Consider the following 56849-nt stretch of genomic DNA (forward strand, 5'->3'; position numbering starts at 1 on the left):
CGATGGCCAGACCCTGGACGATCTCACCGGCCTCCGGCCCCACCATATGGCAGCCGAGCACGCGGTCGCTGTCGGCGTCGACCACCAGCTTCATCAGCGTACGTTCCGGATCCTCGGTGAGCGTCAGCTTCATCGGCCGGAAGCGGCTCTCGAAGACCTGCACCTTGTAGCCCTCTTCGATGGCCTGCTCCTCGCTGAGGCCAACGGTGCCGATATTCGGCAGGCTGAACACCGCGGTGGGAATCATCCGGTAGTCCACCGGGCGATATTCCTCGGGCTTGAACAGCCGGCGCGCAACCGCCATGCCTTCGGCCAGCGCGACCGGCGTCAGCTGCACGCGGCCGATCACATCGCCGAGGGCGAGAATCGATGGCGTGGAGGTCTGGAACAGGTCGTCGACCTCGATGTAGCCGCGCTTGTCCAACTTGACCTCGACGTTCTCCAGGCCGAGGTTATCGAGCATGGGCCGGCGGCCGGTGGCGTAGAACACGCAGTCGGTTTCCAGCACGCGACCGTCCTTGAGCGTGGCGGCCAGGCTGCCGTCGGCCTGGCGTTCGATGCTGGCGATATCGGCATTGAACTGCAGGTCGACACCCTTCTTGTTCAGCTCGTCGCGCAGGTGTTCACGCACCGCACCGTCGAAACCCCGCAGGAACAGGTCTCCGCGATACAGCAGCGAGGTCGTTGCGCCCAGGCCATGGAAGATCGAGGCGAACTCCACGGCGATGTAACCGCCGCCCACCACCAGTACGCGCTTGGGCAGCTGCTTGAGGAAGAACGCCTCGTTGGAGCTGATGGCAAGCTCACGGCCAGGAATATCGGGGATCTTCGGCCAGCCGCCGGTGGCGATCAGAATGCGCTCGGCGCTGTGACGCTGGCCATTGACCTCGACGGTATGCGCGTCGACGATGCGCGCATGACCTTCGAACAGACTGACACCGCTGTTGGTCAACAGGTTACGGTAGATGCCATTGAGGCGTTCGATCTCGCGGTTCTTGTTGGCGATCAGCGTCGCCCAATCGAAATTGGCCTCGCCCAGCGACCAACCGAAGCCCGAGGCCTGCTCGAAGTCGTCGGAAAAGTGCGCGCCGTACACCAGCAGCTTTTTCGGTACGCAACCGACGTTGACGCAGGTGCCGCCCAGGTAGCGGCTTTCGGCGACCGCAACACGGGCACCATAACCAGCGGCGAAGCGCGCCGCACGTACGCCGCCGGAACCGGCGCCGATAACGAACAGGTCGAAGTCGTGACTCATGGGGTATCTCCTTGGCAGACGAGGAGCATACCGTAAAGGCCAGCGCCAAGCCGAACAGCAGAGGTTGAGAACATGCGCCCTACCCTGACTCATCTTGCCCTGCACGTCCCCGATCTCGATGCCTGCATCGCCTTCTACGAGCAATTCTGCGGCATGCAGGTGATCCACCAGCGCCCTGGCAAGGGCACGCGCATCGTCTGGATGGCCGAGCCGGGCAAGGAACACCAGTTCATCTTCGTCATCATGCCGGGCGGACAGGACCGCCACCTGGCTGACAACGACTACAGCCACTTCGGCTTTGCCCTGAGCAGTCGCGAAGAGGTCGATCGCATCGCCGCCATGGCCGAATGCGCCGGCTGCCTGATCTGGCCGCCACGCGATGAGCCCTACCCGGTTGGCTATTACTGCGGCCTGCGCGATCCGGCAGGCAATTACGTGGAGTTCAGCTACGGCCAGCCATTAGGGCCTGGCTCCGAGCAGATGCCGATACCCTGAAACGCAAGACGCCACCCGAAGGTGGCGTCTTTATCTGCGCGCGCAGGCGCTTTCGTCAGAATGCCTTGCCGGTCTTGTACAGGTGCTCGAAGCAGAAGTTGGTCGCGTCGATGTAACCCTCGGCGCTACCGCAGTCGAAACGCTGACCCTTGAACTTGTATGCCATCACACAGCCCTGCTGGGCTTGGCGCATCAGCGCGTCGGTGATCTGGATCTCGCCACCCTTGCCCGGCGGCGTGCTGCGGATCAGTTCGAAGATGTCCGGGGTGAGGATGTAGCGGCCGATGATCGCCAGGTTCGACGGTGCGTCTTCGGGCTTGGGTTTCTCCACCATGTTGCTGACGCGGTAGATATCGTCGCGGATCATCTCGCCGTCGATCACACCGTATTTGTAGGTTTCGTCCCTGGGGACTTCCTGGATCGCGACAATGGAGCAACGGAACTGGTTGTACAGCTTGACCATCTGCGCCAGCACGCTGTCGCCTTCGAGGTTCAGGCACAGGTCGTCCGCCAGTACCACGGCGAACGGCTCATCGCCGATCAGCGGCTGACCGCAGAGGATGGCGTGGCCCAGGCCCTTCATCTCCACCTGGCGGGTGTAGGAGAAGCTGCATTCGTCGATCAGGCGACGGATGCCGACCAGGTACTTTTCCTTGTCGGTGCCCTTGATCTGGTGCTCGAGCTCATAACTTACGTCGAAGTGATCTTCCAGCGCGCGCTTGCCTCGACCAGTGACGATGGAGATCTGACTCAGACCAGCCTCCAGGGCTTCCTCGACGCCATACTGAATCAGTGGCTTGTTCACCACCGGAAGCATTTCCTTGGGCATTGCCTTGGTAGCAGGCAGGAAGCGCGTGCCGTAACCGGCAGCGGGGAACAGGCATTTCTTGATCATGGGACTCCCTAATGGGGATGGTTGGAATGCCCGCTCAGTCTATCAAGCCGCGCTAGCCTTACAACTGCCGCTTGCAGGCCGACCGATGCCACGATAGAGAAAACCCAGCTCCGCCAGTTGATCGGCATCATAGATATTGCGCCCATCGAACAGCACCGGCATACGCATCTGCCCGCGGATGCGCGGAAAATCAGGCTGGCGGAACTGCTTCCACTCGGTAACCAGCACCAGTGCATCCGCCCCCTGAGTGACGCTGTAGGGCGATTCGCTCAACAACAACTGCCCCGACTCGACGGCCGACGCGTAGCGCGCGGCGACGGCTGCAGTGGCGGCCGGATCGCAAGCCTGCACCTTGGCGCCTGCCGTCAACAGTGCATCGAGCAGCACCAGGCTGGGCGCCTCGCGCAGATCGTCGGTGCCGGGTTTGAACGCCAGCCCCCAGAGCGCGACCACCCTGCCCTGCAAATGGCCGTTGAAATGCTCGCGCAGGGCCTGGAACAGCAGCGTCTTCTGCAACGCGTTACGCGCCTCGACCGCGCGCAGGATACCCGGCTCGATGCCCTCGTGCTCGGCGGTCCGGATCAGCGCCTTGACGTCCTTGGGAAAGCACGAACCGCCATAGCCACAGCCGGCATAGATGAAATGCGTGCCGATACGCCGGTCGCTGCCGATGCCGCGGCGTACTTGCTCGATATCCACGCCGAGGCGCGCGCAGATGCCGGCCATTTCATTGATGAAGGAGATCTTGGTCGCCAGAAAGGCATTGGCCGCATATTTGCTGAACTCGGCGGCGCGCACGCCCATGCACAGCAAGCGATCATGATTGCGCAGGAACGGCGCGTACAACCTGCGCAGCAGCTCGCGACCGCGCTCATCCTCGCAGCCGACGATCACCCGGTCAGGGCGCATGAAGTCCTCGACCGCAGAACCTTCCTTCAAGAACTCCGGGTTACTTGCCACCAACACCCGCGCGCGTTTCTGCCGACGCGCCAGGCCCGCATTGATGCGCTGCTCGACGCGCTCGGCAGTACCCACCGGCACCGTGGATTTATCCACGACCAGGCAGGCGTGATCGAGCCGTGCGCCCAGCTCGTCGGCAACCGCCAGCACATGGCTCAGATCGGCCGAACCGTCTTCACCGCTGGGCGTGCCTACGGCGATGAAGATGACCTCGGCGCGACGGATGCCGGCCTGTAGCTGGGACGTGAAGCTGAGTTGCCCGCCGGCCAGTTGAGCCCTGAGCATCGCCTCCAGGCCCGGCTCGTAGATCGGCACCTCGCCTCGCGACAGCATCGCCACGCGTTGCGGGTCGCGCTCGACGCAAACCACCTGGTTACCCATCTCGGCAAAGCAGGTCGCCGTCACCAAGCCCACATATCCCGCTCCTATCACGCATATCTGCATCGCAGCACCCTCCAGGCCTTTGCTGCGATTGCAACCAATCGCCGTGGCAGCGATGTGACGGCATGACGAAACAATGATGACAAGCGTCGTTTGCTGGCCTTGGCCCGAGGCCACTTGCCGCTTCGGCGCAACGCTGCCCAGCAGCGCTGGAAACAAACCGACTAAGGGGAACAGGGTGGGCTATCCAGGCTCTCGCCTGGGCAGTCAGGGAATACTCACTGGTGGCTCAACAGCTTGCGCAGCGGCACACCGTCCTTGAGCACCGGAGACTTGATGACGATGTAACTGAAGTACTTGGAGATGCCGATGTTCTTGTCCAGCAGCCCTTCCATCACTTCCTGATAGTGCTGGATGCTGCGGGTCATGAAGCGCACCAGATAGTCGTAGCCGCCGCTGATCAGGTGGCATTCGAGCACTTCATCGACCAGGCGGATGTTGGATTCGAATTTGGCGAAGTCTTCACGCTTGTGGTCGCTCAGGGTGACCTCGGTGAATACCGTCACCGATTCGGTGATCTTGGCCAGGTTGAGGTGGGCGTTGTAGCCGGAGATGTAGCCCGCCGCTTCGAGTCGCTTGACCCGTTGCAGGCAAGGGCTGGCCGAGAGGCCCACGGTGTCGGCGAGGCTGACGTTGGTGATGCGGCCATCTTTCTGCAATTCGACCAGGATGTTGATATCGATCCGGTCCAGCTTGACTATTCCTTCCATCGCTTACGTCTCAATCACCGATTTCCGTCTTTCTAGCAAATTCAGCGACGCAGGGACAGCTGATGCTGCGCCACCAGGTCGGCCATACTGCTGGCGCAGAACTGCGCCCCACAAGGTTGTGCATGCTCGCTTTCCCCGCGGCGAATCAGGCACAGATCGACCGACGCCAGCATGCTGGCCGCGGGCGCAGAAACCTGCAGGACATGCCTGGCCTGCAGGTCGTGAGCCGCCAGCCAGGTTCGGTCCGTCAGCGGATTGCCGGCTCGCGACAGCAGATCCTCGGCGGCGATGCCCAGACGCTCGCACAGCGCATCGCGGTCGGCGCTGTCGCGGTCGCCGTACACCAGCAGTCGATAGAACTTGCGCAGGTAGAGCATGGCGCCGGGCGCGTCCTCGAATAGCGTCCAGTCGCCTGCCGAACGGGCGAAGCTCATGCCCTCCTCCCAGGTGGCCTGCAGCCCCAGGCTTTCGGCCAGCTGGCGATGGGCGAAACACAGCAGCCCGCCGAAACCCAGTTCGCCGAAACGCGGATAAAGCGCCTGGGCGATCCGCCTGAACTCGGCCAGGATCTGCTTCTTGCTCGGCGTATCGGCAAGGCCCTCCAACAATGGCTGCAGCGCCGCCCAGATACCGGAATCGCGATCAACCAGCACTTCGTCGCAGTCGATCAGCAGTGCACGATAGTCAGTCAGTTCCGTGGCCATGCCAGCCTCCCTCGCGGTGTTTCATAAGTGGAACTCTATGGCTGCCTCGGTCGACGCCGCATCACTGGCATCGCCCGAGGCCAGGGCTTAGTTCAATACGCGCCCCAGGGCCGCTTCGAGGATATCCAAGGCTTCATCGACCTGTGCCTCTTCGGTGACCAGCGGCGCGAGGAAGCGCAGCACGTTGCGGTAAATACCGCACTTGATCACCAGCAGGCCGCCTTTGCGGGCTTCGTCGATGAGCTTCTGGTTGAGCTCGGGGTCGGGGCTGTGCGCCGCATCGTCCTTGACCAGTTCGATCGCCAGCATGAAGCCACTGCCGCGCACGTCGCCGATCTGCCGGTAGCGTGCCTGCAGCCGCAGCAGGCCCTGACGCAGGCGCTCGCCCAGGCGGTCGCCGCGGGGCAGCAGCTGCTCGCGCTCATAGGTATCGATCACTGCCAGGGCTGCGGCGCACGACAGTGCATTGCCGCCATAGGTGCCGCCAAGACCACCGGGCGCTGGCGCGTCCATGATCTGCGCACGGCCGACCACACCGGAGATCGGCATGCCAGCGGCCAGGCTCTTGGCCACGGTAACCAGGTCGGGCTGGATGCCGGCATGCTGAAAGCCGAACCAGGTGCCGGTACGGCCGAAGCCTGCTTGCACTTCGTCGAGAATCAGGACGATGCCGTGTTCCTCGGTCAGCGCCCGTAGCGCCTTGAGGAACTCCGGCGGCGCGGTGAGGAAGCCGCCATCGCCCTGTACCGGCTCGATGACGATGGCCGCGACGCGCTCCGGCGCTACCTGGGTGGCGAACAGCTCCTTGAGGGCCGTCAGCGCCATCTCGCTGGTGAAACCGCGATAGGCATTGGGATACGGGGTATGGAACACCTCGGGCGCCATGCCGAAGTTCTGCTTGTAGGGCTCGCTCATGCCGGTCAGGGTGCTACCGAGCAGGGTGCGACCATGGAAACCGCCACGGAAGGAAATCACCGCTGGGCGCTTGGTATGGGCGCGGGCGATCTTCACCGCGTTTTCCACCGCCTCCGCACCGGAGGTGAACAGCGCCGCCTTGTGCGCGATGCCGCTGGAGCCGGCGACCAGTTCGCACAGGCGCTTCGCCAGGTCGATATAGGGCTGATAGGCCACTACCTGGAAGCAGGCATGGGTGACCTTCTGCAGCTGCGCCTGCACCGCGGCGATCACCTGCGGATGGTTGTGGCCGATGTTCATCACGCCGATGCCGCCAACGAAGTCGAGGTAGCGCTTGCCGTCGACATCCCACACCTCGGCGCCCTGGGCCCGGTCGATGACCAGCGGATGGGCGGTGACCAAGCCGCGCGGTACGAACTGATCACGCTGCTGGAGCAAATAAGGGGTTTCTTCGCATTTGCTGTTCATGGCATCTCCCATAGTGAGCCGGGCAACCGGGAGGCGGCTGCAATGCGCTCAGGTTAAGCAATCGCGGCAAAGTTCTAAGCCGAACTTGGCCGCCGAGAGATACGGATCGACTGTTTTGCTCCCGGCAAACGGCAGAATCGGCCACGGCACGGAATCTGCCGGATTGGCCAGCAGAGAAGCCGGCATGTTGCGGTGCGCGCGGCCATTTCGACATTTACTGCTCCGCTGCTACGGCACACTGAAAGTCTTTGCCTACAGGAGAAAATGCCATGGCCCTGCTCTATAAAGCCGACCCGGTGCGCGGCGAACACTGGCAAGCGCTGTTCGCCGAACAGGCCCCGGATATTCAGTGGCGCGCCTGGCCAGAGATTGGCGACCCGCGCGAGATCCGCTATCTGGCAGCCTGGCAGGCGCCGGAGAATCTGCTGGAACTGCTGCCGAACCTACAGGTGCTGTTCGCCCTGTCGGCGGGCGTCGATCAGCTCGATCTGAGCCGCCTGCCGCAAGACCTGCCGGTGGTACGCCTGCTCGATCCAGGGATTACCCAGGGCATGTGCGAGTACGCCAGTTTCGCCGTGCTGAGCCTGCACCGCGACATGCTGCGCTACCGCCAGCAACAGGCCGAAAGACGCTGGCAGGCGCACCCCTTGCTGCCTGCCAACAAACGCCGGGTCGGGGTCATGGGCCTCGGCCTGCAGGCGAAGCAGATACTCGCCACCCTGCAGCCCTACGGCTTCGCCCTGTCCGGCTGGGCTCGCAGTCAGCACCAGATCCCCGGCGTGCAGTGCTTTGCCGGCACCGAGCAGTTGCCGACGTTCCTTGGTCAGTGCGACATCCTGCTTTGCGTCCTACCGCTGACCGAGCAGACCCAGGGCATGCTCGATCACGAGCTGTTCGCCCAACTGCCGCGCGGCGCTGCGTTGGTCAACATGGGCCGCGGAGGTCATCTGGTGGAAGCCGATCTGCTCGAAGCCCTGGCCAGCGGCCAGCTCAGTGCCGCAGTGCTCGACGTGCTGCAACAGGAACCCGCAGCCCCAGAGCACCCGTTCTGGCATCACCCACAGATTCTGCTGACCCCGCATATCGCGGCGATGACCCAACCGGACAGCGCCTTCGCCGGACTGCTGGACAACATCCGCCGCCATCAACGCGGCGAGCCGATGCGCGGGCAGATCGACCGCCAGCGAGGCTACTAACTGCCGACCTGGCGCCAGATCATGCCCGCTGCGTCGCGTTCTGGTGAGGCCGGCCCTGCTCCGCGCGGGTACTGGTAATGGCGCGAGCGCTGCCGTCTCTCAAGCAAAAAGAAGCCCGCCAATGAGCGGGCCAAAGGGTGACAACACCAACACAAAGGGTTAAATCGCTGCGGCGATTGCCTTGCCAACGTCCTGGGTCGAACCCTGGCCGCCGAGATCGGGGGTGATCGGCCCGGCGGCAATGACCTGTTCGATGGCCTTGAGGATGCCGTCGTGAGCAGCGCGGTAGCGTTCGTCGCCATTACCTAGAAACTCCAGCATCAGCGCGCCGGACCAGATCATGGCAATCGGGTTGGCGATATTGCGGCCGAAGATGTCCGGCGCCGAGCCGTGTACCGGCTCGAACAGCGAGGGGAAGCGCCGCTCGGGGTCGAGGTTGGCCGACGGCGCGATGCCGATGGTGCCGGCGCAGGCCGGCCCCAGGTCGGAAAGAATGTCGCCGAACAGGTTGGAGGCCACCACCACGTCGAAGCGGTCCGGCTGCAACACGAAGCGCGCGCAGAGGATGTCGATATGCTGCTTGTCCCAGCTGACCTCGGGATAGTGCTCGGCCATGCGCGCGGTGCGCTCGTCCCAGTAAGGCATGCTGATGGAGATGCCGTTGGATTTGGTGGCAGCGGTCAGGCGCTTGCGCGGCCGGCTCTGCGCCAGGTCGAAGGCGAACTTGAGAATCCGGTCCACGCCACGGCGCGTGAACACCGACTCCTGCAGCACGAACTCGTGCTCGGTGCCCTCGAACATCTTGCCGCCCACCGAGGAATATTCGCCCTCGGTGTTCTCGCGGATCACCACGAAATCGATGTCGCCCGGCTCACGCCCGGCCAGCGGGCATGGCACGCCGGGGAACAGGCGCACCGGACGGATGTTCACGTACTGATCGAAGTCGCGGCGAAACTTGAGCAGCGAGCCCCATAGGGAGATGTGATCGGGCACCTTGTCCGGCCAGCCGACGGCGCCGAAGTAGATGGCATCGAAGCCCTTGAGCTGCTCGAACCAATCGTCGGGCATCATCTTCCCGTGCTGCAGGTAGTAGTCGCAACTGGCCCACTCGAACACTTCAATGTTCAGATCTAGGTTCCATTTGGCGGCGGCCCGTTCCAGCACGCGCAGTCCTTCGGGCAACACTTCCTGGCCGATGCCGTCACCGGCGATCGCGGCGATTCTGTATGTCGTGCTCATGCCTCACCTCACGCGCCCAACAAGCCGCCGATATGGAATGCCTTGATTTCCAGGTATTCGTCGAGGCCGTACTTGGAGCCCTCGCGGCCTAGTCCCGACTGTTTGACGCCACCGAAGGGCGCCACTTCCATGGAGATCAACCCGGTGTTGAGGCCGACCATGCCGAACTCCAGTGCCTCGCCAAAGCGCCAGGAGCGCCCCATGTTCTGGGTAAAGAAGTAGGCGCCGAGGCCGTACGGGGTGGCGTTGGCCATTTCCAGTGCCTGCTGCTCGGTGGCAAAACGCATCAGTGGGGCGACCGGGCCGAAGGTTTCTTCGTTGGCCAGCAGCATGCTTGGGTTGGCATCGCCGAGTACGCTGGGCTGGACGAACTGCCCCTCGCCCGTCGGCACTGCGCCACACAGCAGTTGCGCGCCCTGACTCAGGGCATCGTCGATATGCCGGGCGACCTTGCTCACGGCAGCCGCGTTGATCAGCGGGCCGATAGTGGTGCCAGCTTCCAGGCCGTCGCCGACCTTGAGCTTGCCCACCTCCTCCACCAGGCGCGCGGCGAAGCGCTCGTAGATGCCGTCCTGGACCAGGATGCGGTTGGCGCAGACGCAAGTCTGCCCGGCGTTACGGAACTTGCTCTGCATCACCCCGGCAATGGCCTGTTCGAGGTCGGCGTCGTCGAACACGATAAAGGGCGCGTTGCCGCCCAGTTCCAGGCTCAGGCGTTTGATCTGCTCGGCGCTCTGGCGCATCAGCAGGCGGCCCACGGCGGTGGAGCCGGTGAAGGAAATCTTGCGCACCGTGGGGTTGCCGGTGAGTTCTTCACCGATACCCGCCGGCATACCGGTCAGTACGTTGAACACCCCGGCAGGGATGCCCACGCGCTCGGCCAGTACTGCCAGAGCCAGGGCCGACAGCGGCGTCAGCTCGGACGGTTTGACCACGATCGGGCAACCAGCCGCCAGGGCCGGCGCGCATTTGCGGGTGATCATGGCGTTGGGGAAGTTCCATGGGGTAATGGCCGCGCACACCCCAACGGGCTGTTTGAGGGTCATCAGGCGGCGGTCGCCGCTGGGCGTGGGAATGGTCTCGCCATAGACGCGGCGCGCCTCCTCGGCGAACCATTTGACGAAACTGGCGCCATAGCGGATCTCACCCTGGGCTTCGGCCAGAGGCTTGCCCTGCTCGCAGGTCATGATCAGGGCCAGATCGTCGAGGTTGTCGAGCATGGCCTGATACCAGCGCTCCAGCAGCGCCGCTCGTTCGGCGGCCGGGCGCGCACGCCAGGCCGGCCAGGCACGCTCGGCGGCTTCGATGGCGCGGCGGGTTTCGCTGCCCTGCAGAGCCGGTACACGGGCGATGCACTCGCCAGTGGCGGGGTTGATCACCTCCAGGGTGGCGCCATCGTCGGCGCCCTGCCACTGCCCGTCGATATAGGCACGCTCGGCCAGAAGGCTGGGATCCTGCAAACGATTCTTCAACATGATGGACTCCGGTTTCGAGACAGCCTTCAGTCTATTGAGGGGCTACAGACGAGGATGCTGAAAGCGACCGTTGCACAGTGGCGGATGCTGAAAATCGCCGCGCCACGGCAGGCTCTGCCGGGGCTCTTTTTCAGTTGCGCAACGAGCCCAGCAGGCCATCGAGAAAACGCTCGCCGGCATCCATCTGGCTCAGCTCGACGAACTCGTCGGGCTTGTGCGCCTGCTCGATGGAGCCCGGCCCACAGACCACCACCGGCACATCCAGACGCTGGGTGAACAGCCCGCCTTCGGTGCCGAACGACACCTTGGCGGTGCCCGTGCCGGGTTCGGCAAAGGCTTGTAGAAAACGCACGGCTTCGACGCTCGGGTGGGTGTCGAGGCCGGGGTAGACGTTCAGCGTCTCGATTTCGATGGCCGCCACGCTGGACAGGCGCTTGGCCTCGGCGGCAATGGCCTCGGCCTGCTCGCGCATCTGCTCGATGAAGCCATCGAGATCATCGGCCGGCAGGTTGCGCACCTCGAAGTCCAGGCTGCACAGGTTGGGCACGATGTTCAGCGCCCTGCCGCCGGTGATCTGGCCGACATGCACGGTGCTATAGGGCACGTCGTAGGCGGCGTCCTGCGCGCCCTGGCGTTGCAGGTATTGCTGGCCCTGGCGCAGGGCGGCGATGAAGTCGCAAGCCAGGTGGATGGCATTGGCCGAGCGCGGCGCCAGCGAGGAATGCGCCTCCTGGCCGTGGCACAAGGCGCGGTAGGAGCCCTTGCCCTTGTGACCGAGGACGAACTGCATGCCCGTCGGCTCGCCGACGATGCACAGCATCGGCCGGACCGGTGCCAGGTGCAGTACGTCGAGCAGGCGGCGTACGCCGACGCAGCCGATCTCCTCGTCATGCGACAGGGCCAGTTGCAGTGGGCGGCTCAGGGGGCTGTCGGCTGCGGTGAGCATGGCGTCGATGGCCAGGGCGATGAAGCCCTTCATGTCGCAACTGCCGCGCCCGTACAGACGCCCGTCGCGCTGGGTCAGCTCGAAGGCCGGCAGCGTCCAGGCCTGGCCGGCAGCCGGCACCACATCGGTATGCCCGGACAAGAGGATGCCCGGCACCTCGCGTGGGCCAACGCTGGCGAACAGGTTGGCCTTGCGCCCGCTCTCGTCCTTGACGATCAGCGACTCGATGCCCTTGCTCGCCAGCAGCTCGCGCACGTAGTCGATCAGCGCCAGGTTCGGCTCCGAGGAGACGGTGTCGAAGGCGATCAGGCGTTTGAAGATGTCCAGTGCACGGGCTCTCATGCGTAGGCCTCCGTTTTGCGGCTGCTGCTAACCGGCAGGGCCTGCTGCGCGTGCTGCAACTCGGCGCTGCTGCGGTGGCAGAGCACCTCGCTGCCACCGAGAATCAGCCCGCGCGGCGGCATGCTGCGGTTGCACAGACCGTCGACCCGCACGGGGCAGCGGTTGAGGAACGGGCAGAGCTTGGCCCCGGCGAGCGGCTCGCCTATCGCCGGCAACGAGCCGTAGTTGGCCCCGCAGCTCTCCAGCCAACCCTGGCGCAGCTCCGGCACCGAGTTGATCAGCAGGTCGGTGTAAGGGTGGAACGGTGCCTCGGCAAAAGCCTCCTGCGTGCCGGCCTCTACCTTGTGGCCGCTGTACATCACCACGATGTCGTCACACAGCGCACGCACCGTGGAGATGTCGTGGCTGATGAACAGGTAGGACAGACCCAGCTCGCGGCGCAGCTCACGCAGCAACTCGAGAATCGCCGCGCCGACCACGGTATCGAGTGCCGAGGTGACCTCGTCGCAGAGAATCAGATCCGGTTCGGCAGCCAGCGCCCGTGCGAGGTTGATGCGTTGTTTCTGGCCGCCGGACAGCTCGCCTGGGCGGCGCTGGGCGATGCCGGCCGGCAACTGCACCAATTCCAGCAGCTCGGCCATGCGCCGTTGCTGCTGCGCGCCCTTCATGCCGTGGTAGAAGCGCAGCGGGCGCGCCAGGATGTCGGCGATGCTATGGCGGGGGTTGAGCGCCGTGTCGGCATTCTGGAACACGTACTGGATACGTCGGAACTGCTCGCGGCTGCGCCCATCCAGGGAGCGGCTCAAAGGCTGGCCATCGAGCAGGATCTGCCCGGCCGAGGGTTCGACCAGGCCGGCGATGGCCTGGGCCAGGGTGGTCTTGCCCGAGCCGGACTCGCCGATCACGCCGACCGCCTCGCCACGCCGCACCTTGAGGTCGACGTTGTGCAGCACCTTCTTCAGCCCGTAGCAGATTTCCAGACCCCGCACATCGAGCAACAGGCCGTCCTCTTCAGGGGTGACCTGGTGATCGCAGACGCCGCTTTGCACCACCGGTTTCATCGCCGCCAGCAGGCTTTGCGTATAGGGGTGCTGCGGCGCGCGCAGAATCTGCTCGGTGCTTTCGTGCTCCTGAATCTGGCCATCGCGCAGGACGATGATGCGGTCGGCCATCTGCGCCACCACCGCCAGGTCGTGAGACACGTAGATGGCCGTGGTATCGCGCTCGCGCACCACCTGCTTGAAGGCGCGCAGCACTTCGATCTGGGTGGTCACGTCCAGTGCCGTGGTCGGTTCATCGAGAATCACCAGCGCCGGATCGGTGATCAGCGCCATGGCCGCCATCAGCCGCTGCAACTGGCCACCCGAGACCTGATGCGGATAGCGCGCGCCGATGCGCTCGGGCTCCGGCAGGGCCAGGGCGCGGAACAGCTCCACGGCCTTTTCCTGGGCCTGTTTGCGCGACAGCACACCATGAATCAGGGCGCTTTCGATCACCTGTTCCATGATGCTCTTCGACGGGTTGAAGGCCGCCGCCGCGCTCTGCGCGATATAGGCCACGGTGCGCCCGCGCAGTTTGGCCAGCTCGCTGTTGGAGAGTTGCAGCACATCGACGTCGCCGATGCGCACCGAGCCGCCGACGATGCGGCAACCCGCACGGGCATAGCCCATCAGCGACAGGGCAATGGTGCTCTTGCCCGAGCCGGACTCGCCGATCAGCGCCAGCACCTCGCCCTTGTTCAGGCTGAACTCGGCACCGTGCACGATCGGCACGTCGACGCCCTGGTCGTTGCGCGCGGCCACTTGCAGGCCACTTACCTTGACGATCTGCTTCATCTCACTTCTCCCTGCCGTGCTGGGTTCGCCCGCCGAGGCTGTCGATGAGCAGGTTGACGCCCATGGTCAGGCTGGCGATGGCCAGTGCCGGAGCCAGCACCGCCGGGGCACCCTGCCCCAGGCCCTGAATGTTTTCGCGCACCAGTGAGCCCCAGTCGGCCTCTGGCGGCTGAATGCCTAAGCCGAGGAAGCTCATGGCGCTGAGCAGCAGCACGACGTAGACGAAGCGCAGGCCGAAATCGGTGAACACCGGGCGCAGCATGTTCGGCAGCACCTCGATGAAGATGATGTAGGCCATGCCCTCGCCACGGGTGCGCGCGACCCGCACGAAGTCCATGGTCATCAGGTTGACCGCCACGGCGCGGGAGATGCGAAATGAGCCGGGCATGTAGGCGAAGGCCGCCATCAACAGCAACAAGGGTACCGAGGAGCCGAACGTGGCCACCATCAGCAGGGCGAAGATCTTGTTGGGAATGGCGATCAGGGCGTCCTGGGTACGACTGATCAGGGCATCCAGCCAGCCGCCGGAGGCCGCCGCCACCAACGCAAGCAGAACACCGGCGGCGCAAGCCAGTACAGTAGCCAGCAGCGCCACGCCGATGGTGTACGGCGCGCCCTGCAGCAGGCGGCTGAGCATATCGCGGCCCAGGTAATCGCTGCCCAACGGATATTGCAGGCTGAGCGGGCCGAAGAAGTCGTCGCTGACCAGGGCGTTGGGGTCGTGCGGCGCCAGCCAGGGGCCAGCCACCGCCATCACGGCCCAGAACAACACCAGCAGCAAACCGACGATGCCGGCACCGGACAGCGCCAGTCGGCGTTTGCGCGGCGCCACGGGTGCCACCGCCGCCTCGACGGATTCATTGCTCAGCGCTACGTTCGCTTGTGTGGATACGGTGTCCGTTTTCATTTGCGCAGCCTCGGGTTAGACAGGATGGCACAGAGGTCGGCCAGCAGTACCAGCACCAGAAAGCCCAGGCAGAACAGCATCACACAGGCCTGTACCAGGGGCATGTCGCGGGTGATCACGCCGTTGACGATCAGCGTGGCGATGCCCGGATAGTTGAAGATCGACTCGACGATGACCACGCCGCCAAGCAGGTACGACAGGCTCAGCGCGACAGCATTGGCAATCGGTCCGATGGCGTTGGGCAGCGCATGGCGCAGCACCACGCGAATCGGGCGCGCACCCTTGAGCACAGCCATTTCCACATAGGGCGAGCTGAGCTGGTCGATCACCGCCGCGCGGGTCATGCGCGCCATCTGCGCGATCAGCACGCAGCACAGGGTCAGCACCGGCATGGCGTAGACGCGCACCAGTTCACCGAAGCTGTGCACATCGACGTTGCGCGACAAGGCCGACAGCCAGCCCAGCTTCACCGCGAAGATCAGCACGGCGATGGTGGCGATGAGGAACTCCGGCACGGATACCGCGAATACCGTCAGCATGTTGCTGTAACGGTCGAATTTCGAACCCCGGTACATGGCCGAGAGAATGCCGATGGTCAGCGCCACCGGCACCGAGACCAGCGCGGTGATCGCCGCCAGGCTCAGGGTGTTGGGCAGGCGGCTGGCGATCAGATCACCCACCGGCATGCCGTTGACCATCGATACCCCCGGGTTGCCGCTGAGCAGTCCACCCAGCCAGTACAGGTAGCGCAGGTACACCGGTTGATCCAGACCGAGCTGCGCACGCATGGCCGCCACCGCTTGCGGTGTGGCCTCCTGACCGAGCATTTCCTGCACGGCATCGCCGGGCAACAGGCTGGTGAGGAAGAACACCACCAGCGAGACTATCAGCAAGGTGATCACACCGATCCCCAGACGTCCCACCACAAGGCGCGCAATGGTGTCATTCATATCAAGAGCCCCTCTTATTCTAAGGTCGCCGCCTGCGATACCCCGCAGGCGGCGCCATGGTTATCGGCGCTACGCTTCAGGCATCCAACCAGACGTGCTCGGCGAACATGTAGCCCATCAAGCCACCCAGCGGATGTGGTGCAAGGCCTTTGAGCTTGGCGTTGTGACCATCGAGACTACTGCTGAATTGCGGGATGCCCACGCCACAATGCTCGTTAACCAGCATCTGCATCTCGCCGTACATCTGTTTGCGCTGGGCGTCGTCGGTTTCCCCACGAGCGGCGAGCAGCAACTCGTCGAAACGCTCGTTCTTCCAACCCGACTCGTTCATCACTGCATCGGACTGGAAGAACAGGCTGAACATCAGATCGGCGGTAGGCCGCGCATTGATCGAGCCGAAGCCCAGCGGATGCTTCATCCAGTGGTTGGACCAGTAGCCATCGGCCGGCACCCGCTTGATATCCAGCTTGAGGCCGATCTGCTGACCGGAGAGCTGGAGCAGCTGGGCGATGTCCTGCGAGCCGGTAGCGGCCTCGGAAGCCACCAGCGGCAGAGAACGCCCAGCCATGCCGGATTTTTTCAGGTGGAACTTGGCCTTGTCCGGGTCGAACGCGCGCTGCGGAACATCGGCGGAGTAGTAACGGCTGTTGGCGGCGATCGGTTGATCGTTGGCGATCTTGCCGTAACCCCGGAAGGCCACGCGGTTGATCTGCTTGCGATCGAGCAGGTACTTCATGGCCAGGACGAAATCCGGGTTCTGCACCGGGCCCAGCTCATCGCGCATGATCAGGTTGGTGTAGCCGCCGGTGGGCGACTCCATCAGCGCCACGCTGGCACTGCCCTCAAGGCGTGAAACCGAGCGCGGGCTGACCGGGTTGATCAGGTCCACGTCACCGGCCAGCAACGCACTGATGCGCGCCGACTCATCGGGGATGGAGAAGAACTCGATCTCGTCGAGATACGGCAGGCCCGGCTTCCAGTAGCCGTCATTGCGCTTGGCGATGGAGCGCACGCCTGGCTGGAACTCGGCGCAGGTGAACGGCCCGGTGCCGTTGGCCGTGGTGAAGTCGGTGGTGCCGTCGCGCACGATGAGAAAATGCGTGGTACCGAGCACTGCCGGCAGGTCGGCATTGGGGCTGACCAGGCGCACTTGAACCTCGTGCGGGCCGTTCGCCTTCACCTCCTCGAACTGCTGGGCAATGCTCAGCGCCTTGGAACCCACCTGCGGCACCTTGTGCCGAGTCAGCGAGTAGACCACGTCGGCCGAGGTCAGCGGCTTGCCATCATGGAACAGGATGTCCTTGCGCAGCTTGATGTTCCAGGACAAGGCATCGCTGGTGTCGAACGACTCGGCCAGCGACATACGCGGCACCAGTTGCTCGTCCAGTGAGGTCAGACCGTTGTAGAACATGTTGTGCCGACAATAATCGGTGTAGTTCGAGCCCTTGGCCGGGTCGAGGGTGTCAGCGGTGGAGCTGGTGGCGGTGGCCACCTTGATGCGCCCACCCCGTTTGCCCGTTACCGTAGCGCCGCTGGCGCTCGCCGCCAGCACCTGCCCTGCCGGGCCGAACAGGCTGCCGGCACCGGCAGCGGCGATGCCAGCAAGCCCCAGCATGCGCAAGGCGTCGCGGCGCGACATACCGCGGTTGAGCCCCTCGAAAATGCGCTGACTCTGCTCGCCGCTGATCAGTTGAGTGCCAGGGATGTTCTTGTTGTCAGTCATATCGTTGTACCTGTCGAAAATGGAAGGCTCGAATGCTCACGGCTAAGCGGAGCGACCGGGTAACGCAAACGACGTTGGTGCCACTGTTTTTCTTGTCACACGCTCAATGCAAATAGTCCTGAAGGCGGTAGTAGACCCCTACGACCGGCAGGAACCAGGGTTTGCCGAAATGCCCGGGAATCGCCGGCCAATCGAGCTCGCCCCAGGGATTGGCCTCGGCCTTGCCATCCATCACTTCAGCCATCACCTGGCCCATGTGCACCGACATCTGCACGCCATGGCCGCTGTAGCCCATGGAGTGATACACGCCACCCTGCTGGCCTGCGCGTGGCAGGCGGTCGGAAGTCATGTCCACCAGGCCGCCCCAGCAGTAGTCGATCTTTGCCCCGGCCAATTGCGGGAACATCTGCAGCAACGCCGCCTGCAGCACCTTGCCGCTCTTGAGGTCGGAATTGCCGCCGGACATGGCAAAGCGTGCCCGCCCGCCCAGCAATAGCCGGTTGTCCGGGGTGAGACGGAAGTAGTTGCCGATGATGCGGCTGGTGACGTACGAGCGGCGCTGTGGCAGCAGACGCTCGAGCACGGCAGCGGATAGCGGCTCGGTGGCGACGATGAAGCTGCCCACCGGCACGATGCGCCGCCGATACCAACCCAGAGCGCCGTGCTGGCTGGCACCGGTGGCCATCAGCACCTGGCCGGCCAGCAGACTGCCGCGGCTGGTGTCGACCCGATAGCCACCGGCCTCTGGCCGATACCCCTGCATGGTGGTGCCCTGGTAGATCAGCGCACCATGACGGGCCGCCGCCTCGGCCAGGCCGATGCCGAATCGGCCGATGTGCATCTGCACGCCATTACGCTGCAGCAGGCCACCATGGAACTGCGCGGAATCGACCTCGCTGCGCACCTGCTCGGCAGAGAGCAACTCCACCTCGGCATCCACCTCGCGGCGGATCAGCTCGCAGGTACGCGCTAGGCCCTCGTAATGCTGGGGTTTGGCGGCCAGTTTGAGCTTGCCGTTGCGGGTCAGGTCACAGGCGATAGCCTCCTGCTCCACCAGGCCGACCACGCTTTGCACCGCGCTTTCGTAAGCCTGGTAATAACGGCGCGCACGTTCGCTGCCGAGGCTGGCAGCCAGCCCGGCATAGTCATGAGCGACACCGGTGCTGCAATGCCCACCGTTGCGCCCGGAGGCCTCGCCGATCACCCGGCCGGCCTCCAGCACGGCGACGCTGGCGCCCTTCATGGCCAGCGCCCGTGCCGCCGACAGCCCAGTGAAGCCGCCGCCCACCACCACCACATCGACCCGCGCCGGCAGGTCGCCGCTCTGTGCCCCGGTGAAGGCTGGGGCCGTATCGAGCCAGTAGGAATCGCTGTGCATCTGCAGCTCCTCGCGCGTGTTGGCGATCAGAGGCCGACCAGGGCCGGCAAGCCGCCGATGTCGGCGATTTGCTGGTAGCCGTAACAGGTGTTGCCTGGTTGCTCGTGACCACGGGCAACGAAGGCCTTGTGCTTGATCTTCATGTCGTCGGCCGACATCAGGTCGTAGCGAAAGCTGGAGGACACATGCAGCAGGTCTTCGGGGCCACAGCCGAGGCTGTCGAGCAGGTATTCGAAGGCTTGCAGGCGCGGTTTGTAGGCCTGGGCTTGCTGAGCGGTATACACCTTGTGGAACGGCACGCCCAGCTTGTCGACGTTGGACATGATCTGCTCGTCCATGGCGTTGGAGAGGATCACCAGCGGAATCTTGTCGGCGATCTTGGCCAGACCGGCAGTGACGTCGGCATGCGGGCCCCAGGTCGGTACGGCATCGTAGTAGCGCTGGCCTTCGCCACGGTACTCGACCCCCCAGCGCTTGCAGACGCGCGCCAGTGCGGTATCGAGAATTTCATCGTAGGGGCGCCAGTCGCCCATCACTTGATCCAGGCGATACTGCGCGAAGTCCTTGACGAACTGATCCATCTGCGCGGCCGGCACGCGGTCGGCGAACAGCTCGCGGGTCAGTGGGCCCATCTGAAAGTTGGTCAAGGTGCCGTAGCAGTCGAAGGTGATGTACTTGGGGCGAAGAAAGCTCATGGCGCAGTCCTGATGTCTTGTTGAGGTTGTTGCAGTCAACATCGACTCCCCCGTCGCGCTGTACTGCCCGATCATTACAGCACCGTGAACCCAGCAGATGAGGTTAAAAGCACGCCTGACTCGACACAAAAAGCCGTTTTACGGGCCGCACTCAGCAGACTTTGCGGGGCGCCCTGTAAGCGGGCAAAGCCAGAGAAAATGCGCCCTTTGAGGGCCATACAATGCAAAACGGGCGCCTCGAAGGGCGCCCGCTGGGGTGTTTGCGCAGCATAATCAACTGATGTCGATGAGCACGCTCTTGTGCCGCAGATTGGCCTCGAACGCCTCGCTGCCCAGGTCCTTGCCGATGCCCGAGCCTTTGTAACCCCCCGTGGGCAGTATGTGGTCGTCGCTGCGACCGTAACGGTTGACCCACACCGTGCCCACCTCCAGGCCGCGAATCAGGCGCAGGGCGCGATTGAGATCGGCAGTATGCACCCCCGCCGCCAGCCCGTAGCTGGGGTGCTCGGCCAACTGCAAGGCCTGCTGCTCATCGTCGAAGGTCTGGATGGTCAACACCGGGCCGAAGATCTCTTCGAGTACCGCCGGGTTGCCGCTGTTGGCCACGCCGAGCAAGGTCGGCTGGTAGTAGGCGCCCCCCAGGCCGTCGATGCGCCCTCCTCCTTCGAGCAGCTCGGCGCCAGCCTGGCGCGAGCGCTGCAAGATACTGTCGATGCGTTCGACCTGTTGCTGGGAAATGATCGGCGGCAGGCTGGTCTGCGCCGACCAGGTGGGGCCGGGATTCAGCTCACGGAAATGCCCCTGCAGGCACTCGACGAAGGGTTCGAGAATGCTCCGCTCGATGATCAGCCGCGAACCGGAGACGCACACCTGGCCAGCGTTGCCGGTGATGGCCATGGCCACGCTACGCGCGGTCTTGCGCAGGTCGGGAATATCGGCGAACACCAGTTGCGGGCTCTTGCCACCCAGCTCCAGGGTCACCGGCTTGGGGCCGTGGGTCGCGCACGCGGCCATGATGCTCGAGCCGGTGGCAGTGGAGCCGGTGAAGGTCACCTTGCTGATGCGCGGGTGGCGGCACAGGGCATCGCCAGTCAGCCGGCCGTCGCCCTGCACCACGTTGAAGATGCCCGCCGGCAGGCCGGCTTGCACCGCCAGCTCGGCGTAACGCAGGGCCGAAAACGGGGTCAGTTCGGACGGCTTGAGCACCACCGCATTGCCGGCAGCCAGGGCCGGCGCCACCTTCCAGTTGGCCATGCTCAAGGGGAAATTCCACGGTGCGATGGCGCCGATCACCCCATAGGGTTCGGCGATCTGCATGCCCAGGCGATCGCGCTGAGTGGCTGCTACCTGCCCGCCATGCTTGTCCGCCAGTTCGGCGAAAAAGCGCAGCACCTCGGCGACATAGGGAATGTCCCAGGCCAGTACGTCCTTGTGCGGGCGGGTCGAGCCCAGCGCCTCCAGGGGCGCCAGGTTGGCGGCATCGGCTTCGATCAGCTCGGCCCAGCGGCGCAGCACACGGCAGCGCTCGCGCGGCGGGCGGCTACCCCAGTCACTCTGGCGAAAAGCCTGCCAGGCGTTCTCCACCGCTTCGTCCACCAGCGCCACATCGGCAATCGGCAATTGCGCGTAGGGCTGGCCATCGGAAGGACGCGACACCTGCAGCGCAGGCTCGCCACTGCGATAGAGGCCGCCGATGAAATGGGCACTGCGCACGGACACGCTGCTCGGGTCGAAGCTATTCATAAAGCACTCCAGAAAAGAGCCAGGGCACCTGCCCGGTGCCTGGCATGGCCAGGCCTCCATCCTAGAAAACATTGCCCGATACATGCTGCGGACTTGCTGCCCCGCGCAAGCATTAGCTGCGGTCTTTCGCCCCTCGCCTTATGCAATCGACCGTCGCGCTAGGCCCAGGCAGTCGCTACTGGGCACCTCTAAAAACTACCTGCGTTGCCATCGCTGCGTTAAAAACAGGCTCGTGCGCGAGTCCGATCAAAATGCTCATTTACAGCGCGTAAAGTCGAACGCGACTCCGAGCGTTTTTCGCCTGTTTTTGTGGGGCCGCCATCGGTATTGCGCTGGCTGCCTCGCCTACGTTTTTAGAGGCGCCCTACTGGCGCTCCAGGTAAACCTCGGCCAGGTCAGCCAGATCCCAATTGCCGCCGGTCAGTACCACGCAGACCTTTTCGTCTGCGTGCACCTTCAGCGCGCCGGCCAGCAGCGCGCCAATGCCGATCGCAGCAGCGGGCTCGGCGATCAGCTTGGCGTCCCTGGCTAGAACGCGCATGCCCTCGACGATGTGCTGGTCCTCGACCAGGACGATCTCGTCGACGTAACGCTCGATGATCGGATAGGGGTTCTGCCCCGGCACACTGATGCGCAGGCCGTCAGCGATGGTGTCGAGCAGCGGCAGCGTGGTGCGCTGCTTGTTCAAGCGGCTGTGATGGTACTTGGGGGTCAGCGCCGGTTCGGCGCCGACCACCCGCACCGATGGTTTGGTTGCCTTGATGGCCGTGGCGATGCCGGAGATCAGGCCGCCGCCGCCCATGGGGACAATGACGGTATCGACATCCTCCAGGTCTTCGAGAATCTCGCAGCCGATGGTGCCCTGCCCGGCCATCACCAGCGGATCCTCGAAGGCATGCACCGGCACGTAGCCGTTTTCCTCGGCGATTTCGTACACCCTCTTCCAGCGCGCGGCGGTGTCGCCATCGAAGAGGATCACCTCCGCACCGAGCGCCTGGGTATTGGCGATCTTGATCTTCGGCGTGCTCACCGGCAGCACCAGAATGGCCTTCACGCCCAGCATGCGCGCAGCGTAGGCAAGCCCCTGGGCATGATTGCCGGACGAGGTGGCGATGATACCCCTGGCGATCTCTTCCCTGGGCAGCGACAACGTCTTGTTCAGCGCGCCGCGAATCTTGAAGGCTCCGGTGATCTGCAGGGTTTCGGGTTTGAGATAGAGCTGGCAGCCGACGGCCTTTTCGATCTTTTCCGCGCGCAACAGCGGTGTATGTCTGATATGGGGTTTGAGGCGTTCCTGGGCTTGGCGGATGTCCTCGATGGTCGGATGGTCACGCATTTAATGTCCTCACGCCTACTGGCGAAATCAGGTTTCAAAGGAACGCGAAGAAGGTTCCGACATCGCTTTCCAGCGCGTTGCGATAGATCTTCTCGGCCGTGGTGTTGTCCTGGATGGCCATGCCGGTGGAGTCGAAAATAGTGATTTCTTCGTCGCTCTCCCGCCCTGGCTTGGTGCCCAGCAGAATCTCGCCAAGCTCGCCGTGGATATCGTCCAAGCCGATGATCCTGGCGTTCAGCGGGTGCCAGGTTTCGCCTTTGTCAGTGCACTGCGCGATCGAGTCATTGACGATCTTGGCGTGGCGGAATATCTCGGGCTCGAATTCCTGCTTGCCTTGCATATCGGTGCCAATGGCGACGATATGAGTACCGGGCTTCACCCAGCCCGCCCGCACCAGCGGGCCCTTGCCACGGGTAGTGGTGACGAGGATGTCGGCCTGCTCGACCGCCGCCTGCTTGGAGTCGGCGAGGATCACCGGAATGCCAAGCTCCGCCTCGATGTCCGTCTTGAAGCGTTCGCAGGTCTGCGGGTTTCTGCTCCAGGCGTGAATCTCTTCGATCTGCATCACCAGGCTGATGGCGCGAACCTGCATGCGCGCCTGGTTGCCAGTGCCGATGCAGGTGACCTTCCTGGCATTCTTGCGCGCCAGCGCCTTGACCGAGACAGCGCCCGAAGCGCCCGTGCGCAGGCCCGTGAGCAGGCTGCCGTCCATCACGCAGATCAGCGCGCAACTGCGGGCATCGAACAGCAGCACGCTGCCCATGCCATTGGGCACGCCATGCGCGGCGGGGTTGTCGAGAAAACCGCCGGAGGAGGCTTTCATCGAGATGATTTCGTTGCCCTTGCAATAACCGACCTTGAAGTCGATCTCGCCACGCGGTTCAGGCAGATGGATACCGATGTAATCGGGCTGCACCACCTGCCCGCTGCTAAAGGCCTTGTAGGCCTCCTCCACCGTGCCGATGACTTCTTTAAGGGATATCAAGCCGCCGACTTGCTCTTTGCTGAGCAGCAGGGTTTTCATCTGCACGACCTCACCATTCTCTGATCGGAGCGAGCGTGTCTGCCTACGCTTGCCGGTCTGCAGCGAACCAGCGCAGATGCTCGGCTCGCCTTCGATCAGTATGCCGCCGAGTGTCCGGCAGAAAATTTCGGATACAGGCCCGATGCGCAACATGCGCCTCGTTTTTGTCGTGCTTGGCGGCAGCTAACGCTTCACCCGCCTCGCAGCCACCCCGGGCAAGATGAGGCTTGCATCCGGCGAACAGGGCGATGGCAAGCGCCGCAGCATAAACTTCCGTGCTCGCCTGCGAAAACGCCCGATTCTGCGATTGCGCTTGAGCAATACGACAGCCTTAAGCGGGTCGAGCCGCCTAACATAGGGCAGCACGACGGCAGTGCCGCCCGCCCTGCAGTGGTGTTTCATCAGGACGACGGTCTTGCCGCGCCACCCTCATCATCGACTCATCTTTTGCAGGCCAGGAGAAACAGCATGCCGGCTCCCTTGATCACCATGCAGTCCACAGCGGAGTTGCCTGAAAGCGCCGATATCGTGGTCATCGGCGGCGGCATCATCGGTGCTTGCACCGCCTACTTTCTGGCTCGCGATGGCCTCAAGGTCGCCCTGCTGGAAAAAGGCCGCATCGGCGCCGAGCAGTCCAGCCGCAACTGGGGCTGGTGCCGCCAGCAGAACCGCGATGCCCGCGAGCTGCCGCTGTCGACCAAGAGCCTCGACCTCTGGGAAGAAATCACTGCCGACTTGGGCGAAGACCTGGGCTTTCGCCGCTGCGGGCTGTTCTACCTGTCCGACAACCAGGCCGAGCTGGATGGCTGGGCGAAATGGCGCGACTTCGCCATCACCCAGGGCGTCACCACCCATATGCTCAGCAGCGCCGAGGCCAGCCAGCGCGGTGCTGCCACCGGCAAGCCCTGGCTCGGCGGGGTGTTCTCGCCGTCCGACGGCATCGCCGACCCAGCCCGCGCCGCGCCGCTGATCGCCAAAGGCGTGCTCAAGCATGGTGGCACGGTGCACCAGTTCTGCGCCGCACGCGGCGTGGAAACCGAGGCTGGGCGCGTCAGCGCGGTGATCACCGAACACGGTGTGATCAAGACCCAGAAGGTAGTGATGGCCGGCGGCGCCTGGGCTTCGTCGTTCTGCGCGCAACTAGGCATTCGTTTCCCACAGGCCTCGATACGCTCCAGCATCCTCTCGGTGATGCCCGGCGTGCAGGGCATTCCCGACACCCTGCATACCAGCGAAGTGACCGTCACCCGGCGTGGCGATGGCGGCTACACCCTGGCCATCTCCGGGCGTGCCTGCGTCGACCCGACGCCGCAGCAACTGCGCTTCGCCAGCTACTTCCTGCCGATGTTCGCCAAGCGTTGGCAGATGCTCTCGCCAGGCGACCTGCAGGGCTGGCTGTCCGGCCACGAAACCTGGCGCAAATGGGCGCTGGATAAACCGACGCCGATGGAGCGCATGCGCATCCTCGACCCGCGCCCGTCGGAATCGATCCTGCGCGACACCCTGGCACGCGCCCGTCGCCTGCTGCCGGCGTTGGGCAGCGTGCCAATGCAGGCCGGCTGGGCCGGTTATATCGACAGTACCCCGGACGGCGTACCAGTGATCGACGAAGCGCAGAACCTGCCGGGCTTCATCCTCGCCGCCGGTTTCTCCGGCCATGGTTTCGGCATCGGCCCAGGGGCTGGCCGCCTGATCGCCGAACTGGCGCAAGGGCAAACGCCCTTCGTCGACCACCGCCAATACAACCTGGCGCGCCTGAGCAAAAGCGCCTGGGGCAAGGTGTCGGAGTTCTGAACGCCGCCTCAGGCGGGAACCCGCTTCCACCTGAAGCGAGGCAACCGGGTACGCCGTGCACGCCAAAGCGCCGGCGCTATCCTCATCCGTGCAGGCGAAGCTGTCGCCCCTGCTCTGCCATCCAATCCGATTGCTCGAGCTCGCACACTGCTGCGCAAGCGTTTCGCTGCGCGCCAATCGCCAGAGCGCCCGCGAGCAATGACCGCACAGGCGCCCTGGTGCTATGGCTTATTTGACAACGTACAGCTTGCGTACGTAGACGTTGCTCTCCCAGGCGCACGGGGCGCCCTGAGCGACGAACACCGTATCGCCAGTATTGACCTTGAGCTCGGCGCCATCGGCCAGCTGCAGGGTCACGCTGCCTTCGATCAGGTGCATCAGCTCATGCACCTTGTGCGGGCGGCTGCGACGGGCGTAGGGCGTGGAGTCCCAGACGCCAATCAGCAGATTGCTGGCGCTGTCGGCGAAAGCGTTGAAGGAACGGCATTGCGGCGCAGGGCCGATGAGGATCTGCGCGTCCGGCGCTTGCGAGGGATTGAGTGCCGCGCGGGCATCGAGTTGGGTCAGGCCGGGCTGGTGCTCGGCACCCTGATTCAGCGTGCAGAACGCCCACAGGCTACCGGCCTGTGCCTGCACGCGCAGCGCCGTGCCACGGCCGATCACCGCACTGTCGCCAACGCTCAGCTCGAGCGTCTGCTGCTCGTCCTGCAAGCTGACTTTACCGGCGTGTACCACCAGCATCTCGGTGTAGGGATAATCCTCGACCACCAGCTCTACGCTCGCCTGAACGAAACCGGCGCTGACTCCATCATCGCCTCGGTAGGCCACGTGGCGGACGTTGCCGAAGGGATCGGACGAGTCCAGGGCGCCGGGCGTGAATGCAGCGGCAGGAGTGCCATCGGCATACGCCAGCAGCAAAGCGATAGGATGTGACATTCGGTGGAATCTCCAAGGGTGAACGCGTCGACGAGGCGAGCGGCGAATGGCTCGTAAAGAGGCTGAAAAAACGACTTGGCAGCGGCTCGCGGTGCTACTCAGCCAGAGCTCCATGCTAGGAAATATCGCCCAATATTTGCTGCCGACTTGCTGCCTCGCTTGAGCATTAGCTGCGGCCGCGGACACCGAAACTTATGCAATCGACCGAATTGCGCCGTACCTATTGTCAGCACTCTGCTCAGCTGGGATACAGGTTCCATCGACCGCGCCCGCTACGCCACGTGGCCCCTTCAGGAGATCTGTAATGTCCGCCCCGAGCCATCCCTATACCTACCGAGCCATGACCGCCGCCGACGTTCCGGCCGCCCATGCCCTGTCGCTGAACCTGAAGTGGCCGCACCGCCTTGAGGACTGGGCCATGCTGCAGCGGGTCGCCGAAGGCTTTGTCGTCGAGGATGCTGGCCAACTGATCGGTACCGCCTTCACCTGCCCGCAAGGTGCCTACGCCACCATCGGCCTGGTCATCGTCAGCAACGACTATCAAGGCAAGGGCATCGGCCGCCGGCTGATGGAACAGGCCCTGCAGGCCTGCGGCCCGGCGACAGCGATGCTCAACGCCACCCTGGCCGGTGTACCGCTGTACGCCAGCCAGGGCTTTATCGAATTCGCGCGAATAAACCAGCATCAGGGCGAGGTCCAACCGTTGCCCCACCCTACCCTGGCGTCAGGGGAAAACCTCCGCAATGCCGGCACCGACGACTGGCCACGGCTACTGGAGCTGGCCAACGCCGGCAGCGGTCTGGACAGAAGTCGCGTGTTAGACGACTTGCACGACGCGATCGAACGCACGGTAATCGTCGAGCGTGATGGCCAACCATGTGCCTTCGCCATGCTGCGTAGCTTCGGCCGCGGTCGGCTAATCGGCCCAGTCGTTGCGCAGAGCACCGAGCAGGCCAGAAGCCTGATCGCCGAGTTGCTGGCCGAAATTCCCGGCGCCTTCGTGCGCATGGATATCCAGGCCGACAGCGGTCTTGGCGAGTGGCTCAGTTCAGTGGGCCTGCAGCAGGTCGACAGCGTTGCGCAGATGGCGCGCGGTACGCCGCCTCGGATTGTCGGCGACGTGCAGCAGTTCGCACTGGTGACCCAGGCCGTTGGCTGAACGGCATCCAACTTTTTATGGAGTACGCAGCATGGCTCTGGGCGGCATCAGTATCTGGCAACTCGTGATCATCCTGCTGATCGTGGTCATGCTGTTCGGCAGCAAGCGCCTCAAGAACCTGGGTTCCGACCTTGCCCATGCGATCAATGGCGTCAAGAAGACCATAGGCATCGAAGATGACAAACCGGCGCTCAATCCGCGCAAGGTCCAGACCGCCGATGCCAAGGCACACGAAGTTCAAGACTCGAACAGCCGATATTGAGCGCCGGCACGGCTTTTATCGAGCTACGCTGACAGCCGCAACCTCCGTCACATCATCGTGCAGGCCGCCACCGAGCGACTTGTACAGCGCCACCCGGTTGGCGATGTCTGCGCAGCGCAACTCCAGCAGCGTTTGCCGTGCAGCCTGCAGTTGGCGCTGGGCGTCGAGCAGTTCCAGGCGGCCGTCGACGCCTGCGCGGTAACGCAGATCGGACAGCGCCAGGCGCCGTTCGGCAGCATTCACTGCACGCAGTTGTGCCTCGATCTGGCGGCCGAAGGTGGCGGTTCCCGCCAGGGCATCGGCCACCTCGCGGAAGGCGCGCTGGATGGCGCGCTCGTACTGCGCGACCGCCTCGGATTTACGCACCTCGGCCAGGCGCAACTCGGCGCGCAGGCGCCCGCCCTGAAACAGCGGCTGGGAGATCTGCGGGGCGAAGCGCCAGACCTGCCGCGCCGGGTCGAACAGGCCAGCGAGCGAGGTGCTGGCGTAACCGAAGGACGCGGTCAGGGAAATCTGCGGGAAGAACGCCGCCCGCGCCGCGCCGATATAGGCATTGGCCGCTACCAGCATCTGTTCGGCCTGGCGCAAATCCGGTCGGCTCAGCAGCAGGTCGGCCGGCAGCCCCGCCGGGAGTTGCGCGATCAGCGATTGGCGCTCCAGTGGCAAGGCCGCGGGCAGATCGACCGGTAGCTCGCTGCCCACCAACAATTGCAGGGCGTTGTCCGCCTGCGCCAGAGCGCGGCGGCGCGCTTCCAGGTCGGCTTCTGCCAGGGCCACCTGCCCTTCGGCCTGGGCCACATCCAGGCTGCTGTTCTGCTCGGCCTGTTTGAGCAGGCGCGCCAGCTGCAACGACTGTTGCCAGTCAGCCAGGGTGCGCTCGGTCAGCTGCAGTTGCTCGTCAGCCAGGCGCTGGGCGAAGTAGGCCTCGGCCACCGCGCCGACCAGGGTGATCTGCGCTGCCTCGCGGCCCTGCTCACTGGCCAGGTAACGCGCGAACGCCGCATCGGAGAGTGCGCGCACGCGGCCGAACAGGTCCAGCTCAAAGGCGCTGAGGGCGACGTTCACCCCGGTCTGCTGGTTCACCTCGCGGCTAGCCTGGCCGTTCGTATCGGTCGTCAAAGCGCGCTCACGCGTGCGCGTTCCCTCCAGCCCCACAGCCGGCAGACGTGCGGCGCGCTGGACGTTCGCCTGGGCCTGCGCTGCCTCGACGTTGAGGATGGCCAGTCGCAGGTCGCGGTTATTGGCCAGCGAAAGGTCGATCAGCCGTTGCAGGCGCGGGTCGGCGAACATCGCGCGCCAGCCCAGGGCGCTGGCCGGCAGCATCGGGGCTGGTTCAGCAGCCATGGCATAGCGCGCGGGCACCGGTGCGGCCGGACGCTCCAGCGGCGGGGTCAGTGAGCAGGCGCTCAGGCAGGCAAGCAGCGGCAGGGTCAGAAACAGGCGCATCATGGGTTCTCCTGGGTCAGCGCGGCGCCGCCCCGCTGCGCACGCCAGGCGCTGAAACGCTCCTGCGTGCCGATGACGAAGACGAAGAAGGCCGGCACGAAGAATACCGCCAACAGGGTGCCACTGAGCATGCCGCCAAACACCCCGGTGCCGATGGCGTGCTGGGTTTCGGCACTGGCGCCGGAGGCGAGCATCAGCGGCATCACACCGAGGGTGAATGCCAGTGAGGTCATCAGGATCGGCCGCAGGCGCAGGCGCGCAGCGGTCACGGCGGCGTCGATCAGCGTGCGCCCCTCGGCATGCAACTGACGGGCGAACTCGACGATGAGGATGGCGTTCTTCGCCGACAGGCCGATGATGGTGATCATCCCCACCTTGAAGAACACGTCGTTGGGCATGCCGCGCAGCATCACCGCGGCCACCGCGCCGAGCAGGCCCAGCGGCACTACCAACATCACCGACAGCGGGATCGACCAGCTCTCGTAGAGCGCCGCCAGCACCAGGAACACCACCAGCGCCGAGAGCAGCATCAGCAGCGGTGCCTGCGCCGCCGACTGGCGCTCCTGCAGCGACTGCCCGGTCCAGGCCACGGCGAAGCCCTGCGGTAACTGGGCGACCAGGCGTTCCATCTCGGCCATCGCCGCACCGCTGGAAACCCCGGCAGCCGCACCGCCGGCGATACGCACGGCGGGATACCCCTGAAAACGCATCATCTGCTGCGGCGACTCGCTCCACACCGGCGTCACCACCTCGCGCAGCGCCACCATGCCGCCGCCGGCATTGCGCACGCGCAGGCCGAGCACGTCGTCCAGTTGCATGCGCGCCGCGGCGTCGGCCTGCAGGATGACCTGCTGCATGCGCCCGGCATTGGGGAAATCGTTGACGTATAACGAGCCCATGGCTGCCGACAGCGTGCTGCTCACGGCGGAGAAGGACAGCCCCATGGCCTCGGCCTTCTGCCGGTCGATCTGCAGGCGGATGCTCTCGCCGGGCGGCAGGCCGTCGGGGTAGACATCGCTGACCACCTTGCTCTGCGCCGCCAGTGCCAGCAGTTGCGCCTGCGCCGCCAGCAGCGCCGCCTCGCCACGGTTGGCGCGATCCTGCAGGAACAGGGTGAAGCCCGAGGAGGTGCCGAGCTCGTCGATGGCCGGTGGCATCAGGCTCATCACCGTGCCTTCGACGTTACCGGCCATGGCCTGCTGCGCCAGCGCTGCTTCTTCGGCGGCCGTGGCGCCATGGCGCTGGTTCCAGTCCTTGAGCATGGTAAAGGCTATGGCTGCGTTGGGGCCGGAGCCGGCGAAGCTGAAACCCAGCACCACCAGGTTGGCATCCAGCCCTGGGCGCGACGCGACGTGCGCCTCGTAAGCCTTGACCACGTCCAGCGTGCGCTCGCTGGTGGCGCCGGTGGGCAACTGGATGGAGGTCATGAAGTAGCCCTGATCCTCTTCCGGCAGGAAGGACGACGGCAATTGCGCAGCGGCGACGGCCAGCACCGCGCAGAGCACGGCGAACGCTGCCATCATCCGCCCGCTGCGCCCGACCAGGCGTGCCACCCGCGCCCCGTAGCTCGCCGTCATGCGCTCGAAACCGCGGTTGAAAGCGCCGAAGAAGCCGCGCTTTTCATGATGATCCGCGCTGACCGGACGCAGCAGCGTGGCGCACAGCGCCGGCGTCAGGCTCAGGGCGAGGAAGGCCGAGAACAGGATCGACACCGCCATCGACAGGGTGAACTGCTGGTAGATCACCCCCACCGAGCCACTGCCGAAGGCCATGGGGATGAACACGGCGGTGAGTACCAGGGTGATACCGATGATCGCCCCGGTGATTTCCCGCATCGCCTGCAGGGTCGCCTCTTTCGGCGACAGCCCCTGGGTGGCCATCAGCCGTTCGACGTTCTCCACTACCACGATGGCGTCATCGACGATGATGCCGATGGCCAGCACTATGCCGAACATGGTCAGCGAGTTGATCGAGAAGCCCGCCAGCAGCATCACCGCGAAGGTGCCGAGCAGCGCAATCGGCGCGACGATTGCCGGGATCAGCGTGTAGCGCAGGTTCTGCAGGAACACGAACATCACCAGGAACACCAGCGCCATGGCCTCGAACAGGGTGTAGATCACCTTCTCGATGGACACCTTGACGAAGGGCGCGGTGTCGAACGGCACCGAATAGGCCATGCCAGCAGGCATGCTCGGCGCCAACTCGGCCAGGCGCTCGCGCACGGCCGAGGCGGTGCGCACGGCATTGGCTCCGGGTGACAGCTGGATCGCGGCACTGGTCGCCGCCACGCCGTTCTCGCGGTTGGAGAAGGCGTAGGACTGTGCGCCCAGTTCGATGCGCGCGACGTCACCAAGCACCACCTTGGCGCCATCGGCGCCGGCGCGCAGGACCACGGCGGCGAACTGCTCAGGCGTGCTCAGTTGCCCCTGCACGGTCAGCGGCACGGTCAGCCGCTGGCCCGGCAACGCCGGCTCGTCACCGACCCGGCCGGGGGCAATCTGCACGTTCTGCTGCTCGATGGCCTGGGCCAGTTCGTTCATGGTCAGGCCATAGGCAGTGAGCTGCTGCGGGTCGACCCAGACGCGCATGGCCTGCTCGGCGCCGAACAGCTGCACGCGGCCCACGCCGTCGATACGGCGCAACTCCTGGACGATGTTGCGCGCCAGGTAATCGTTCAGCGCCACTTCGTCATACTGACCATTGGGCGAGGTCATGCCGACCATCATCAGAAAGCCCGAGGCGGCGGATTCCACCTGTAAGCCGTTCTGGCGCACGGCCTGGGGCAGGCGCGGCTCCACCGCCTTGATGCGGTTCTGCACGTCCACCTGAGCCAGTTCCGGGTCGGTGCCCGGCTTGAAGGTGACGGTGATCTGCGCGGTGCCCGAGGTATCCACCGAGGACTCGAAGTACAACAGGTTCTTCACCCCGGAAAGCTCGCGCTCGACCAAACTCACCACCGAGTCGTTGAGGGTCTGCGGAGTGGCCCCCGGATAAGTGGCGTAGAGGGTCACCGAGGGCGGCGCCACCGACGGGTAGCGAGCAATGGGGAGCTGCGGGATGGCGATGAGGCCGACCAGCACGATGAACAGGGCGATGACCCAGGCAAACACCGGGCGGTTGATGAAAAACTGCGGCATGTGGTTGTCTCCGGACTCAGTGCGCGACGGCGCTGAGGTGTTCACCGCTGGCGGCGGACTGCCAGGAGCGCGTGGCAACCTGGGCATCGGGGCTCAAACGTTCGATACCCTCGATCACCACCTGCTGCCCGGCGCTGAGCCCGGACACCACGCGGTAACGACGCTCGACCAGCTCACCGAGTTCGATGGGCACCGGCTGTACCTGGCCCTGCTCATCGACCACCCATACGCTGGCCTGGCCCGCCGTGCGCGTTACCGCCTGCTGCGGCACACTGAGGGCGGCGGAGTAATGCGCACGGGGTATCCGCGCCTGCACGTAGAGGCCGGGCAACAGGCGGCGCTGCGGGTTGTCCACCAGCACGCGCAGCAGCACGTCGCCGGTACCAGCATCCACCTCGATGCCGGAAAACAGGATGCGCCCCCGCATGCCCAGTGGCTTGCCGTCGCTGCCGAGGATGTCCACGCTCAGCTCCGGCGTCGCCGAACCGGCCTGCTGGCGCAGCGTGTCCAGTATCGAGGCGGACTGGCGTACGTCGACGTACACCTGGTCGATCTGCTGAATACGCGCCATGGGCGTGGCATCGGTCGGCGACACCAGCGCCCCTTCGCTGACCAGCGCCTGGTCGATGCGCCCGGCAATCGGCGCCTCGACGCTGGCGAACTGCAGGTCCAGCTGGCGCCGCGCCAGCGTCGCCCTGGCCTGAGCCACATCGGCGGCGGCCTGCTCACGCTGCGCCACCGCGTCGTCATACACCTGACGGCTGACCGCCTCGGCGCGCACCAATGGGGCCAGGCGCTCGGCCTGTACACGCGCCCGGGTCAGGGTCGCTTCGGCGCGCTGCAAGGCGGCCGCGGCGCTGTCGACCTCCGCCTTGAACGGCGCTGGGTTGATCTGGAACAGCACGGCACCGGCCTCGACTTCGGCACCCTGCTCGAACAGACGGCGCTGCACGATGCCGCCGATCTGCGCACGAATCTCGGCGCTGCGCACGGCGGCCACACGGGCTGGCAGGTCCTCGCTGACCGCCAGCTCCTGCGCCTGCAATGTCAGCACCGACACCTGCAGCGGCGCGGCCGCCTCGCTTTGCTCAGGCGCCGCGTCGCAGCCTGCCAGAGCCAATACGGCAAACCCTGCGAGCGCGATGCCCAGATGCCGCTGTTTACTGCCCATAACCCACTCCTCGTTGCACGCTAGGCTCCGGTGACCTGATGGCGACCGGGAGCTGATCGACGCTGCAGTCTGAAGCGGCGCTGTTGCGAATGATTCGAGGCTTTGTGGAGAAAGCATGGAGGCCGCGATAGTATTTGCCGCCCCTCTGCGCGAGCCCGCCCATGTCCGATCCCCACGCCCGTACCAGCACTGCCTCCCCTGCCCCGGCACTGGTGCTGATCGCCGAGGACGAGGCCGAGATCGCCGACATCCTCATCGCCTACCTGCAGCGCAGCGGCCTGCGCACCCAGCACGCCAGCGATGGCCAGCAGGCCCTGGCCCTGCACCAGACGCTCAAGCCGGACCTGCTGCTGCTCGATGTGCAGATGCCGGTGTGCGATGGCTGGAAGGTACTCAGCGAAATCCGCTCCCGTGGCGACACCCCGGTGATCATGCTCACTGCGCTCGATCAGGACATCGACAAGCTGATGGGGCTGCGCCTGGGCGCCGACGACTACGTGGTCAAACCCTTCAACCCGGCTGAGGTGGTGGCGCGGGTGCAGGCGGTGCTGCGGCGTACACGGGGCAGCGCGCCTGCTGCCACGCAGATGCTGCGCGTCGGGCTGTTCCAGATCGACCTGGACAGCCACGAGGCCAGCGTGATGGTCGATGATCAGCAGCAAACGCTGGAGCTGACCCTGACCGAGTTCAAACTGCTGGCCTGCCTGATGCGCGCGCCGAAACGGGCGTTCAGCCGTGCTGAGCTGCTGGTCACCTGCCTGCCCGAAGGCGACACCCAGGAGCGCACCGTGGACAGCCACGTCAGCAAGCTGCGCAAGAAGCTCGAAGCGCTCGACATCCAGGGCGTGCCCGCCAGCGTCTGGGGCGTGGGCTATCGCTTCGGCGTCGAGCCATGAAACCGGCACCGGGCCTGCGTCGACAGATCATCCAGTCACTGGCGGTAATGGCGCTGGGCATCATCTGCCTCTCGGTGATCGGTACCTACATCTTCTACGCCTTCGCCGTGACCTACCTGCCAGGCAGCATCTCCGACACCATGGTGCCCTCGCGGCTGGAGCTGGTGTGGATCGTCTGCACCATCATCGCCGCGTTGAGCATGGCGGTGTTCGTCGCCATACGCCTGTCACGGCGCCTGATCACGCCGTTGAATTCGGTGGCGCACAGCCTGCGCGAAGTGGCCCAGGGCAAGCTCGACGCGCGCGCACCGCTGGACCCACAGGCCATGGGCGAAACCGCACAACTGGTGCGTGACTTCAACGCCATGGCCGAGCGCCTGCAAAGCATGACCCGCGAGCGCGAGTTCTGGAACGCCGCCATCGCCCACGAACTGCGCACCCCGGTGACCATCCTGCGCGGCCGCCTGCAGGGCTTGGCCGAAGGCGTGTTCAGTCCCAGCACAGAGTTGTTCGAGGGCCTGCTACGCCAGGTAGAAGGCCTCAACCACCTGATCGAAGACCTGCGCGTGCTGAGCCTCAACGACAGCGGCCACCTGGAAGTGCAACGCAGCAACGTGCGCCTGGCCGATGAACTGGGCAGCGTGCTGCAGGCCTTCGCCACGTCGCTGGCGGAGAAAGGTTTTCACCTGCAGCAGTCCCTGGACGCCGAGCTGCTGGTGCAATGCGATGCCGTGCGCATCCGCCAGGCGCTGATGGCGCTGCTGGAAAACGCCCTGCGCCATGCCGACCCAGGCAACCTGTGGGTGCGTCTGGAGCGAGTCGGCGACGACTGCCAGTTGAGCGTGGAAGACGACGGACCCGGCATCGACAGCGCCCTGGTCGCCGACATCTTCGACGCCTTTCGCCGTGGTGACCCGTCACGCTCGCGCAAGAGCGGCGGTAGCGGCCTGGGCCTGGCGGTGGTCAGGGCCATCATCGAGGCGCATGGCGGGCAAGCCTTCTGCCAGGTGTCGGCTCAGGGTGGCAGCCGCTTCGTTCTGAGCTGGCCGCTGCAGCCATAACGACAGCCACCCGAAGGCCGCAGCGTGACACGGACTAGAGCGTGGTCACGCCCAAAGGGTATCGCTCACACCAGCGCGGCACGATGACCATCATCGGGCTGTAAACCTTGGTGCCCCTGCCACCGACCTGATTGCCGCCGTTGTCGGCTTCGGCCTGAGCGCGGTTAAGCGAACCCTGCACGCCCTCCTCACCACGCTGGCGCAGCACGGCGGCGCGATCGAAGGCATGGGAGCCGCTAGCCGACCCAAAAAAATAGGCAATAAAGTGCCTTTACAATCCAGCGCCAGGGCTGTTTAAGGCATTTTATTGCCTTTATTCATAAAGACCACTAGTCTTTACGGCATTAAAGTGCCGGAGTCCATATGCACTCTCTCACCCTGCAACTGTACAGCGGTCATGCGTGGCACGACGCCATGCACCTCAGCTTTGAGCAGTCCGAAGCTGGTCTTGCTGGGCCGTGTTCTTTTGGCTACGAGCAGACATATCTGCTTGAGACGCTGGGCCACATCGGCAGCCGCCTTGAGCATGCCGTTAGCGCCACGCTGCCGCTGGACTGGGAATCCCATCGAACCCGCGAAGCGCCTGCCTTCCTTTACGACATACTGCCCGCCGGGGCCGCAAGGCGCTTCCTGCTGCAGCGCCTGGGTGAGCAAAAGCCCGAGCATCTTGGGCTTGATCTATTTCTGCTGGGGCGTTGCGCGCCAGCTCCGGTGGGAAACCTGCGTATCAAGGAGGCCGCATTAGCCCTTCAAGGAAATCCGCTGCTAGGTTTCTCTCGCGAAGATGTGATCAATCGCGATGCGCGTTTTCTGGAATACGCCTACGAGCAGGGTGCGGCTATCGGGGGCGCCACAGGTGCTGGTGGCGAAGCGCCCAAATTGTTGCTGACTGAAGATCGAGAAGGTGCACTGCACCCGGATGCGGCTTTGCCGGATGAGTCTGCAACCCGCCACTGGTTTGTAAAGTTCGCGCGCAACCAGGCCAGGCAGACCGACCAGGACATCCTGCGTAGCGAGTTCTGCTACTACAGAGTCGTGCAGCAGCTTGGCCTGGATACCGTACCCGCAGAAGGCCTGGCTCTGGAGGAAGGCCGCAAGCCTAGTCTGTGGATGCATCGTTTTGATCGCCATCTTGGCCCCGCAGGGGTCGAGCGCAGCGCCATGGAGTCTGTGTACTCGCTCGCTGGAGTAACCGTGCCGGGCAGCTATCTACTGCATACCGACGCACTGAATCACCTGGTAAGGCTATGGCAACAAACGGGGCAAGGCGCACAAGTTGGCGACATGCTCTTTGAGTATCTACGGCGAGACTTGCTCAACCAGATCCTTGGCAACTCGGACAACCATGGCCGCAACACTTCGATCTTGCGTGATAGCAAGGGTCTGAAACTCGCCCCGATCTACGACCTTGCCCCCATGGTGATGGACGATGAAGGCATCACTCGCACCACAAAATGGCCTCAATCCATAGAGGTTGCCGGCGAGGTCAACTGGCGCCAGGCCTGTGCCGCACTGGCGCAATGGACCCACACCGATGTTCTTTATGAAAGACTCAGAGACGCAGCAAATAACTTCCTGGCGCTGCCCGATCTACTGAGCGATCAGGGGCTACCAAGCTCCACGATGAATCATCCGCGTATCGCACTGCGCAACCTCCAGCAACGACTCAGCCGATGGGAGCTTGTCTGAATGGATATCATCGAGCGCAACCGTATTCTGACTGAAATACAAACCCAACTGGCGTCGGGCGAGCTGAGCATCGGCCAGGCTGTGCGCAAGCTGCGGAAGGACGTCACCGGACTGCAGCAGGCCCGTTTCGCACAGATGTGCAAACTCTCCCTACGCGCCCTGCGCCAACTGGAACATGACGAATCGAATCCGACCGTGCAAACCCTGAATAGCGTGTTCAATCCGTTTGGGATGCAAGTTGGCATTGTGCCGAAGAACCGAACGTCATAAAGGCCGCCAGTCCTCCACTTAGAACGCTACCGCCCTCCACATTGAGCGCCAATCTAAATTACTGACCGACTGAAGAAAAATCTTGCTTTAGGATATTCGTAGGCAGTTGAAGAGCTTACGCAAACTGGATAAAGCCAAATCACCCATCTAGAGCGTTAATTGCCATCGAGTAATTTGGCTCATTACCAACCTCTACAACCAACTCGCAATGTAGAACCCTATTTTGCTCATCGAGAACGACGACGGCACGAGTAGCAAGACCGACTCTCGGTCCGTCAGCAATGGCAACACCATAGTTTTCAAGGAAGCCACGATCACGCAAGGTAGATAGATTGACCACCTGATCCAACCCTTCACTCACGCAGAAACGCTTATGGGCAAACGGCAGGTCAGCGGAAATACACAGCACCACAGTATTTTCCAGCTTACTGGCTTCAGAGTTGAATTTCCGTACCGAGGTCGCGCAAGTCGGCGTATCAATACTTGGAAAGATATTGAGCACTTTGCGCTTGCCAGAAAATGACGCCAACGTGTAGTCAGACAGATCCGATCCAACCAAGCAGAAATCCGGTGCCAGCTGCCCAACCTGCGGCAGACTGCCACTGATGCGAACCATTTTTCCTTTATGCACGACATAAGTCATACGTTTGACTCTTCAAATTCTATTGGCCAATCATTTGTTCTGAAACTTCTCAACATAGCTTCGCGCCATCAGGCATTCACACTGGCCATGCCTGGAAGTTCGAACTCGTAAAGTATTGCCTGACGTAGCGCGCTCAATTTCGATGGAGCGAGAACAGATCCTGCCAACTCATCATACTTGGCCACAAGCTCTGCATCCGACAACGGATCTTCTGGATCACCTTTGCGAGTTTGCTGAAAATGGTTGATCTCACGTCCATCCTTCAGCCGCACCAACAGCTTGGCCATGCGTTTTTTGGGATAGGCTGCGGCCAGCTCCGCATCTTCGCTGACCGTCACCCTCTGCATCAGGGCCAAGATGGCTGGATTTGCAAGGGCCTCTGGGGCGAATGCAGCCAAACGCACACCACCGAGCACGGACTGCGCAGCCATGCAGTACTGCAGGCTGAAGCGCGCCTCCTGGGCTGATTTGGCAGTGGCACGATTGCACATCTGGTAGGTGGCGCCATAACCGGCTACATGAATCGAGTCGATATCGCCGGCAGCAAAACCCTCCTTCTCCTGTAACAGCCTCAGACCATCGAGCGCGGGAAAGATATGCCCGCAACAGCCATGGTTCTTCACCGTCATGTGCATGATGGGCGTCCACTCCCCCAGACCCTCGAGCGCTGCGGCCCAGTCACCGCTGGAAGCGCTGGTGGCAGCCGCGAAACCCTTTTCGCCATGCAGGCTGTCGAGGGACGCCGTCACGCCATGGGCTGCGGCCATGCCCGCGAGGATGCCGGCATCGGCCGCATGGCCGGGGTGCAGCGCCTTGGCCATGCCCTCCCCCTGCAGGTTCTGCTGATGCCCACCGGCAAAGCTGCTCGCCAGGGCGATGGCATGGGCGATGCGCTCTGCATCGGCCCCCAGGAGCATGGCGGTAGCCACCGCCGCACCCAGGGTGCCGACCGTGGAGGTGGTATGCCAATGACGGTAATGGCTGGGTTGAATCGCCAGGGAAACCCGGCAGCCCACCTCATAGCCGGCGATGATCGCGCGGTGCAGCTGCTCCAGCGATGCGCCCCTGTCCTGGGCGACAGCCAGGGCGGAGGAAACGGTGGGGCTGCCAGGATGATAGCCGCCGTCCTTGAAGATATCGTCGAATTCCACCGTATGGCTGGCGCAGGCATTGAGCAACGCCGCATGCCGCGCCGAGGCGGGCTGGCCGTCCACGTAGCAGATGGCCTTGCCCGTGCCACGGCAGGCAGCCAGGGCCTCGGCCAGCAAGGTGGCTGGTGGCAATGCGCAGCCCGGCAGGGTCGTGGCGAACCAGTCGAGGATGACCCGCCGGGTAGCCCAGCTCAGGCTGTCGTCCAGATCGCGGTGGTGCCAGCCGGCCGCAGCCTCGGCCAGCACCAGGATGGGATTGCTCATCGTCGGTTCCTGAAGATCAATTGACGACACCGGCTGCGCGCAGCGCTTCGATCTGCTGCTCTCCGTAGCCAAGCTCGGCGAGGATCTCGGTGCTCTGAGCGCCGACGGGTTGCGGTGCCAGGGTGATCCGTGGCGGGCTGTCCGACAGATTGAACGCAGCTACCGGAACAGTCAGCCCATCGACGACGCTGCCCGAGGCTGCGTGTTTCTGCAGCACCTGCCTGCCAGCCACCTGTTCATCGGCAATGGCTTCCTCCAGACGGCGAATGCGCGCAGCAGGAATGCGCCTGCTTTGCAGGAACTGCTCCCAGTAGTCCGCCGACATGGTGCCGATGATTTTCGTCAGCACCTCGGCCTCTTGCGCATGCGCATCGAGGCGCTGGTTGTTGTCGGTCTTGATCATGTCCTCACGGCCAAGCGCCGTCCACAAGCGGCGTTGTTGCACCAGGTTCGAGGCGCCGATCATCAGCGGTACATCGCTGGCCTGATAGCAGCCAATGGTAGCGAAGGGAAAGGTATTGCCCTTCTGCTCCGGATGCTTGCCGTTCCAGAGCAACCCCGTGAGGTGCGAGCTGGTCAGAATCAGCGCGACATCGAGCATGGAGACATCGATGAACTGGCCCTTGCCGCCATTGCGTTCACGCTGGAAAAGCGCGGTGGCAATGGCATAGGCCGCCGAAGTGCCCGTCGCATAATCCACCACCGGCGCGCCTGATTTCAGGGGCCTGCCATCGCCATGGCCGGTCATCGCCATCATCCCGGAAAAGGCCTGGATCACGTTGTCGTAGGCCGTCTGCTCACGGCGCGGTCCGTTCGCGCCAAAGGCCGAGATGGAGCAGTAGATCAGCCTGGGATTGAGCTTCGACATTTCGTCGTAACCCAGCCCCAGCTCATCGAACGCGCCAGGGCGGTAGTTCTCCACGAACACATCGGCCGTGGCGATGAGGCGCTTCATCGCCTCGCGACCCTCGGCGCTCTTGAGATCCAGCGCCAGGGTCCTCTTGTTCGAGGCCTGGGCCATGAACGCAGTGCCCATGCCCATATCGTTCAAGGCACGATCGGAGCCCTGCATGCGGGCCTGGTCGGGATCATCGGGCGACTCGACCTTGATCACCTCGGCGCCCAGCACCGCCATCTGATAGCTGGCGAATGGGCCAGCCAGTACATGTGTCGTGTCGACGACACGAATTCCCTCGAATGCTTTGGACATGAATGCCTTACCCTGTAACCACGGACGTCTGCCGGCCAAGCCCTGAGATGGCGGTGCCCGGCCAGCCGTCAACGAAGGGGAAACTGCCCCACTCGCAGTCGCTGGCCTGGCATGACCTGGCATTCGCCAGATCCTTGACCTGCCATCTCGCTGGCCCAGCTATTTCACTGGATGTAGCCGGCCTCCTTGAGCTGGACTTCCGCCACTTCCGTTACACGCTTGACGAATTTCGTGTACTCATCCGGCCCCATCCAAGAATCCACGACGCCGGCGTTGCGCGCGTAGTTCTGATATTCCTCGGAGCGCATCGCCTTGTGGATGGCATCGGCAATTTTCTGCTGGATGTCCTTGGGCATGTTCGCCGGACCGAATATTCCACGAACCTGCAGCCAGCTGGTGTCGACCTCATAGCCCTGCTCGGCGAAGGTGGGCACATCGGGCAGACCGGTGAGCCGCTTATCCCCCAGTACGCCAAGCCCATGAATACGATCGGCATCGAAGAAGGAGCTGACCGCGCCGAGATTGGAAACCCCGACATCGACGTGGCCACCCAACAGCGCCGCGGTGATATCTGGCGTGGAGTTGAAGGCCACCCAGTTGAACTTGACGCCGGCCGCCTTCTCCAGCATCGAGATACCGATGCTCTGCATCGAGCCTGCCGGACCAAAGCCACCAATATTGACCTGGCCATGGTTCGCTTTAGCCTTGGCCACTAGGTCATCGATATTCTTGATGTCGGAATCGGACTTCACGAACAGCAGGATCGCATCTTCCTGGGTCGAAGCGATCCAGGAGAAATCATCGATGGAGTAGGTACCCTTGAGGTTGGTCAGCATGCTGGTGAAGTGCGACAGGGTATTCACACCCAGCGTCAAGCCATCCGGGCGGGCCGAACGAATCCGCGTCATCTGCGCAGCGCCACCGCCACCCGGTGCGTTGATCACGATCACCTTCTGGCCGATCTCCGGCTCCAGGGTCTTGGCCAGCGTCCGGATGAAAACATCCGCCGTACCGCCAGCCGCCGTGTGCATGACCATGTTGACGGGACCGGTGGGACGCCACTCGCCTTCAGCGAGCGCGGCATCGACCGCACCGAGCATTGTCACGGCTGCCAGTACGCTTGCACCCAGGCAGTGACGGGCCTTCTTTCCAGCTTTGCTTAGCATCTTCTGACGATCTCCGACGATGTTATTTTTGTAATTCGCTATGGGGCTAACCCCTGAATCAAGGCTCCCAAAAAACCATCCGCGTCGGTACTGATGATTTGTCAGCCAAAGCAGGCCTTAACGTTGGGCAAGGCGCCAAGGAGCGGGCAGCAGGATGCCTGCCGCAACATGGGCGCAGCAGCGAAGGCGTTCGATACAGGAGTGCCGGATAGAGGCGCTTGGCTGGCGCCCTTCGGGAATGCGAAACAAGCAATCAGCCGCTCAGCAGGCAGGCCTGCCGAGCGCCCTTGCCAGAACGGCAGTCCTCCGCCTCTGGCACGGTAGACATGGTCAATCCGTCTGCGCCAGCAGCTCACGCATCCAGGCAAGGAATTTCAGCAAGGGTTCCGATGGTTTCATGCTCCGCGGCCAGGTCAGGTAATAGCCTTCGCCGGTCTTGCAGGTCTGCTCGAACGGCGCGATGAAACTGCCATTCTTGATCTGGCGTTCGATGAAGGCCTTGACGGCGATAGCCACGCCCATGTTCATCGAAGCAGCCTCATAGGCCAGCGCCGAGTTGTCGAAGCGAATACCGCTATCGGCATCGATCCGGGTATCGGTCGCTGAAAGCCAACTGGCCCAATCGTTCGGGCGTGCCATGGAGTGCAGCAAACGCCCGCGGGAAAGATCTTGCGGTGTTTCCAGCTTCACAGATGCCATCAGGGTCGGTGAACAGATGGGGATCAGCTCGATATCGACGAGTTTCTCCGCATGCAAGTCGGGCCAGTCGCCGCGCCCCGAACGTATCGAGGCATCGATGTTCTGCGTCTCGAAGTCCACGGGTGCCAACGAAGAGGACAACCTGATTTCAATCGATTCATGGGCATCGTGAAAATTGGCCAACCGGGGAATCAGCCAACGCTGCGAGAACGTGGTGTAGGACTGTATCGACAGAATATCCCGCCGCCCCCTGCGCGAGACCTTTCGCGCCGCGCTGCTGATGTCCTGGAAAGCGCGCGAGATCCCCTCGTACAGCTCCTTGCCTTCACGCGTCAGCTCGATGCCTCTATGCAAGCGTCGAAACAGGGCCACCCCGAAATACTCTTCGAGCACCCGTACCTGGCGACTGACGGCAACCTGCGAGACGTTCATCTCTTCTGCGGCACTGGTCAGGCTACACAGCCGGGCCGCAGCCTCGAAGGCTCTCAAGGGGTTCAAGGGAGGCAGGGGATATTTCATTGGGCCACCGTGATCAAACGAAAAAGCACCAGCGGCAGCCAGGCAATGGCCGCGCGACTGGTGCATCTGAGCTCAGAGCAGACTGAGCGGATAACTGATGATAACGCGAGCGTCGTTGGCGTCACGCGCGAAGTCGGATCTGTAGGTGGCGCTACGCAGGCGCACGCCCAAACCTTTGAAGCTGCCGCTCTGGAACACGTACTGCAGCTCGACATCCAGTTCGCGCTCACCACCACCATCAGCCCCTCGCACATCTGCGCCACTGCCGCGCAGGTAACGAGTCATGAAGGTCAGGCCCGGAATGCCCACCTTGGCCAGATCGTAGTCGTAGCGCAGTTGCCAGGAGCGCTCGTCCTTCTCGGCGAAATCGCCAACCTGGACGAAGTTGACCAGATAAGGGTTGGCGCCCGCGACATAGGGGAAGGCCGAGTCCCCCGACATCACCTGATAACCAACCCCCAGCGAATGGCCGTTCAGCTTGTAGGTGCCCATGGCGCTGATCGCGCGGTTATCGATGTCGCCACCATGAGCATCGCCTTCATCGTCGCTCAGGAACAGGCGGATATCCGTGTTGAACGCGCCCCACTCGCCCTTGCGTCGATCGCTGAGCCCCACGAACTGCTGGCGATAGATATTCTCGAAGCGAGCATATTGGTAACTGAAGTCGGTGTTTTCCAGCACCTTGTAGCTGAGCCCGAGCAGCTCGAAGTCACCGCCGTCCAGAGAGCCGCTGAAGCGACGGTTCTTGTTGTTCAGCGCCAGGCCTTCATCGCTCGTCTGGTCACGTTGCACGACGCGCTGAATTTGCGCGCCGGTGAGTTCCAGGCCTTTCAGCTCGCGCACCTGTAGCTGCATGCCCTCGAAGGTCTGCGGCAGCAAGCGGCCATCGTTGGCCTGCAATGTCGGCCACTTGGGCAGCAGCGTGCCCAGCTTGAACTCGCTATTGGATGCGCGCAGCTTTAGCGTGCCGCCAGCTTTCGAGTAGTCGTCCGACACGTCCTTGTCGTCTTCCACCGGCAGCAGCCCCGTGCCGGCCCGACCGCGACCGGAATCGAGCTTGATACCCAGCATGCCGATGGCGTCGAAGCCGACACCGATGGCGCCGGGGGTATAGCCGGATTGGTAGCGCAGGATGAAGCCTTGCGCCCATTCTTCGCGCTGTGACTGCCCGCTGCCCTCCCTGAAGTCGCGGTTCATGTAGAAATTGCGCAGATCCAGCGAGGCTTTGCTGTCCTCAAAAAAACCTTCCGCGAAGGCCGAAGGCAGCATGAGGACAAGCCCCGTCCCTGCCACGCACAGGGGCATGAGTTTCATCGTGTTCATCGTAAGTACCTGACGAAGGGCCGAACGCCGCAACCAGGGCGGAGCCGGTCGAGGGTGGGCGAAGCCGAACTCGGGCATCACCAGGCAAGCCGAAACCCGACGCATCGACACTGCGCAAGCGGGATATACAACGAGAGGTGACCCAAGCGGGTTCGATTCAAATAGGCAATGGCGCTATTTGCTGTCATTCATCCAGAGTGGGATTGAATGACGCGTATTCGACCTGAACGTGCATGCACGGCATTGCAACCCTGGAACATCAAGTCATGCGCCAATGAAGCAGCAAGAGAGGGAATTTTCATAGAGACCTACTTGTTGTTATGAGTCTTGAATGAAACGCCCATCGATTATGCAATCGCGCTCCTGATGTTCAACCGAGCCATTCCACTGCGTGGAACATCAAGATCACGGCGCCCGTGCTTGCAGGCGTGTTGCGCTAGCCGAAAGGGAAGCAGACAATCCGACGCCGGGTGATGCGCGCTCGCTGACGCTGACGAGCTCATCTTCGACTTCATGCGCGGTAATGCTGTTAATGAGTACTCGGAGAGCCAAGGCGATGATCAGCCCTCAACTTCAGGCATTGGAAGAGACCATCGACGTGACGACACCTGCGGACCTTCCCGGCCAGGGCAAGTCGACACCGAATCGCTCCCTGGAGCGTGGCCTGGACTTGCTGCGAGCCTTTCGCCCAGGCTGCGAATACCTGAGCAACGGGGAGCTGAGCGAAAGGACGGGCCTGTCCAAGTCGACCGTTAGCCGTCTGACGCAAACGCTGGTTCGCAGCGGCTTCCTCGATTACGACCCGATCAGTGGTGCCTATCGACTCGCCGCCTCCCTCCTCAGCCTGGCCCACACCCTGCACCAGGGCAGTTCTCTGGTGCGAGTAGCGGAACCCCTGATGCGCCAGGTCGCCCGGCAACTCCAGGTAAACGTTGGCCTGGCCGCCGCGGATGGCGATGAGATGGTCTATCTGGAGTCGATCAGACTGAGCACGCGCAAATCGCCGCGCACCGTCGGCACGGGGCAGCGCCTGCCCATGGAGCTGACGGCGCTGGGCCGCGCCTACCTGTCGGTGCAGAACGAGGTGCACCGCCAAGCGCTGCTGGAGCGTTTTCAGGCACGCCGCTGCGCCTCACGCTGGGCAGAGCTGAGCCAGGAGATCGAAGCGGCCATGCGCAGCGTCGAACGCCATGGCTACTGCGCCGCTTCCTGGCAACCGCAAGTGGTGTCGATAGCCGCTCCACTCGAGCTTCCCAGCTATCGTGGCCACGCGCTGAACATCAGCCTGTCGACCCGCGAGAGCATCGAGGCGGTGACAGCGCGCTATGCACAGCCGCTGCTCGAACTGACCGAGACCATCAGGCGCGAGCTGAAGCCAAAAGATTCATAACCGCCCCTGACGCTCAGGACGCGCCCCTCGACTCGAAGCGCCGCGCCGCTGCAATGAACCAATGCACACCCGGCATGAATATGCAGATCCGCACGATCTGAAAGGACACGATAATGGCCACGCTGTAGCCGAGAAATTGCGCGGTCAGTGCCATTTCAGTGACCCCGCCGGGCGCCGCGCTGAGCACCATGACCTCCCAGGGCAGCTCGGTCAGCCCCGCGAAGGCCACGGCCATCATGCTGCTCATGAACAGGAACAGGAGCATGGAGAGGATGATGGTGAGCGTGAGCTTCATCTCCAGGAACAGCTCCCTGGTGAACACCGAACCCAGCCAGGTACCCAGCACCACCTGGGCGAGGGCCAGCACCAGCGCAGGATAAGGCGCAACGTGCAAGCCACTGCTGGAGGCGGCGGCGGAAATCAGCAAGGCCCCGAAGAAATAGGGATTCGGCAGCCTCAGCCATTTGAACAGCATGGCACCGGCCAGGGCAGAGACGGCAAGGAGCGCAACGCCAGCGGCATCGAATGCGCCGACCGCGCCAAGGGTGCGGCCGGCATTTCCCGGCCAACCGTCGGCTACGTACAACGCAATAGGGATGATCACCACGACGCTGGCGATGCGGATGGTCTGGGACAGCACTACCACGCCCTTGTCGAGGCCGAACCGTTCAGCGATCACGGCCGCCTCTACCGGGCTGGTGGGGATGGTGCAGAGCAATGCGGTGGAATAGTCGAGACGACTGAAGCGCTTGAGCAGCACTGAAACGAACAGCGCGCACAAACCAGTCAGCACGGCCAGCCCCACGATCTCAGGCCCCATTTCGACAATGACGGCCAAGGCATCAGCGGTGAATGCCAGCCCCACGGTGGAGGCAATGATCATTTGTCCATAGGGCCGGGTCTTGGCCGAAATGGGCGTTTTCATCACGCCTGTAACGTACAGGAAAGCCGTCAGCAACAGCGGGCCGATCATATAGGGCAACGGCATACCGATTGCCACAAACACCCGCCCCATGGCGAAGCACAGCCCGTACAGAAGCAGCAACCGAGCCACGCGAGAAAGATCCATAGTCATCACGACATCCTTAACCATCAACCGGTATCACCAGCAATCGTCCGGAGCCGCCAGGAGCACAGCGCCTCCACCCGCGAAAGCAGATGCCGGACGCGAAACGGCCCGCAACGACAAACCATGACTGACTTGAGGTTTCGGGCCATGAAGTCCCGTGGTCTGCTCTTTCAAAAACATCGAGCACAGGCGCCTTTTCATTCAGCACCTGGCTCCTTGCCGAAGCGTGCGGAGGCTTGTCAGCCCCCCCCGCTCCGGCCAGTTTTTACAGAGCCACCGCCTTGTGCGAAGAAACGTCCAGCTTCATGGAGGCCATCATCAGGCGAGCCGACGGGTGAGCCTGCCGCGCATGAACTTCAACGCCGGCATGGCGAAGGAAAGCACCGCAACCCCAAGCAGCACCAAGGTCAGCGGGCTGCTGTAGAACACCGAGTAGTCGCCATTGGAAATGACCAGCGCCCGGCGGAAGTTGGTCTCGAGCATCTCCCCGAGCACCAGCGCCAGAATGATGGGTGCGAGCGGAATATCCAGCTTGCGCAGGACATAACCCAGCACACCGAAGGCCAGGGTGACGTAAACGGGGAACATCGAGTTCTCGGAGGCGTAAGCCCCCATCAGGCAGATGGCCGATACCGTGGCAGCGACCGCCGGACGCGGGATGTCCGCCACCTTCGCCCAGTACTTGGCCCCAGCCAGACCAATGATGATCATCACCGGCACGCTGACCCACAGCGCCGCGATGACGGTGTAGGGAATCTCCGGGTTGGTGGTGAACAACAACGGTCCCGGCTGAATGCCATGGATCATCAGCGCGCCGATCATGATGGCGGTGGTCGGAGAGCCGGGAATCCCCAGGGCGAAGAGCGGCGCCAGCGCGCCGGATACCGCCGCGTTGTTGGCCGACTCCGAAGCCGCGATACCCTCGACACTGCCCTTACCGAATTGCTCGGGGGTTTTCGAGGCTTTCTTCGACACGGCATAGGACACGAAGGAGGCAATGGAAGCTCCAGCCCCAGGCACCACGCCAATTACATAACCGATCACGGAACTACGCAGCAGGTTGAACTTCAACTTGCCGAAGGTCTTCAGCGGCACCGCCAGAATCCCATTCATGGGATGGCTCTTGACCTTGGCGGAAGGCCCGGCCTCGATCATGAACAGCACTTCCGACAGCGCGAACAGCCCCAGCAACACCGGCACCAGCGGGAAGCCCTCGAAGAACTCGGGGTTCGGACTGAAACGAGGAACGCCGGTCTGCGTGTCGAGCCCGACCGTGGCCAGGGCGAGGCCGATGCACATGGCGATGGCACCTTTTACAGGCGAGCCATTGGACAGGGTCGAGACCAGGCTCAAGCCCACCAGAGCCAGGCCAAAGTAGGCGGTAGGTCCAAAGTTGAGCGCAAACTCCGAGAGAGGTACCGCTGTCAGCAGCAACAGCAAAGCACTGACGAAGATGCCCACCCCAGAGGAAATGATCGATATGTTCAAGGCCACGCCGGCCTTGCCTTGCTGGGTCAGCGGAAAGCCATCCCAGGACGTCGCCACGGCGGCTGCAGTACCGGGGGAGTTGATCAGGATGGCGGAAATGGCCCCACCATATTCAGCAGCCGCATACAGGGAGATCAGCGTCACGATCGACACCAGAGGATCGAGGCTGTAGGTGAAAGGAATCAACAAGGCCACACCGAGACTCGGGCCCAAGCCCGGCAGCGCGCCGATCATGTAGCCCAACAGTGCCCCGACAATCAGGCCGACCAGCACCAACGGGTCGGCGAAGGCCGAAAACCCGATCAAGATATTTTCGAACATGGTGACACCTCAAGAAAAGCTGACGCCGAGAGCCAGGACGAAGATGGCGTAAAGGCCCGCGCTCAGACCCAACGAAACAGCCGTGATCTGGAGCGGTCGACGTTCACCGGCAACCAGCATGAGCAGAGCGGAAAGTGCAGCCACCCCGATAACGGGGCCCAGCTTGTCCAGATAAGTGCCGATCCCCAGCAATATCAGGATTGCCAGCACGACCGACCAGGGGCGGCAGATCGTGGTCACGTCCTGAGGCGAGTGCCGCAAGCACCTGACCACACCGAGACAGAGCATCAGCACCACGGATACCAGTGCAGCGACGGCGATGATCGTCGGGAACTCGCCGACACCTATTGCATTGGGATTCAACGAAGCGGGTAGCTGCAGAGCAGCCCAGCCATACCACCCAAACACGCCCAGCAGGATGAGCCCGGCAAGAACATCCAACACAGCTGCAGGAACTCTGATCAGCGGCTGCGCATTGCGTGCACCCGCCATCGGCTTCTTCGCTTTCCCTGAAGTTGCCGACACACTTGATGTGTTCATCTCTACTTCCTCTCACCGCGACCGTTGTCACGGATTTCCCGCGTCCGGTGACGCAGTTGTTTTTATTGTATTGGGCCGTCTACTTGCTAAGGCATCCGAGCATGCACTTGCCCTGCATCCTTCGGGCGTAGGATTTATAACCGGCAGTATTCAACCCATCTGTTACCGCGCCCTCACTATGACCGAACGCCAGGCCGCCCTGAACTGAGAATTTATTTGGCCTAGAGCAGCAGGTTGTTTGTCATGCACCACCGCCGAGCCAGCCGAAACAGGCGAGAGCCCAACAAATACGGGCCATTCAAGCAGGAGCCTGGCCACCCCGCGACTCACCCCACGCTCGACGCCTAACCCACTGCCTGAGCAGTCGAAGGGCATCCCAACGTTTTGTTAGACCAGTCGACATCTTTAGTCATTTGAACAGCAGGCATGTTGATCGAAGAATGCCAAATAGGATGACGACCGAACTAAAGGTTCAACTAACGCCTGCAGTCTCCCGGCCGCAATCAGCCTGCCTAGTGCCAGGCATAACTCGAATCGGTTTATTTAATTACAAGAGATCCAATAATGAGCCAGAACACTCTGATCAACTTTCAACAGGAAAACGGCATTGCCGTCCTGACCCTCAACCGGCCAGAAAAACGCAATGCGATGAGCGACGCCATGCGCGCTGAACTGGTTCAGTTGCTGGAAAAGTTACGTAACGATCGCAGCGTTCGTGCGCTCATCGTCACTGGCACCGGCAAGGGCTTCTGCGCGGGCGGTGACATCTCCGGCATGAAGGCGCGCATGGAGGCCGATCCGGCCGTCGTTGGCTTCAACGGCTGGGAGCGCCAGCAAGGCGTGCACTATGCCGCCAGCCTGCTGCTCAACCTGCCCATTCCGACCATCGCCGCCGTCAATGGCGCTGCTGCAGGCCTGGGCGCCGATCTGGCGCTGTCCTGCGACTTCGTCGTCGCCGCGCGCCCGGCCACCTTTACCTGGGCCTACATCGCCCGTGGCCTGATCCCCGATGGTGGCGGCCTGTACTTCCTGCCACGGCGGGTCGGCCTGGCGCGGGCCAAGGCGCTGATCTTCAGTGGCCGCCGTGTTCCGGCCGAAGAAGCGCTGGCGTTGGGCATCGCCGACCGCCTCTGCGAGGCCGACGATCTGCTGAGCAGCGCGATGGCCATGGCCGACGAGATGAGCCGCGGCTCGCGCACTGCCACTGCCCTGACCAAGTCCATCATCAACCGCAGCTACGAGATGTCCGAACACCAGGTGTTCGCCGAAGGCAGCAAGGCCCAGGGTATCTGCTACACCTCGCAGGAACACCGCGCCTCGGTGCAGGCCTTCCTCGACAGCGCCAAGGAGGCCGGCAAATGAACCAGCTCGATGCCCTGCTCAATCCGAAAAGCGTCGCCGTCATCGGCGCCTCGGCGGACGTCAACAAGACCTCGGGACGCCCGGTTTCCTATCTGCTCAAGCACGGCTTCGAGGGGGCCATCTACCCGGTCAACCCGAAAGCCAGCGAGATCCAGGGGCTGCCCTGCTACGCCAGCATCGAGGAGCTGCAGGCGCCTGACGTCGGCCTGGTGCTGCTCAGCGCCAAGCGCAGCATCGATGCCGTGCGCTCGCTGGCCAAGATCGGCTGCAAGGCCGCTGTAGTGCTGGCCAGCGGTTTTGCCGAAGCTGGTGAAGGCGGCCTGAACCTGCAGGAGGAGCTGAAAGCCGCCGCTGGTTCGATGCGCATTCTCGGCCCCAACACCATCGGCCTGGTCAACCTGTCCGCACGCATCCCGCTGTCCGCCAGCGGTGCCCTGGAGATCAGCGACCTGCCCGCCGGGCATGTGGCAGTGGTCTCGCAGAGCGGCGGTATTCTCGGCGCCCTGCTCTCCCGTGCCGCCGGTCGTGGCATCGGCCTCTCCTCGCTGATCTCCACCAGCAACGAGGTGGATCTGGAAGTCAGCGACTTCATCGACTACCTGGTAGATGACGACAACACCAAGGTCATCGCGCTCTATCTGGAAAGCGTGCGCAACCCGCAGCGCTTCCGTGAAGTGGCGTTGCGCGCCCGCGCGGCGGGCAAACCGCTGGTGGTATTCAAGATTGGCCGCTCCGAAGCCGGTGCCAGCGCCGCCAGCTCCCATACCGGCGCGCTGGCCGGCGAAGACCGCGTCTACGACGCCTTCTTCCGCGATCTGGGGGTGATCCGTGCCAACACCTTCGACGAATTCCTCGACATCCCCGCCGTACTGGTCGCCGGGCGCCGTCTGGCTGGCCGCCGTGTAGCCATCCTGACCTCCACCGGCGGCGCTGGCACGCTGATCGCCGACAGCCTGGGCATGAACCATTTCGACACCCCGGCCCCGGATGCCGCCACCGCTGAGAAACTGCGCGCCCTGCAGGGCGACACCCCCACCGCGCTCGACCGCAACCCGATCGACGTGACCCTGGCCGGCCTGCAACCCGACCTGCTGCGCCAGGCGATCCGAACCCTGCTGGCCAGCGACAGCTACGACGCGCTGGTGGTGATCATCGGCTCCTCCGGCCTGGCCATGCCGGATCTGGTCGTCAACGCCATCCAGGACTGCCTGGATACCAACGACAAACCCGTGCTGGCCTACGTCAGCCCCTATGCACCCGATACCCTCAAGCGCCTGAACAGCGCCGGCATTCCGGGTTTCAGCTCGCCGGAAAGCTGCAGTGCCGTGCTCGCTGCGCTGGACTTCACCGCGCAGCCCCTGCCCAACGTTGAGGCCGCGCCGCGCATCCAGTTGCCCGCGATGGTGGCGCAGGCTGAAGGCTCGCTCGATGAGGCCGCCGCCAAGGCGCTGTTCAGCCAGATAGGGCTGCGTGTGCCGCAGAGCCGCGTGGTCGCCAGCCGTGAAGAAGCCGTGCAGGCCGCTCGCGAACTGGAACATCCGGTGGTGCTCAAGGTGCTGGACGCCAAGCTGCTGCACAAGAGCGATATCGGCGGTGTGGCCCTACAGCAGACAGCCGACAGCATCGGCGCGCGCTTCGACAAGATGGTCACGGACGTGGCCGGCCACGTCGGTTACCGCCCGGATCGCTTCCTCGTCGAAGCCATGGTCGCCGGCGGTCACGAACTGATCCTCGGCGCCAACCGCGACGCCCTGGGCACCACCATTCTCCTGGGTGCCGGCGGCGTCACCGCCGAGCTGTACAAGGACACCGCACTGCGCATGCTGCCCGAACAGGGTGGCCTGACCCTGGAGCAGGCCCACTCGATGATGCAGCAGTTGATCACCTGGCCATTGCTCGACGGCTATCGCGGTTCCAAACGCCGCGATAGCGAGGCGCTGGCCCAGGCTATCGTCAATTTCTCCGCTCTGGTCGCCGCCTTTGGCGAGCGCCTGGTGACGGCCGAGATCAACCCGCTGTTCGTCCTGCCCGAAGGCCAGGGCGTGGTCGCGGCCGACGCCGTACTGGTGCTGGAGCAGGCCGACGAAGAGCCAGTCAGCGGAGAACGCCGTTATGGCTGAAGCCCTGAGCAACGGCCAGGTTCACCTGGCCTACGAGGGCGAGATCGCCGTGATCACCCTCGACAACCCACCAGTCAACAGCAGTACCGACGCGGTCAGAAGAGGCATTCTCCACGCCCTGGCGAGCCTGGATATGGCGCGGGCCCGTGCGGTGCTGCTGACCGGCGCCGGGCGCAACCTGATGGCCGGCGCCGACCTGCGCGAGCTGGAGAACGAGCCCACCGAGCCCACCCTGCCCCAGGTGACGGCGGCCCTGGAAGCCTGCCCCGTGCCGGTGATCGCACTGGTCAAGGGGCACACCCTGGGCGGCGGCCTGGAGCTGGCCCTGGCCTGCGATGCTCGCCTGGCCACGGCCAACGCCAACCTGGGCCTGCCGGAAGTCACGGTGGGCATCATCCCCGGTGCCGGCGGCACCCAGCGCTTGCCTCGCGCAGTCGGTCTGGGCACGGCGCTGGAGATGATCGTCAGCGGCAAACCGATCAAGGCCGCCAAGGCCCTGGAACTGGGCCTGGTGGATCATCTGCTGAGCGCCAGCGACGAAGCAGAGCAATATGCCGAAGCACTGGCCTTTGCTCGCCAATACCAGGGCGGCAAACGACCACTGAGTGCGCGCCCCGTGGCTGCCGAGGACAAGGCCGCCCTGCATGCCCGAGCCCAGAAGCTGATCACTGGCGCGCGCGGTCTGCCGGCTGCAGCGGTTGCCGCCGAGGTGGTTCTAGCTGCAGACGAAATGAGCTTTGCCCAGGCCATCGGCAAAGAGCGCGCGGCCTTTCTCGCCCTGCGCGGCAGCCAAGCGGCCCAGGCCCTGCGCTACCTGTTCTTCGCCGAACGCGCCGAACCCTATGTCCCGGCGCAACCGACAGAAGCACGGGTGCTGGAACGGGTCGCGGTCATCGGTGCCGGCACCATGGGCAGCGGTATCGCCTTGTGCGCACTGCAGGCCGGCTGCACGGTGGATCTGCTCGAACTGAATGCGCAAGCACTCGCCGCAGGCGTCAAGCGCATCGAAGACGAGCTGGCGCGCGACGTCGAGCGCCAGCGTCTGAGCGCCGACAAGCGCGATGCCATCCTCGCCCGCCTCACGGCCAGCCAGGACATCCAGACCGTCGCCAAGGCCGACCTGGTGATCGAAGCGATCATTGAAGACATGGCGGCCAAGCAGGCGCTGTTCCAGCAACTCGCCGCACAGGTGAGCAGCCACGCCCTGCTGGCGACCAACACCTCCTACCTCGACATCGACGCAATCGCCGAAGGCATTCCTCACCCCGAGCGCGTACTCGGTCTGCATTTCTTCAGCCCGGCGCAGCGTATGGCCCTGCTGGAAGTGGTGCGCGGCAGTGCGACCGGCGAGCAAGCGCTGTGCGCGACGCTGAAATTCGCCGAGCGCCTGAAGAAAAAGGCCATCGTCGTCGGCAACGCCTGGGGCTTCGTCGGCAACCGCCTGTACGCCGCCTATCGCCGCCAGTGCGAGTTCATGCTCGAAGAAGGCGCCAGCCCCGAGCAGATCGACACGGCCCTGGAGCAATACGGCTTCGCCATGGGCCCGTTCAAGGTAGCCGACATGTCGGGCCTGGATATCGCCTGGCGGATGCGCCAGCAGACCGCCGCCACACGGCACCTGCGTCGCTACGTCGGTATCCCGGATCTGCTCTGCGAAGCCGGTCGCCTCGGCCGCAAGACGGCCAAGGGTTACTACCGCTATGGCGAGGACAACAAGCCACAGACGGACAGCGCAGTCGCCGAGATCATCACCGGCTATCGCCGTGACAAAGGCATCGAAGCCAGAGCCTTCAGTGATGAAGAAATCCAGCAGCGCGCCGTGCTGGCTCTGATCAACGAAGCCCTGCTGCTGCTCGCGCAAGGCGTTTGCCAGCGCCCGGAGGATGTCGATATCGCTCTCGTCCACGGCTACGGCTTCCCACGCTGGCGCGGCGGGCCGGTGCTCATTGCCCGCAGCATGGGTTCGAGCGAACTGAATGCCGCCCTGGACGGCTTCGTCGAAGCCTCCGGCAAAGGCCAGGAGCGTGGCGATGCCGCCCTGCTGGAAGCTGGCACCCGAGCAGAGAAGGAGTGAGGAAAATGTCAGAAGCTTATATCTGCGATGCGATTCGCACGCCGTTCGGCCGTTTCAATGGTGCCCTGGCCTCGGTTCGCACCGATGACCTAGCCGCCCTGCCCATCGCCGAGCTGATGGCGCGCAACCCCGACCTGGACTGGAGCCTGATCGATGACGTGATCTATGGCTGCGCCAACCAGGCCGGCGAAGACAACCGCAACGTCGCGCGCATGGCCGCGCTGCTCGCTGGCCTGCCAATCTCGGTGCCCGGCGCGACACATAACCGCCTGTGCGGCTCCGGCCTCGACGCGGTGGGCAGCGCCGCCCGCGCCCTGCGCTGCGGCGAAGCACAGTTGATGATCGCCGGCGGCGTCGAAAGCATGAGCCGCTCCCCTTATGTGGTGGCCAAGGCCGAGCAGGCCTTCGCCCGCGGCCAGCAACTGGAAGACACCACCATCGGCTGGCGCCTGGTCAACCCGAAGATGAAGGCGCTGTACGGCGTCGACGCCCTGACCCTGACCGCCGAGAACGTGGCCGAGGAAGAAGGCGTGTCGCGTGCCGATCAGGACGCCTTTGCCCTGCGCAGCCAGCAACGCTGGCAAAGCGCCCAGGAAGCGGGTTTCTTCGAGCGGGAAATCATGCCGGTGACCATCACCCAACCGCGCAAGCCGGAGCGCATCATCCGCCAGGACGAGCACCCGCGCCCGGACAGTACGCTCGACGCACTCAGCGGCCTGAAGGGTGTGGTCAAGGCCGATGGCACGGTGACCGCCGGCAACTCCTCGGGCATCAACGATGGCGCCTGCGCGCTGCTGATGGCCAGTGGAGAAGCCGTCGACAAACACGGCTTGAAGCCACGCGCCCGTGTCGTGGCCATGGCCACCGCCGGTGTCGCCCCGCGACTGATGGGCATGGGCCCGGTACCGGCGGTGGAAAAGGTCATGCGCCTGAGCGGCCTGAATATCGGGCAGATGGACGTGATCGAGTTCAACGAGGCCTTCGCCGCGCAGGCCATCGCCGTGTGCCGACGCCTGGGGCTGCAGGACGACGACCCGCGGGTCAACCCCAACGGCGGCGCCATCGCCATCGGCCATCCACTGGGCGCTTCCGGAGCGCGGCTGGTCACCACCGCGCTGAACCAGTTGGAGCGCCAGCAGGGCCGCTACGCGCTGTGCAGCATGTGCGTCGGGGTTGGCCAGGGCGTGGCCCTGATCATCGAGCGTGTCTGAAAAACGCTGACTAAGCCCTCCTCAGTCCGGCTGACAGCCTGCCTGCAGCCAGACTGAGGCGGCCAACCCAGGAGAGGATCATGAGCCCTTTCTTCGAGGCCTCGATCAAGCCGCGCTTCAGCGAGACCGACATGCGCGGCCATATCAACAACACCGTGATTCCCGTCTGGCTGGCCGACGGCCGCGCGGCGCTGTTTCGCGAAGAACTCGGCTCCCGGGTGCCGACCATGGTGGTCAACCTGAATGTCGATTTCAGCCGGGAGCTGCACTGGGGTGCGCCCGTCACGGTACGTACGGCCGTCGAACGCATCGGCAATAGCTCCATCCGCTTCGTCCAGGAGCTGTGGCAGAACGACCAGCGCTGTGTGCAGGCACACACCACCGTCGTCACCCTGGATAGCGAGACGCGCAAACCGATGCGCGTTCCCGACCACGAAAGAACCTTGCTGACCCCGTACCAGGTGAGCGCCGAGCGATAGGCCTGCTGGCAGGCTCGCCAGGCGCTTGCCCTGACTCGCTATTCGAGGGTGCGCAACGAGGGAAAGTCAGCGAGCAGTTCAATCAGGGTTTCCCGCAGCCATCGGTTGGCCGAATCGTGGTGGAAGCGGGTGTGCCAATGCAGATGGATGTCGTAGCCGGTGATATCCCAGGGCAGAGGCAGCAGACGAACCCGGGCGATCTCGGCGAAGCGGCGCCATGGCAGGCCTGCTATTGATGCGCTTCGTCGACCGCAAGGGGCCCTATGCGGTGATGGTCTACCCATTGCTGTCGTTGCCCTTCCTGCTGGTATTGGGGGTCGCTGGATTGCAGGGCAACGCGTTTATCGCACTCAGTCTGATCGGGGCG

48 protein-coding genes (2 of these 48 only partly in view) are annotated in these 56849 nt (G+C 63.8%); 16 read left to right on the plus strand and 32 right to left on the minus strand.

Annotation, left to right across the window (positions count from 1 at the left end; all coding sequences use genetic code 11):
• Positions 1 to 1255 carry the 5' portion of a glutathione-disulfide reductase gene (gene gorA / locus ACN8M7_RS07885; protein WP_490260382.1) on the minus strand. 104 nt of this gene lie to the left of the window's left edge, so 1255 of the gene's 1359 nt are visible here — the first part of the coding sequence; the start codon lies at positions 1253 to 1255; its stop codon lies off the left edge, out of view.
• 72 nt (positions 1256 to 1327) lie between these two features.
• On the opposite strand from gorA, the gene ACN8M7_RS07890 reads away from it, so the two are divergent.
• On the plus strand, positions 1328 to 1750 hold the full coding sequence (locus tag ACN8M7_RS07890; protein WP_061239367.1) for a VOC family protein: 423 nt from the start codon (positions 1328 to 1330) through the stop codon (positions 1748 to 1750).
• A 55-nt stretch (positions 1751 to 1805) separates the two neighbouring features.
• On the opposite strand, the gene galU is transcribed toward ACN8M7_RS07890, so the two are convergent.
• The 5 genes from galU to gabT all read right to left on the minus strand — a co-directional run bounded on the left by galU (position 1806) and on the right by gabT (position 6843).
• Positions 1806 to 2645, minus strand: a complete 840-nt coding sequence (galU, locus tag ACN8M7_RS07895) for a UTP--glucose-1-phosphate uridylyltransferase GalU (protein WP_061239366.1) — start codon at positions 2643 to 2645, stop codon at positions 1806 to 1808.
• Positions 2646 to 2687: 42 nt separating this feature from the next.
• Positions 2688 to 4049: a UDP-glucose dehydrogenase family protein gene (locus ACN8M7_RS07900; RefSeq protein WP_490260383.1), complete on the minus strand. Its 1362-nt coding sequence runs from the start codon at positions 4047 to 4049 to the stop codon at positions 2688 to 2690.
• A gap of 215 nt (positions 4050 to 4264) precedes the next feature.
• Positions 4265 to 4756 carry an Lrp/AsnC family transcriptional regulator gene (locus ACN8M7_RS07905; RefSeq protein WP_061239364.1) on the minus strand — a complete coding sequence of 164 codons (492 nt, stop codon included), beginning with the start codon at positions 4754 to 4756 and terminating at the stop codon, positions 4265 to 4267.
• A gap of 41 nt (positions 4757 to 4797) precedes the next feature.
• Positions 4798 to 5460, minus strand: coding sequence for an HAD family hydrolase (locus ACN8M7_RS07910; protein WP_490260384.1), 663 nt, complete (start codon positions 5458 to 5460; stop codon positions 4798 to 4800).
• Between the two features lie 87 nt (positions 5461 to 5547).
• On the minus strand, positions 5548 to 6843 hold the full coding sequence (gene gabT / locus ACN8M7_RS07915; RefSeq protein WP_490260385.1) for a 4-aminobutyrate--2-oxoglutarate transaminase: 1296 nt from the start codon (positions 6841 to 6843) through the stop codon (positions 5548 to 5550).
• Between the two features lie 269 nt (positions 6844 to 7112).
• Between gabT and ACN8M7_RS07920 the strand changes: the two genes are divergently transcribed.
• The gene (locus tag ACN8M7_RS07920; RefSeq protein ID WP_490260386.1) at positions 7113 to 8039 is read left to right on the plus strand and encodes a 2-hydroxyacid dehydrogenase; all 927 of its coding nucleotides are present in this window, start codon (positions 7113 to 7115) and stop codon (positions 8037 to 8039) included.
• A 159-nt stretch (positions 8040 to 8198) separates the two neighbouring features.
• Here the strand turns inward: ACN8M7_RS07920 and ACN8M7_RS07925 are convergent, their stop codons facing one another.
• From ACN8M7_RS07925 to ACN8M7_RS07980, 12 genes are all read right to left on the minus strand, one after another.
• Positions 8199 to 9278, minus strand: a complete 1080-nt coding sequence (locus tag ACN8M7_RS07925) for a tartrate dehydrogenase (RefSeq protein WP_490260387.1) — start codon at positions 9276 to 9278, stop codon at positions 8199 to 8201.
• Positions 9279 to 9286: 8 nt separating this feature from the next.
• Positions 9287 to 10753 carry an NAD-dependent succinate-semialdehyde dehydrogenase gene (locus ACN8M7_RS07930; RefSeq protein WP_490260388.1) on the minus strand — a complete coding sequence of 489 codons (1467 nt, stop codon included), beginning with the start codon at positions 10751 to 10753 and terminating at the stop codon, positions 9287 to 9289.
• 130 nt (positions 10754 to 10883) lie between these two features.
• Positions 10884 to 12041, minus strand: a complete 1158-nt coding sequence (gene argE / locus ACN8M7_RS07935; protein ID WP_490260389.1) for an acetylornithine deacetylase — start codon at positions 12039 to 12041, stop codon at positions 10884 to 10886.
• A complete protein-coding gene (locus ACN8M7_RS07940) occupies positions 12038 to 13876 on the minus strand; it encodes an ABC transporter ATP-binding protein (RefSeq protein WP_490260390.1) in 1839 nt (612 codons plus the stop codon). Before ACN8M7_RS07940 ends, argE begins: the two co-directional genes overlap by 4 nt.
• A gap of 1 nt (position 13877) precedes the next feature.
• A complete protein-coding gene (locus ACN8M7_RS07945) occupies positions 13878 to 14783 on the minus strand; it encodes an ABC transporter permease (RefSeq protein ID WP_490260391.1) in 906 nt (301 codons plus the stop codon).
• Positions 14780 to 15733: an ABC transporter permease gene (locus ACN8M7_RS07950; RefSeq protein ID WP_490260392.1), complete on the minus strand. Its 954-nt coding sequence runs from the start codon at positions 15731 to 15733 to the stop codon at positions 14780 to 14782. Before ACN8M7_RS07950 ends, ACN8M7_RS07945 begins: the two co-directional genes overlap by 4 nt.
• Positions 15734 to 15809: 76 nt before the next feature.
• Positions 15810 to 17456, minus strand: coding sequence for an ABC transporter substrate-binding protein (locus tag ACN8M7_RS07955; RefSeq protein ID WP_490260393.1), 1647 nt, complete (start codon positions 17454 to 17456; stop codon positions 15810 to 15812).
• Positions 17457 to 17559: 103 nt separating this feature from the next.
• On the minus strand, positions 17560 to 18834 hold the full coding sequence (locus ACN8M7_RS07960; protein WP_490260394.1) for an NAD(P)/FAD-dependent oxidoreductase: 1275 nt from the start codon (positions 18832 to 18834) through the stop codon (positions 17560 to 17562).
• Between the two features lie 26 nt (positions 18835 to 18860).
• Positions 18861 to 19529 carry a haloacid dehalogenase type II gene (locus tag ACN8M7_RS07965; RefSeq protein WP_061239352.1) on the minus strand — a complete coding sequence of 223 codons (669 nt, stop codon included), beginning with the start codon at positions 19527 to 19529 and terminating at the stop codon, positions 18861 to 18863.
• A 273-nt stretch (positions 19530 to 19802) separates the two neighbouring features.
• Positions 19803 to 21272: an aldehyde dehydrogenase family protein gene (locus tag ACN8M7_RS07970; RefSeq protein ID WP_490260395.1), complete on the minus strand. Its 1470-nt coding sequence runs from the start codon at positions 21270 to 21272 to the stop codon at positions 19803 to 19805.
• Between the two features lie 364 nt (positions 21273 to 21636).
• Positions 21637 to 22608, minus strand: coding sequence for a threonine/serine dehydratase family protein (locus tag ACN8M7_RS07975; RefSeq protein ID WP_490260396.1), 972 nt, complete (start codon positions 22606 to 22608; stop codon positions 21637 to 21639).
• A gap of 34 nt (positions 22609 to 22642) precedes the next feature.
• On the minus strand, positions 22643 to 23632 hold the full coding sequence (locus tag ACN8M7_RS07980) for an ornithine cyclodeaminase family protein (protein WP_490260397.1): 990 nt from the start codon (positions 23630 to 23632) through the stop codon (positions 22643 to 22645).
• A 468-nt stretch (positions 23633 to 24100) separates the two neighbouring features.
• On the opposite strand from ACN8M7_RS07980, the gene ACN8M7_RS07985 reads away from it, so the two are divergent.
• The gene (locus tag ACN8M7_RS07985) at positions 24101 to 25426 is read left to right on the plus strand and encodes an NAD(P)/FAD-dependent oxidoreductase (RefSeq protein WP_061239349.1); all 1326 of its coding nucleotides are present in this window, start codon (positions 24101 to 24103) and stop codon (positions 25424 to 25426) included.
• Between the two features lie 228 nt (positions 25427 to 25654).
• Here ACN8M7_RS07985 and ACN8M7_RS07990 read toward each other — a convergent pair whose 3' ends face one another.
• Positions 25655 to 26362: a cupin domain-containing protein gene (locus tag ACN8M7_RS07990; protein WP_490260398.1), complete on the minus strand. Its 708-nt coding sequence runs from the start codon at positions 26360 to 26362 to the stop codon at positions 25655 to 25657.
• Between the two features lie 304 nt (positions 26363 to 26666).
• Here ACN8M7_RS07990 and ACN8M7_RS07995 point away from each other — a divergent pair, with 304 nt between their 5' ends.
• Both ACN8M7_RS07995 and ACN8M7_RS08000 read left to right on the plus strand, forming a co-directional pair.
• The gene (locus ACN8M7_RS07995) at positions 26667 to 27521 is read left to right on the plus strand and encodes a GNAT family N-acetyltransferase (RefSeq protein WP_490260399.1); all 855 of its coding nucleotides are present in this window, start codon (positions 26667 to 26669) and stop codon (positions 27519 to 27521) included.
• Between the two features lie 31 nt (positions 27522 to 27552).
• Positions 27553 to 27783, plus strand: coding sequence for a twin-arginine translocase TatA/TatE family subunit (locus tag ACN8M7_RS08000; RefSeq protein ID WP_061239346.1), 231 nt, complete (start codon positions 27553 to 27555; stop codon positions 27781 to 27783).
• Between the two features lie 15 nt (positions 27784 to 27798).
• On the opposite strand, the gene ACN8M7_RS08005 is transcribed toward ACN8M7_RS08000, so the two are convergent.
• Genes ACN8M7_RS08005 through ACN8M7_RS08015 form a run of 3 tightly spaced genes read right to left on the minus strand, consistent with a single transcriptional unit; the run spans position 27799 to position 33537 of the window.
• Entirely contained in the window at positions 27799 to 29232 is a 1434-nt protein-coding gene (locus ACN8M7_RS08005; protein ID WP_490260400.1) for an efflux transporter outer membrane subunit, read from the minus strand.
• Entirely contained in the window at positions 29229 to 32366 is a 3138-nt protein-coding gene (locus ACN8M7_RS08010) for a multidrug efflux RND transporter permease subunit (protein ID WP_490260401.1), read from the minus strand. Before ACN8M7_RS08010 ends, ACN8M7_RS08005 begins: the two co-directional genes overlap by 4 nt.
• Before the next feature lie 16 nt (positions 32367 to 32382).
• Positions 32383 to 33537, minus strand: a complete 1155-nt coding sequence (locus ACN8M7_RS08015) for an efflux RND transporter periplasmic adaptor subunit (RefSeq protein WP_490260402.1) — start codon at positions 33535 to 33537, stop codon at positions 32383 to 32385.
• Between the two features lie 161 nt (positions 33538 to 33698).
• On the opposite strand from ACN8M7_RS08015, the gene ACN8M7_RS08020 reads away from it, so the two are divergent.
• Together ACN8M7_RS08020 and ACN8M7_RS08025 are read left to right on the plus strand one after the other, a co-directional pair.
• Positions 33699 to 34433, plus strand: coding sequence for a response regulator (locus tag ACN8M7_RS08020; RefSeq protein ID WP_490260403.1), 735 nt, complete (start codon positions 33699 to 33701; stop codon positions 34431 to 34433).
• Positions 34430 to 35494 carry an ATP-binding protein gene (locus ACN8M7_RS08025; RefSeq protein ID WP_490260404.1) on the plus strand — a complete coding sequence of 355 codons (1065 nt, stop codon included), beginning with the start codon at positions 34430 to 34432 and terminating at the stop codon, positions 35492 to 35494. Before ACN8M7_RS08020 ends, ACN8M7_RS08025 begins: the two co-directional genes overlap by 4 nt.
• Before the next feature lie 34 nt (positions 35495 to 35528).
• On the opposite strand, the gene ACN8M7_RS08030 is transcribed toward ACN8M7_RS08025, so the two are convergent.
• Positions 35529 to 35675 carry a hypothetical protein gene (locus ACN8M7_RS08030; RefSeq protein ID WP_490260405.1) on the minus strand — a complete coding sequence of 49 codons (147 nt, stop codon included), beginning with the start codon at positions 35673 to 35675 and terminating at the stop codon, positions 35529 to 35531.
• Between the two features lie 182 nt (positions 35676 to 35857).
• Between ACN8M7_RS08030 and ACN8M7_RS08035 the strand changes: the two genes are divergently transcribed.
• Complete coding sequence (locus tag ACN8M7_RS08035) at positions 35858 to 37183, plus strand: type II toxin-antitoxin system HipA family toxin (protein ID WP_490260406.1); 1326 nt, start codon at positions 35858 to 35860, stop codon at positions 37181 to 37183.
• Entirely contained in the window at positions 37184 to 37453 is a 270-nt protein-coding gene (locus ACN8M7_RS08040; RefSeq protein ID WP_061239340.1) for a helix-turn-helix domain-containing protein, read from the plus strand.
• A gap of 139 nt (positions 37454 to 37592) precedes the next feature.
• Here ACN8M7_RS08040 and tpx read toward each other — a convergent pair whose 3' ends face one another.
• The 6 genes from tpx to ACN8M7_RS08070 form a co-directional block, all read right to left on the minus strand.
• Positions 37593 to 38096 (minus strand): thiol peroxidase, encoded by a 504-nt coding sequence (gene tpx, locus ACN8M7_RS08045; protein WP_490260407.1) that lies wholly within the window; start codon positions 38094 to 38096, stop codon positions 37593 to 37595.
• 68 nt (positions 38097 to 38164) lie between these two features.
• Positions 38165 to 39511 carry an MmgE/PrpD family protein gene (locus ACN8M7_RS08050; RefSeq protein ID WP_490260408.1) on the minus strand — a complete coding sequence of 449 codons (1347 nt, stop codon included), beginning with the start codon at positions 39509 to 39511 and terminating at the stop codon, positions 38165 to 38167.
• Between the two features lie 16 nt (positions 39512 to 39527).
• A complete protein-coding gene (locus ACN8M7_RS08055; RefSeq protein ID WP_490260409.1) occupies positions 39528 to 40721 on the minus strand; it encodes a CaiB/BaiF CoA transferase family protein in 1194 nt (397 codons plus the stop codon).
• A gap of 164 nt (positions 40722 to 40885) precedes the next feature.
• On the minus strand, positions 40886 to 41821 hold the full coding sequence (locus tag ACN8M7_RS08060; protein WP_490260410.1) for a tripartite tricarboxylate transporter substrate binding protein: 936 nt from the start codon (positions 41819 to 41821) through the stop codon (positions 40886 to 40888).
• Between the two features lie 396 nt (positions 41822 to 42217).
• Positions 42218 to 43105 carry a LysR substrate-binding domain-containing protein gene (locus ACN8M7_RS08065; RefSeq protein ID WP_490260411.1) on the minus strand — a complete coding sequence of 296 codons (888 nt, stop codon included), beginning with the start codon at positions 43103 to 43105 and terminating at the stop codon, positions 42218 to 42220.
• Between the two features lie 72 nt (positions 43106 to 43177).
• The gene (locus ACN8M7_RS08070; protein ID WP_490260412.1) at positions 43178 to 44428 is read right to left on the minus strand and encodes an OprD family porin; all 1251 of its coding nucleotides are present in this window, start codon (positions 44426 to 44428) and stop codon (positions 43178 to 43180) included.
• A 556-nt stretch (positions 44429 to 44984) separates the two neighbouring features.
• On the opposite strand from ACN8M7_RS08070, the gene ACN8M7_RS08075 reads away from it, so the two are divergent.
• Complete coding sequence (locus tag ACN8M7_RS08075; RefSeq protein WP_490260413.1) at positions 44985 to 45818, plus strand: IclR family transcriptional regulator; 834 nt, start codon at positions 44985 to 44987, stop codon at positions 45816 to 45818.
• 13 nt (positions 45819 to 45831) lie between these two features.
• Here the strand turns inward: ACN8M7_RS08075 and ACN8M7_RS08080 are convergent, their stop codons facing one another.
• The 3 genes from ACN8M7_RS08080 to ACN8M7_RS08090 all read right to left on the minus strand — a co-directional run bounded on the left by ACN8M7_RS08080 (position 45832) and on the right by ACN8M7_RS08090 (position 49236).
• Positions 45832 to 46893: an AbrB family transcriptional regulator gene (locus tag ACN8M7_RS08080; protein WP_490260414.1), complete on the minus strand. Its 1062-nt coding sequence runs from the start codon at positions 46891 to 46893 to the stop codon at positions 45832 to 45834.
• 312 nt (positions 46894 to 47205) lie between these two features.
• Positions 47206 to 48696, minus strand: coding sequence for a tripartite tricarboxylate transporter permease (locus tag ACN8M7_RS08085; RefSeq protein WP_061239334.1), 1491 nt, complete (start codon positions 48694 to 48696; stop codon positions 47206 to 47208).
• A gap of 9 nt (positions 48697 to 48705) precedes the next feature.
• Positions 48706 to 49236: a tripartite tricarboxylate transporter TctB family protein gene (locus ACN8M7_RS08090; RefSeq protein WP_490260415.1), complete on the minus strand. Its 531-nt coding sequence runs from the start codon at positions 49234 to 49236 to the stop codon at positions 48706 to 48708.
• Between the two features lie 564 nt (positions 49237 to 49800).
• On the opposite strand from ACN8M7_RS08090, the gene ACN8M7_RS08095 reads away from it, so the two are divergent.
• The 6 genes from ACN8M7_RS08095 to ACN8M7_RS08120 form a co-directional block, all read left to right on the plus strand.
• Positions 49801 to 50598, plus strand: a complete 798-nt coding sequence (locus ACN8M7_RS08095) for an enoyl-CoA hydratase/isomerase family protein (RefSeq protein WP_490260416.1) — start codon at positions 49801 to 49803, stop codon at positions 50596 to 50598.
• Positions 50595 to 52718: an acetate--CoA ligase family protein gene (locus ACN8M7_RS08100; RefSeq protein ID WP_490260417.1), complete on the plus strand. Its 2124-nt coding sequence runs from the start codon at positions 50595 to 50597 to the stop codon at positions 52716 to 52718. Before ACN8M7_RS08095 ends, ACN8M7_RS08100 begins: the two co-directional genes overlap by 4 nt.
• Positions 52711 to 54792 carry a 3-hydroxyacyl-CoA dehydrogenase NAD-binding domain-containing protein gene (locus ACN8M7_RS08105; protein ID WP_490260418.1) on the plus strand — a complete coding sequence of 694 codons (2082 nt, stop codon included), beginning with the start codon at positions 52711 to 52713 and terminating at the stop codon, positions 54790 to 54792. The genes ACN8M7_RS08100 and ACN8M7_RS08105 overlap by 8 nt, the downstream gene beginning before the upstream one ends.
• A gap of 5 nt (positions 54793 to 54797) precedes the next feature.
• Positions 54798 to 56003: a 3-oxoadipyl-CoA thiolase gene (pcaF, locus tag ACN8M7_RS08110; protein WP_490260419.1), complete on the plus strand. Its 1206-nt coding sequence runs from the start codon at positions 54798 to 54800 to the stop codon at positions 56001 to 56003.
• 80 nt (positions 56004 to 56083) lie between these two features.
• Positions 56084 to 56482, plus strand: a complete 399-nt coding sequence (locus ACN8M7_RS08115) for an acyl-CoA thioesterase (protein WP_490260420.1) — start codon at positions 56084 to 56086, stop codon at positions 56480 to 56482.
• Positions 56483 to 56699: 217 nt separating this feature from the next.
• Positions 56700 to 56849 carry the beginning of an MFS transporter gene (locus ACN8M7_RS08120; protein ID WP_061239327.1) on the plus strand. Its footprint extends 309 nt past the window's final position, so only the first 150 of its 459 coding nucleotides appear in the window; its start codon is at positions 56700 to 56702; its stop codon lies off the right edge, out of view.

Source organism: Pseudomonas spartinae, assembly GCF_965197125.1.
GTDB classification, from domain to species: domain Bacteria; phylum Pseudomonadota; class Gammaproteobacteria; order Pseudomonadales; family Pseudomonadaceae; genus Aquipseudomonas; species Aquipseudomonas composti_A.

Excerpts from the sequence above, each read along its gene's own strand:
- ACN8M7_RS07890 (WP_061239367.1), top strand. The coding sequence starts at position 1,328 with ATGCGCCCTACCCTGACTCATCTTGCCCTGCACGTCCCCGATCTCGAT.
- galU (WP_061239366.1), bottom strand. The coding sequence starts at position 2,645 with ATGATCAAGAAATGCCTGTTCCCCGCTGCCGGTTACGGCACGCGCTTC.
- ACN8M7_RS07900 (WP_490260383.1), bottom strand. The coding sequence starts at position 4,049 with ATGCAGATATGCGTGATAGGAGCGGGATATGTGGGCTTGGTGACGGCG.
- ACN8M7_RS07905 (WP_061239364.1), bottom strand. The coding sequence starts at position 4,756 with ATGGAAGGAATAGTCAAGCTGGACCGGATCGATATCAACATCCTGGTC.
- ACN8M7_RS07910 (WP_490260384.1), bottom strand. The coding sequence starts at position 5,460 with ATGGCCACGGAACTGACTGACTATCGTGCACTGCTGATCGACTGCGAC.
- gabT (WP_490260385.1), bottom strand. The coding sequence starts at position 6,843 with ATGAACAGCAAATGCGAAGAAACCCCTTATTTGCTCCAGCAGCGTGAT.
- ACN8M7_RS07920 (WP_490260386.1), top strand. The coding sequence starts at position 7,113 with ATGGCCCTGCTCTATAAAGCCGACCCGGTGCGCGGCGAACACTGGCAA.
- ACN8M7_RS07925 (WP_490260387.1), bottom strand. The coding sequence starts at position 9,278 with ATGAGCACGACATACAGAATCGCCGCGATCGCCGGTGACGGCATCGGC.
- ACN8M7_RS07930 (WP_490260388.1), bottom strand. The coding sequence starts at position 10,753 with ATGTTGAAGAATCGTTTGCAGGATCCCAGCCTTCTGGCCGAGCGTGCC.
- argE (WP_490260389.1), bottom strand. The coding sequence starts at position 12,041 with ATGAGAGCCCGTGCACTGGACATCTTCAAACGCCTGATCGCCTTCGAC.
- ACN8M7_RS07940 (WP_490260390.1), bottom strand. The coding sequence starts at position 13,876 with ATGAAGCAGATCGTCAAGGTAAGTGGCCTGCAAGTGGCCGCGCGCAAC.
- ACN8M7_RS07945 (WP_490260391.1), bottom strand. The coding sequence starts at position 14,783 with ATGAAAACGGACACCGTATCCACACAAGCGAACGTAGCGCTGAGCAAT.
- ACN8M7_RS07950 (WP_490260392.1), bottom strand. The coding sequence starts at position 15,733 with ATGAATGACACCATTGCGCGCCTTGTGGTGGGACGTCTGGGGATCGGT.
- ACN8M7_RS07955 (WP_490260393.1), bottom strand. The coding sequence starts at position 17,456 with ATGACTGACAACAAGAACATCCCTGGCACTCAACTGATCAGCGGCGAG.
- ACN8M7_RS07960 (WP_490260394.1), bottom strand. The coding sequence starts at position 18,834 with ATGCACAGCGATTCCTACTGGCTCGATACGGCCCCAGCCTTCACCGGG.
- ACN8M7_RS07965 (WP_061239352.1), bottom strand. The coding sequence starts at position 19,529 with ATGAGCTTTCTTCGCCCCAAGTACATCACCTTCGACTGCTACGGCACC.
- ACN8M7_RS07970 (WP_490260395.1), bottom strand. The coding sequence starts at position 21,272 with ATGAATAGCTTCGACCCGAGCAGCGTGTCCGTGCGCAGTGCCCATTTC.
- ACN8M7_RS07975 (WP_490260396.1), bottom strand. The coding sequence starts at position 22,608 with ATGCGTGACCATCCGACCATCGAGGACATCCGCCAAGCCCAGGAACGC.
- ACN8M7_RS07980 (WP_490260397.1), bottom strand. The coding sequence starts at position 23,632 with ATGAAAACCCTGCTGCTCAGCAAAGAGCAAGTCGGCGGCTTGATATCC.
- ACN8M7_RS07985 (WP_061239349.1), top strand. The coding sequence starts at position 24,101 with ATGCCGGCTCCCTTGATCACCATGCAGTCCACAGCGGAGTTGCCTGAA.
- ACN8M7_RS07990 (WP_490260398.1), bottom strand. The coding sequence starts at position 26,362 with ATGTCACATCCTATCGCTTTGCTGCTGGCGTATGCCGATGGCACTCCT.
- ACN8M7_RS07995 (WP_490260399.1), top strand. The coding sequence starts at position 26,667 with ATGTCCGCCCCGAGCCATCCCTATACCTACCGAGCCATGACCGCCGCC.
- ACN8M7_RS08000 (WP_061239346.1), top strand. The coding sequence starts at position 27,553 with ATGGCTCTGGGCGGCATCAGTATCTGGCAACTCGTGATCATCCTGCTG.
- ACN8M7_RS08005 (WP_490260400.1), bottom strand. The coding sequence starts at position 29,232 with ATGATGCGCCTGTTTCTGACCCTGCCGCTGCTTGCCTGCCTGAGCGCC.
- ACN8M7_RS08010 (WP_490260401.1), bottom strand. The coding sequence starts at position 32,366 with ATGCCGCAGTTTTTCATCAACCGCCCGGTGTTTGCCTGGGTCATCGCC.
- ACN8M7_RS08015 (WP_490260402.1), bottom strand. The coding sequence starts at position 33,537 with ATGGGCAGTAAACAGCGGCATCTGGGCATCGCGCTCGCAGGGTTTGCC.
- ACN8M7_RS08020 (WP_490260403.1), top strand. The coding sequence starts at position 33,699 with ATGTCCGATCCCCACGCCCGTACCAGCACTGCCTCCCCTGCCCCGGCA.
- ACN8M7_RS08025 (WP_490260404.1), top strand. The coding sequence starts at position 34,430 with ATGAAACCGGCACCGGGCCTGCGTCGACAGATCATCCAGTCACTGGCG.
- ACN8M7_RS08035 (WP_490260406.1), top strand. The coding sequence starts at position 35,858 with ATGCACTCTCTCACCCTGCAACTGTACAGCGGTCATGCGTGGCACGAC.
- ACN8M7_RS08040 (WP_061239340.1), top strand. The coding sequence starts at position 37,184 with ATGGATATCATCGAGCGCAACCGTATTCTGACTGAAATACAAACCCAA.
- tpx (WP_490260407.1), bottom strand. The coding sequence starts at position 38,096 with ATGACTTATGTCGTGCATAAAGGAAAAATGGTTCGCATCAGTGGCAGT.
- ACN8M7_RS08050 (WP_490260408.1), bottom strand. The coding sequence starts at position 39,511 with ATGAGCAATCCCATCCTGGTGCTGGCCGAGGCTGCGGCCGGCTGGCAC.
- ACN8M7_RS08055 (WP_490260409.1), bottom strand. The coding sequence starts at position 40,721 with ATGTCCAAAGCATTCGAGGGAATTCGTGTCGTCGACACGACACATGTA.
- ACN8M7_RS08060 (WP_490260410.1), bottom strand. The coding sequence starts at position 41,821 with ATGCTCGGTGCGGTCGATGCCGCGCTCGCTGAAGGCGAGTGGCGTCCC.
- ACN8M7_RS08065 (WP_490260411.1), bottom strand. The coding sequence starts at position 43,105 with ATGAAATATCCCCTGCCTCCCTTGAACCCCTTGAGAGCCTTCGAGGCT.
- ACN8M7_RS08070 (WP_490260412.1), bottom strand. The coding sequence starts at position 44,428 with ATGAACACGATGAAACTCATGCCCCTGTGCGTGGCAGGGACGGGGCTT.
- ACN8M7_RS08075 (WP_490260413.1), top strand. The coding sequence starts at position 44,985 with ATGATCAGCCCTCAACTTCAGGCATTGGAAGAGACCATCGACGTGACG.
- ACN8M7_RS08080 (WP_490260414.1), bottom strand. The coding sequence starts at position 46,893 with ATGACTATGGATCTTTCTCGCGTGGCTCGGTTGCTGCTTCTGTACGGG.
- ACN8M7_RS08085 (WP_061239334.1), bottom strand. The coding sequence starts at position 48,696 with ATGTTCGAAAATATCTTGATCGGGTTTTCGGCCTTCGCCGACCCGTTG.
- ACN8M7_RS08090 (WP_490260415.1), bottom strand. The coding sequence starts at position 49,236 with ATGAACACATCAAGTGTGTCGGCAACTTCAGGGAAAGCGAAGAAGCCG.
- ACN8M7_RS08095 (WP_490260416.1), top strand. The coding sequence starts at position 49,801 with ATGAGCCAGAACACTCTGATCAACTTTCAACAGGAAAACGGCATTGCC.
- ACN8M7_RS08100 (WP_490260417.1), top strand. The coding sequence starts at position 50,595 with ATGAACCAGCTCGATGCCCTGCTCAATCCGAAAAGCGTCGCCGTCATC.
- ACN8M7_RS08105 (WP_490260418.1), top strand. The coding sequence starts at position 52,711 with ATGGCTGAAGCCCTGAGCAACGGCCAGGTTCACCTGGCCTACGAGGGC.
- pcaF (WP_490260419.1), top strand. The coding sequence starts at position 54,798 with ATGTCAGAAGCTTATATCTGCGATGCGATTCGCACGCCGTTCGGCCGT.
- ACN8M7_RS08115 (WP_490260420.1), top strand. The coding sequence starts at position 56,084 with ATGAGCCCTTTCTTCGAGGCCTCGATCAAGCCGCGCTTCAGCGAGACC.